The organism is Pseudonocardia xinjiangensis, assembly GCF_050948425.1.
Taxonomy (GTDB): domain Bacteria; phylum Actinomycetota; class Actinomycetes; order Mycobacteriales; family Pseudonocardiaceae; genus Pseudonocardia; species Pseudonocardia xinjiangensis.
Genome location: NZ_CP192009.1, coordinates 4,440,253 through 4,496,224 on the forward strand (window position 1 = coordinate 4,440,253; position 55,972 = coordinate 4,496,224).

General features: G+C 71.6%; 53 protein-coding genes and 1 pseudogene (2 of these 54 running past the window's edge). 36 read left to right on the forward strand and 18 right to left on the reverse strand.

Annotated features, from left to right (window positions below; genetic code table 11):
* Positions 1-729, reverse strand: partial view of a TIGR03560 family F420-dependent LLM class oxidoreductase gene (locus tag ACQPZA_RS20930; RefSeq protein ID WP_433272944.1) — the 5' portion only. It extends 273 nt beyond the left edge of the window; 729 of the gene's 1,002 nt are visible here — the first part of the coding sequence; it begins with the start codon at positions 727-729; the stop codon falls past the left edge of the window.
* Positions 730-839: 110 nt separating this feature from the next.
* Positions 840-2,498: an FAD-dependent oxidoreductase gene (locus tag ACQPZA_RS20935; protein ID WP_433272946.1), complete on the reverse strand. Its 1,659-nt coding sequence runs from the start codon at positions 2,496-2,498 to the stop codon at positions 840-842.
* A 77-nt stretch (positions 2,499-2,575) separates the two neighbouring features.
* On the opposite strand from ACQPZA_RS20935, the gene ACQPZA_RS20940 reads away from it, so the two are divergent.
* Positions 2,576-3,706: a DegT/DnrJ/EryC1/StrS family aminotransferase gene (locus ACQPZA_RS20940; protein ID WP_433272948.1), complete on the forward strand. Its 1,131-nt coding sequence runs from the start codon at positions 2,576-2,578 to the stop codon at positions 3,704-3,706.
* Between the two features lie 55 nt (positions 3,707-3,761).
* Here ACQPZA_RS20940 and ACQPZA_RS20945 read toward each other — a convergent pair whose 3' ends face one another.
* Positions 3,762-4,166 (reverse strand): MerR family transcriptional regulator, encoded by a 405-nt coding sequence (locus ACQPZA_RS20945; RefSeq protein WP_433282912.1) that lies wholly within the window; start codon positions 4,164-4,166, stop codon positions 3,762-3,764.
* Between the two features lie 137 nt (positions 4,167-4,303).
* Here ACQPZA_RS20945 and ACQPZA_RS20950 point away from each other — a divergent pair, with 137 nt between their 5' ends.
* Positions 4,304-4,828, forward strand: coding sequence for a carboxymuconolactone decarboxylase family protein (locus ACQPZA_RS20950; RefSeq protein ID WP_433272950.1), 525 nt, complete (start codon positions 4,304-4,306; stop codon positions 4,826-4,828).
* Here ACQPZA_RS20950 and mftD read toward each other — a convergent pair.
* Both mftD and ACQPZA_RS20960 read right to left on the reverse strand, forming a co-directional pair.
* The gene (gene mftD, locus ACQPZA_RS20955; RefSeq protein WP_433272952.1) at positions 4,806-5,984 is read right to left on the reverse strand and encodes a pre-mycofactocin synthase MftD; all 1,179 of its coding nucleotides are present in this window, start codon (positions 5,982-5,984) and stop codon (positions 4,806-4,808) included. The genes ACQPZA_RS20950 and mftD overlap by 23 nt on opposite strands.
* Positions 5,985-6,022: 38 nt before the next feature.
* The gene (locus ACQPZA_RS20960) at positions 6,023-6,484 is read right to left on the reverse strand and encodes a hypothetical protein (RefSeq protein WP_433272954.1); all 462 of its coding nucleotides are present in this window, start codon (positions 6,482-6,484) and stop codon (positions 6,023-6,025) included.
* 143 nt (positions 6,485-6,627) lie between these two features.
* Here ACQPZA_RS20960 and ACQPZA_RS20965 point away from each other — a divergent pair, with 143 nt between their 5' ends.
* The 8 genes from ACQPZA_RS20965 to ACQPZA_RS21000 all read left to right on the forward strand — a co-directional run bounded on the left by ACQPZA_RS20965 (position 6,628) and on the right by ACQPZA_RS21000 (position 14,971).
* Positions 6,628-6,930, forward strand: coding sequence for a putative quinol monooxygenase (locus ACQPZA_RS20965; protein WP_433272956.1), 303 nt, complete (start codon positions 6,628-6,630; stop codon positions 6,928-6,930).
* A gap of 157 nt (positions 6,931-7,087) precedes the next feature.
* Positions 7,088-8,425 (forward strand): L-fucose:H+ symporter permease, encoded by a 1,338-nt coding sequence (gene fucP, locus ACQPZA_RS20970; RefSeq protein ID WP_433272958.1) that lies wholly within the window; start codon positions 7,088-7,090, stop codon positions 8,423-8,425.
* Positions 8,426-8,493: 68 nt separating this feature from the next.
* Positions 8,494-9,510 (forward strand): carbohydrate kinase family protein, encoded by a 1,017-nt coding sequence (locus ACQPZA_RS20975; RefSeq protein WP_433272960.1) that lies wholly within the window; start codon positions 8,494-8,496, stop codon positions 9,508-9,510.
* Entirely contained in the window at positions 9,507-12,749 is a 3,243-nt protein-coding gene (locus tag ACQPZA_RS20980; protein WP_433272963.1) for an HAD-IA family hydrolase, read from the forward strand. Before ACQPZA_RS20975 ends, ACQPZA_RS20980 begins: the two co-directional genes overlap by 4 nt.
* Positions 12,750-12,838: 89 nt before the next feature.
* Entirely contained in the window at positions 12,839-13,213 is a 375-nt protein-coding gene (locus ACQPZA_RS20985) for a helix-turn-helix domain-containing protein (protein WP_433282914.1), read from the forward strand.
* Positions 13,214-13,270: 57 nt separating this feature from the next.
* Entirely contained in the window at positions 13,271-13,693 is a 423-nt protein-coding gene (locus tag ACQPZA_RS20990) for a VOC family protein (RefSeq protein WP_433272965.1), read from the forward strand.
* A 169-nt stretch (positions 13,694-13,862) separates the two neighbouring features.
* Positions 13,863-14,081, forward strand: coding sequence for a hypothetical protein (locus ACQPZA_RS20995; RefSeq protein WP_433272967.1), 219 nt, complete (start codon positions 13,863-13,865; stop codon positions 14,079-14,081).
* Positions 14,078-14,971, forward strand: coding sequence for a diacylglycerol/lipid kinase family protein (locus ACQPZA_RS21000; protein ID WP_433272969.1), 894 nt, complete (start codon positions 14,078-14,080; stop codon positions 14,969-14,971). Before ACQPZA_RS20995 ends, ACQPZA_RS21000 begins: the two co-directional genes overlap by 4 nt.
* Here the strand turns inward: ACQPZA_RS21000 and ACQPZA_RS21005 are convergent.
* Positions 14,964-15,620: a TetR/AcrR family transcriptional regulator gene (locus ACQPZA_RS21005; RefSeq protein WP_433272971.1), complete on the reverse strand. Its 657-nt coding sequence runs from the start codon at positions 15,618-15,620 to the stop codon at positions 14,964-14,966. The genes ACQPZA_RS21000 and ACQPZA_RS21005 overlap by 8 nt on opposite strands.
* A gap of 43 nt (positions 15,621-15,663) precedes the next feature.
* Positions 15,664-17,001: an MFS transporter gene (locus ACQPZA_RS21010; protein WP_433272973.1), complete on the reverse strand. Its 1,338-nt coding sequence runs from the start codon at positions 16,999-17,001 to the stop codon at positions 15,664-15,666.
* A gap of 265 nt (positions 17,002-17,266) precedes the next feature.
* On the opposite strand from ACQPZA_RS21010, the gene ACQPZA_RS21015 reads away from it, so the two are divergent.
* Together ACQPZA_RS21015 and ACQPZA_RS21020 are read left to right on the forward strand one after the other, a co-directional pair.
* The gene (locus tag ACQPZA_RS21015) at positions 17,267-18,319 is read left to right on the forward strand and encodes a Rieske 2Fe-2S domain-containing protein (RefSeq protein ID WP_433272975.1); all 1,053 of its coding nucleotides are present in this window, start codon (positions 17,267-17,269) and stop codon (positions 18,317-18,319) included.
* 8 nt (positions 18,320-18,327) lie between these two features.
* Complete coding sequence (locus tag ACQPZA_RS21020; RefSeq protein ID WP_433272977.1) at positions 18,328-18,573, forward strand: hypothetical protein; 246 nt, start codon at positions 18,328-18,330, stop codon at positions 18,571-18,573.
* 14 nt (positions 18,574-18,587) lie between these two features.
* Here ACQPZA_RS21020 and ACQPZA_RS21025 read toward each other — a convergent pair whose 3' ends face one another.
* Entirely contained in the window at positions 18,588-18,992 is a 405-nt protein-coding gene (locus ACQPZA_RS21025; protein ID WP_433272979.1) for a RidA family protein, read from the reverse strand.
* 189 nt (positions 18,993-19,181) lie between these two features.
* Between ACQPZA_RS21025 and ACQPZA_RS21030 the strand changes: the two genes are divergently transcribed.
* From ACQPZA_RS21030 to ACQPZA_RS21045, 4 genes are all read left to right on the forward strand, one after another.
* Complete coding sequence (locus tag ACQPZA_RS21030; RefSeq protein ID WP_433272981.1) at positions 19,182-20,471, forward strand: amino acid deaminase; 1,290 nt, start codon at positions 19,182-19,184, stop codon at positions 20,469-20,471.
* 14 nt (positions 20,472-20,485) lie between these two features.
* Positions 20,486-22,093, forward strand: a complete 1,608-nt coding sequence (locus tag ACQPZA_RS21035; protein ID WP_433272983.1) for an N-acyl-D-amino-acid deacylase family protein — start codon at positions 20,486-20,488, stop codon at positions 22,091-22,093.
* A gap of 48 nt (positions 22,094-22,141) precedes the next feature.
* Positions 22,142-23,635 carry a GntP family permease gene (locus tag ACQPZA_RS21040; protein ID WP_433272985.1) on the forward strand — a complete coding sequence of 498 codons (1,494 nt, stop codon included), beginning with the start codon at positions 22,142-22,144 and terminating at the stop codon, positions 23,633-23,635.
* Positions 23,636-23,729: 94 nt separating this feature from the next.
* Positions 23,730-24,194, forward strand: a complete 465-nt coding sequence (locus tag ACQPZA_RS21045) for a winged helix-turn-helix transcriptional regulator (protein WP_433272987.1) — start codon at positions 23,730-23,732, stop codon at positions 24,192-24,194.
* 157 nt (positions 24,195-24,351) lie between these two features.
* Here ACQPZA_RS21045 and ACQPZA_RS21050 read toward each other — a convergent pair whose 3' ends face one another.
* Positions 24,352-25,539 carry a nitroreductase family protein gene (locus ACQPZA_RS21050; protein WP_433272989.1) on the reverse strand — a complete coding sequence of 396 codons (1,188 nt, stop codon included), beginning with the start codon at positions 25,537-25,539 and terminating at the stop codon, positions 24,352-24,354.
* A 297-nt stretch (positions 25,540-25,836) separates the two neighbouring features.
* Between ACQPZA_RS21050 and ACQPZA_RS21055 the strand changes: the two genes are divergently transcribed.
* Both ACQPZA_RS21055 and ACQPZA_RS21060 read left to right on the forward strand, forming a co-directional pair.
* On the forward strand, positions 25,837-27,540 hold the full coding sequence (locus tag ACQPZA_RS21055) for an AMP-binding protein (RefSeq protein WP_433272991.1): 1,704 nt from the start codon (positions 25,837-25,839) through the stop codon (positions 27,538-27,540).
* Between the two features lie 54 nt (positions 27,541-27,594).
* Positions 27,595-28,428: an HD domain-containing protein gene (locus ACQPZA_RS21060; protein ID WP_211174228.1), complete on the forward strand. Its 834-nt coding sequence runs from the start codon at positions 27,595-27,597 to the stop codon at positions 28,426-28,428.
* A 34-nt stretch (positions 28,429-28,462) separates the two neighbouring features.
* Here the strand turns inward: ACQPZA_RS21060 and ACQPZA_RS21065 are convergent, their stop codons facing one another.
* Both ACQPZA_RS21065 and ACQPZA_RS21070 read right to left on the reverse strand, forming a co-directional pair.
* The gene (locus ACQPZA_RS21065; RefSeq protein ID WP_433272993.1) at positions 28,463-29,167 is read right to left on the reverse strand and encodes a Rid family hydrolase; all 705 of its coding nucleotides are present in this window, start codon (positions 29,165-29,167) and stop codon (positions 28,463-28,465) included.
* A 68-nt stretch (positions 29,168-29,235) separates the two neighbouring features.
* Positions 29,236-30,786 carry a flavin monoamine oxidase family protein gene (locus tag ACQPZA_RS21070; RefSeq protein ID WP_433272995.1) on the reverse strand — a complete coding sequence of 517 codons (1,551 nt, stop codon included), beginning with the start codon at positions 30,784-30,786 and terminating at the stop codon, positions 29,236-29,238.
* A 256-nt stretch (positions 30,787-31,042) separates the two neighbouring features.
* Here ACQPZA_RS21070 and ACQPZA_RS21075 point away from each other — a divergent pair, with 256 nt between their 5' ends.
* Positions 31,043-32,584 carry an APC family permease gene (locus ACQPZA_RS21075; RefSeq protein ID WP_433272997.1) on the forward strand — a complete coding sequence of 514 codons (1,542 nt, stop codon included), beginning with the start codon at positions 31,043-31,045 and terminating at the stop codon, positions 32,582-32,584.
* Positions 32,584-33,348: an IclR family transcriptional regulator gene (locus ACQPZA_RS21080; protein WP_433272999.1), complete on the forward strand. Its 765-nt coding sequence runs from the start codon at positions 32,584-32,586 to the stop codon at positions 33,346-33,348. Before ACQPZA_RS21075 ends, ACQPZA_RS21080 begins: the two co-directional genes overlap by 1 nt.
* Before the next feature lie 139 nt (positions 33,349-33,487).
* Here the strand turns inward: ACQPZA_RS21080 and ACQPZA_RS21085 are convergent.
* A pseudogene (locus ACQPZA_RS21085) lies at positions 33,488-33,595 on the reverse strand (IS481 family transposase); the annotation flags it as partial.
* Positions 33,596-33,747: 152 nt separating this feature from the next.
* On the opposite strand from ACQPZA_RS21085, the gene ACQPZA_RS21090 reads away from it, so the two are divergent.
* Positions 33,748-35,025 (forward strand): DUF222 domain-containing protein, encoded by a 1,278-nt coding sequence (locus ACQPZA_RS21090; protein ID WP_433273001.1) that lies wholly within the window; start codon positions 33,748-33,750, stop codon positions 35,023-35,025.
* A 119-nt stretch (positions 35,026-35,144) separates the two neighbouring features.
* On the opposite strand, the gene ACQPZA_RS21095 is transcribed toward ACQPZA_RS21090, so the two are convergent.
* A complete protein-coding gene (locus ACQPZA_RS21095) occupies positions 35,145-36,695 on the reverse strand; it encodes a flavin monoamine oxidase family protein (RefSeq protein WP_433273003.1) in 1,551 nt (516 codons plus the stop codon).
* A 325-nt stretch (positions 36,696-37,020) separates the two neighbouring features.
* On the opposite strand from ACQPZA_RS21095, the gene ACQPZA_RS21100 reads away from it, so the two are divergent.
* The 12 genes from ACQPZA_RS21100 (at position 37,021) to hypB (ending at position 47,571) form a co-directional block, all read left to right on the forward strand.
* Complete coding sequence (locus ACQPZA_RS21100) at positions 37,021-38,091, forward strand: hydrogenase expression protein HypE (RefSeq protein ID WP_169396380.1); 1,071 nt, start codon at positions 37,021-37,023, stop codon at positions 38,089-38,091.
* A 13-nt stretch (positions 38,092-38,104) separates the two neighbouring features.
* Complete coding sequence (locus tag ACQPZA_RS21105) at positions 38,105-39,913, forward strand: nickel-dependent hydrogenase large subunit (protein WP_433273005.1); 1,809 nt, start codon at positions 38,105-38,107, stop codon at positions 39,911-39,913.
* Between the two features lie 9 nt (positions 39,914-39,922).
* Positions 39,923-40,459, forward strand: coding sequence for a NifU family protein (locus ACQPZA_RS21110; RefSeq protein WP_433273007.1), 537 nt, complete (start codon positions 39,923-39,925; stop codon positions 40,457-40,459).
* Positions 40,460-41,131: a DUF5947 family protein gene (locus ACQPZA_RS21115; RefSeq protein ID WP_433273009.1), complete on the forward strand. Its 672-nt coding sequence runs from the start codon at positions 40,460-40,462 to the stop codon at positions 41,129-41,131.
* Position 41,132: 1 nt separating this feature from the next.
* On the forward strand, positions 41,133-41,759 hold the full coding sequence (locus tag ACQPZA_RS21120) for a DUF6084 family protein (protein ID WP_169396384.1): 627 nt from the start codon (positions 41,133-41,135) through the stop codon (positions 41,757-41,759).
* A complete protein-coding gene (locus ACQPZA_RS21125; protein WP_433273011.1) occupies positions 41,756-43,159 on the forward strand; it encodes a hypothetical protein in 1,404 nt (467 codons plus the stop codon). The genes ACQPZA_RS21120 and ACQPZA_RS21125 overlap by 4 nt, the downstream gene beginning before the upstream one ends.
* The gene (locus tag ACQPZA_RS21130) at positions 43,156-43,686 is read left to right on the forward strand and encodes a hydrogenase maturation protease (protein WP_433273013.1); all 531 of its coding nucleotides are present in this window, start codon (positions 43,156-43,158) and stop codon (positions 43,684-43,686) included. Before ACQPZA_RS21125 ends, ACQPZA_RS21130 begins: the two co-directional genes overlap by 4 nt.
* 122 nt (positions 43,687-43,808) lie before the next feature.
* The gene (locus ACQPZA_RS21135) at positions 43,809-44,081 is read left to right on the forward strand and encodes a HypC/HybG/HupF family hydrogenase formation chaperone (protein ID WP_169396387.1); all 273 of its coding nucleotides are present in this window, start codon (positions 43,809-43,811) and stop codon (positions 44,079-44,081) included.
* A gap of 37 nt (positions 44,082-44,118) precedes the next feature.
* On the forward strand, positions 44,119-45,246 hold the full coding sequence (gene hypD / locus ACQPZA_RS21140) for a hydrogenase formation protein HypD (protein ID WP_433273015.1): 1,128 nt from the start codon (positions 44,119-44,121) through the stop codon (positions 45,244-45,246).
* On the forward strand, positions 45,243-46,442 hold the full coding sequence (hypE, locus tag ACQPZA_RS21145; protein ID WP_433273017.1) for a hydrogenase expression/formation protein HypE: 1,200 nt from the start codon (positions 45,243-45,245) through the stop codon (positions 46,440-46,442). The genes hypD and hypE overlap by 4 nt, the downstream gene beginning before the upstream one ends.
* 9 nt (positions 46,443-46,451) lie before the next feature.
* A complete protein-coding gene (locus ACQPZA_RS21150) occupies positions 46,452-46,781 on the forward strand; it encodes a hydrogenase maturation nickel metallochaperone HypA (RefSeq protein ID WP_169396390.1) in 330 nt (109 codons plus the stop codon).
* 1 nt (position 46,782) lies between these two features.
* Positions 46,783-47,571: a hydrogenase nickel incorporation protein HypB gene (hypB, locus tag ACQPZA_RS21155; RefSeq protein ID WP_433273019.1), complete on the forward strand. Its 789-nt coding sequence runs from the start codon at positions 46,783-46,785 to the stop codon at positions 47,569-47,571.
* A gap of 63 nt (positions 47,572-47,634) precedes the next feature.
* Here hypB and ACQPZA_RS21160 read toward each other — a convergent pair whose 3' ends face one another.
* Both ACQPZA_RS21160 and ACQPZA_RS21165 read right to left on the reverse strand, forming a co-directional pair.
* Complete coding sequence (locus ACQPZA_RS21160; RefSeq protein WP_433273021.1) at positions 47,635-48,492, reverse strand: NAD-dependent epimerase/dehydratase family protein; 858 nt, start codon at positions 48,490-48,492, stop codon at positions 47,635-47,637.
* A gap of 119 nt (positions 48,493-48,611) precedes the next feature.
* The gene (locus ACQPZA_RS21165; protein ID WP_433273023.1) at positions 48,612-49,685 is read right to left on the reverse strand and encodes an aldo/keto reductase; all 1,074 of its coding nucleotides are present in this window, start codon (positions 49,683-49,685) and stop codon (positions 48,612-48,614) included.
* 178 nt (positions 49,686-49,863) lie between these two features.
* Here ACQPZA_RS21165 and ACQPZA_RS21170 point away from each other — a divergent pair, with 178 nt between their 5' ends.
* The 3 genes from ACQPZA_RS21170 to ACQPZA_RS21180 all read left to right on the forward strand — a co-directional run bounded on the left by ACQPZA_RS21170 (position 49,864) and on the right by ACQPZA_RS21180 (position 52,418).
* The gene (locus tag ACQPZA_RS21170; RefSeq protein WP_433273025.1) at positions 49,864-50,754 is read left to right on the forward strand and encodes an AraC family transcriptional regulator; all 891 of its coding nucleotides are present in this window, start codon (positions 49,864-49,866) and stop codon (positions 50,752-50,754) included.
* Between the two features lie 97 nt (positions 50,755-50,851).
* On the forward strand, positions 50,852-51,520 hold the full coding sequence (locus ACQPZA_RS21175; protein WP_433273027.1) for an alpha/beta hydrolase: 669 nt from the start codon (positions 50,852-50,854) through the stop codon (positions 51,518-51,520).
* The gene (locus ACQPZA_RS21180; protein WP_433273029.1) at positions 51,510-52,418 is read left to right on the forward strand and encodes an alpha/beta hydrolase; all 909 of its coding nucleotides are present in this window, start codon (positions 51,510-51,512) and stop codon (positions 52,416-52,418) included. The genes ACQPZA_RS21175 and ACQPZA_RS21180 overlap by 11 nt, the downstream gene beginning before the upstream one ends.
* 28 nt (positions 52,419-52,446) lie before the next feature.
* Here the strand turns inward: ACQPZA_RS21180 and ACQPZA_RS21185 are convergent, their stop codons facing one another.
* The 3 genes from ACQPZA_RS21185 to ACQPZA_RS21195 form a co-directional block, all read right to left on the reverse strand.
* On the reverse strand, positions 52,447-52,878 hold the full coding sequence (locus ACQPZA_RS21185) for a peptidase inhibitor family I36 protein (protein WP_433273031.1): 432 nt from the start codon (positions 52,876-52,878) through the stop codon (positions 52,447-52,449).
* Between the two features lie 211 nt (positions 52,879-53,089).
* Positions 53,090-55,390 carry a carbamoyltransferase HypF gene (gene hypF, locus ACQPZA_RS21190; protein ID WP_433273033.1) on the reverse strand — a complete coding sequence of 767 codons (2,301 nt, stop codon included), beginning with the start codon at positions 55,388-55,390 and terminating at the stop codon, positions 53,090-53,092.
* Positions 55,387-55,972, reverse strand: the 3' portion of a protein-coding gene (locus ACQPZA_RS21195) for a D-sedoheptulose-7-phosphate isomerase (RefSeq protein WP_433273035.1). The gene runs 74 nt beyond the window's last position; the window shows 586 of its 660 coding nt (coding positions 75-660); its start codon lies beyond the right edge, outside the window; the stop codon is at positions 55,387-55,389. The genes hypF and ACQPZA_RS21195 overlap by 4 nt, the downstream gene beginning before the upstream one ends.

Sequence of the window (55,972 nt, forward strand, 5' to 3'; positions counted from 1 at the left end):
GGCCATCACGTAGTACACGCTGGAGCGCACGATCGCGTCGAAGTCGGTGCCGACGTCGCGGCAGTGCCGGGCCAGCACCGCCGACTTGCGCGCGAAGCCCTCGGGCGAGCCGTCGAAGTTCGTGTACCGCGCGTACCGGGCGGCGATCCTGAGGGTGACCTTCTCGCCCTGGCCCGCGATCCACAGCGGGATGCCGCCGTCCTGCAGGGGCAGCGGACGCACGATCGCGTCCTCGACCTGGTAATGCTTGCCGCGGAGCGTCGCCCGGCCCGTGGTCCAGGCCTGCCGCATGATCGCGACGCCCTCCTCGAGCATCCCGAGCCGGTCCCGGGCGGGCGGGAAGCCGTAGCCGTACGCGGTCCACTCGGCCTCGTCCCACCCGGCGCCCACACACATCTCGACGCGCCCACCGGAGATGATGTCGCAGGTGGCCGCCACCTTCGCCAGGTAGGCCGGGTTACGGAAGCCGATGCACGTGCAGACCTGGCCCAGCCGCACCCGTCCGGTCACGGCGCCGAAGGCCGCCATGAGGCTCCACGCCTCGTGCGTCCCCGTCTCGTCGGGAGGGGGCGTGGGGAGGGCGTGGAAGTGGTCGTTGACCCAGATCGACTCCCAGGGACCGGCGTCGGCGTGCTGCGCCAGGCCCTTCATCACGTCCCAGTGCGCTGCCGGGTGGATGCCCACCAGGTCGTGGCTCCACCCCTGTGGCACGAACATCCCGAACCGCATACCAACGCTCCCCGAGGACGACCGATCACGACGGTACGTCGCGGGGAGGGCGGGAGACGGGCCGGCGACGTGCTGTCGATCACGGCGGACCGTCGCCCGCCCCCATCCGGTCAGCTCGCCGCGAGCGGCTCCCGCACCGAACGCTCGGCGGCGATGTGGTCGGCGACCCGGCAGGCCAGCGCGGCGATGGTGAGCGTCGGCCCGACGGCGCCCGCGGTCGGGAAGACGGCGCTGCCCGCGACGTAGAGGTTGGCGCTGCCGTGCACACGGCAGTCGGCGTCGACCACGCCCTGGCGCGGGGAGGTTGCCATCCGCAGCAGACCCATCTGGTGAGTGCCGTCGGTGAAGGGCATGTCGTCGATGCGCGCCGCGTCGGCCATGTCGACCGTGCCGTAGCCGAGGCGGGCGAACTCCTCACCGATCAGCTCCATGCTGCGGCGGATCCGGGCCCGGTCGTCGGTGGACACGCCGTAGTGCACCTGCAGGCGCCGCTGGCCGAGCTGGTCGCGATCACGCGAGAGCGTGACGCGGTTGGCCGGGTCGGACGACTGCTCGGCGTCGAACCGCAGGCGGCAGGTGGCGCCGTCCAGCGGCATGAACGAGGGCAGGATGCGACCGCCCGTGATCCGGGGAGCGGCCCAGGACACGGCGAACCTGCCCACCCGCCGCCAGTCGTGCGCGACGTTGCCGATGTGCTGCCCCAGGCCGGACGTGCTCGCGTAGCGCGCGTGGGTGCCGGCGGACTTGAAGCCGAGCCGGGCCCGGTTCAGCGCGTAGTAGGTGAGGGAGAACGTGGACAGCAGCCCGTCCCCGTGGCTGGGGTCCATCGGGTCGGGGAACCACAGCGCCGCCTTGAGGTTGCCCAGCTCGTGGCGGGCCTGCGCCGCGGCGGTGAGCGCGAGCTTGCGCCGGGCGTACACACCGTCGCGGGTGGGCACGTAGCCGAGCGCGAGGTTGCGCCCCAGCTCGCTCAGCACGACCGTGCCGACCTCGCCGACCGGATGGGTCATGTAGTGCCGTCCGACCTGGTCGTACTCGTTGCCGATGCCCGCGGGCGACTGCCGGTCGGACGCCAGCAGGATCCGGGCCGACTCCAGGCCACCCGCGGCGAGGACGTAGGTGCGCGCCACCACCGTGATTTCGACGCCGGGGCGCGGCGCGACGACCGCCTCGGTGATCGCCCCGCTCACCGGGTCGCGCTCCAGGCGCACGACGGTGGCCTCCACCAGCAGCCGGACGTTGGCGGCCCCGGCCAGCGCCCGCATCCGGCCGGCGAAGCTGGTGGGCGGGCTCCACCGCCAGGTCGAGTCGACGTCCAGTGTCTCGGACGGCAGGGGGGCGAAGAGCGGGAAGCCCGAGCGGGCCGCGGAGTACTCGTACTCCCCCGCCTGCAGATGGCGCTGCGCGCGCCGGTAGAACGGTTCCAGCTCCGGTCCGGAGACCGGCCATCCCGCGCTGTCCAGCCACTCGCGCGGCCCGAGGTCGAGGTCGTCCAGGGGGGAGCAACGCCCGCCCCATACGACGCTCGTGCCGCCGAGGCGCTTCTGCCGGACGGCCTCGAGGGGATCGTGCGGGTCGACCGTCTCGCCCCGGTAGGTGTCGGCCTGCCGCGGACCGAACCGCTGGCTGCCACCCTCGACGACCACCACGTCGACGCCACGGTGGGCGAGCTCTGCGGCCACCACCGCCCCGGCCGGCCCGGTGCCGATGACACAGACATCGGCCGACACGCGGCCTCCGGGCGTGATCCCGCGAGCATCGGTCAACACGTGCACCGAGGGTAGAGCAAGGCCGGTTTCGTCCCCCCTTCCGGTTCCGTGGAGACTCGGGCCCCGGAGGTACGTAGATGCGATTTCGGGAGATGGGTGCGGCCGTGCGGGTGCTGGCCCGCAACGACCTGGCCCGCTACAGCGGCGGCGGCACGTCCGAGACGTCCCGCTTCGAGGCCGAGCTGGGCCGGATGCTCGGGGTCGAGCACGCGCTGGCGGTGAACAGCGGCACGAGCGCGCTCATCGGTGCGCTGGTCGGCGCCGGGGTCGGGCCGGGCGACGAGGTGCTCGTGCCGGCTTTCACGTGGGTCGCCACAGCCGCGGCACCGCTGGCGGTCGGCGCCGTGCCGGTGCTGGTCGAGATCGACGCGAGCCTGACCATGGATCCGGCCGACCTCGCCCGCAAGATCACGCCGAACACCCGCGCGGTGATCCCGGTGCACATGCTCAACCTCGTGTGCGACATGGACGCGATCATGAAGGTCGCCGCGGAGCACGACATCGTGGTGATCGAGGACACGTGCCAGGCGATCGGCGTGCGCCACCACGGCCGCCGGGTCGGGTCGATCGGGCACGTCGCGGCGTTCAGCTTCAACCAGCACAAGAACATCACCTGCGGTGAGGGTGGCGCGGTCGTCACCAACGACCGGCGCATCCACGCGCGGGCCGCGATGCACCACGACGTCGGCAGCTACGAGCGGCCCGGCTGGATCGAGACCGAGGCCTTGTTCCCCGGCGTCAACCACCGCATGCCGGAGCTCTCGGCCGCCGTCCTGCGCCCCCAGCTCGCCGCGCTCGACGCCCAGCTGGACCGCAGGCGACGGCGCCGGCAGATGGTGCTCGACCGGATCGCGTCCGGCCCCTGGCGGGGGGTGGCCACGGCACCGCACCACGACGAGCCGGACGCCGTCGGGCTCGCCCTGACCTTCGACGACCCGGAACGGGCCCGCACGTTCGGCGCGCTGCGGGGAGCTCGCCGGCTGATCGACAGCGGCCGACACGTCTACACCAACTGGCAGTCGGTCCAGGCCAAGCGCTCCTACCACCCGCTGTTCGACCCGCACGGCTGGGCGGGCCGCGAGGTGGACTACGGCCCGGACGCCTGCCCGGCCACGCTGGAGATCCTCTCCCGCACCTGCTCCGTGGAGCTCGCCCCGGAGGTGCCGACACCCGCGTTCCGGTTCCTGACCAGGGCGATGGGCCGCTGACCCCCGCCACGACGACGGGCTCCGGCACGGACCGACCTCGTCCCCGAGGGGTGGGTCAGCCCGTGTCGGAGATCTGGCGCCTGCTCTCCCCCGCCAGCCTGCGGAGCTCCCGTGACAGCATCTCCAGGCCCTGCACCTGGGCGCGCAGTGCCTCCACCCGGCTGTCGACCGCGGCGCGGAACACGCCGAGCCGTCCGGCCAGCTCGGCGGTGACCCGGGCGTCGTCGCCGAGGTCGTCCTCCAGCGCGTCCATGGTGGCGAGCAGCTCACGCAGTTGCTCCAGGCTGAAGTCGAGCGGCCGGAGCGTCTTGACCAGCACCAGCCGATCGATGTCGGCCTCCGTGTAGAGGCGGAAGCCGCCTGCCGAACGCTTCGATGGCACGACGAGCCCGACCTCGTCCCAGTGCCGGATCGTCCGCAGCGACAAGCCCACTCGCGTGGCGACCTCGCCGATCTGCATCACTCTCGTCGTTCCTTCCCAGCGAGTTGACCGAGCTTAGCCGCCGACCCCGGCCCGGCAGCGGCACGACGCTCGGCAGATCCACACGGATCCCGGCGGCCGTCTGTCACATCCGCGGCCGCCCCACCGTCCTGGTGGTGGATCCGGTGCGAGGACAACCGGACGAGGACGAGGAGAGCACGACGATGCACCCGCGCATGGACATCAGCGAGATCCAGCCCGAGGCCTACCAGGCGATGTTCGGGCTCGAGAAGTTCCTGGCGGCGAGCCCCCTGCCGCCGACGACGCTGCACCTGGTGAAGCTGCGCGCCAGCCAGATGAACGGCTGCGCCTTCTGCGTCGACATGCACAGCCACGACCTGAAGGCGGACGGCGAGCCGGACGAGCGCCTCTTCTCGGTGGTCACCTGGCGCGAGGCGCCGTTCTTCACCCCCGCCGAGCGCGCCGCCCTCGCCCTCACCGAGGAGGCCACCCGGCTCGACGCGCACGGGGTGAGCGAGGAGGTCTGGAACGAGGCGGCCGCACACTACGACCCGCCCACCCTCGCCGCGCTCGTCACGGCGATCGCCACGATCAACGCCTGGAACCGCATCGGCGTGACCCTGCGCCTCGTGCCCGGCTCCCACCGGGGCGCCGCTGCTACTTCTGGGGCGACCGCGTGAAGTCCGGCGGCACGATGAGGTCCTCGGGCCGCAGGTCGTGCACCGACGCCCGGCCGAGCCCGAGCAGCGTCTCGTCGATCCCGCTGCGCAGGATCTGCAGGACGTTGGCCACCCCCGCCTCGCCGTTAGCCGCCATCCCCCACAGGTAGGCGCGCCCGATCAGCACGGCGCGGGCCCCGAGGGCGAGGGCCTTCACCACGTCGCTTCCCCGCCGGACGCCGCCGTCGAGCAGGACCTCCACCTGCTCGCCGACGGCGTCGACCACAGCGGGGAGGGCACGGATCGACGCCGGGGTGCCGTCGAGGTTGTTGCCACCGTGGTTGGACACACTGACCGCGGTGGCACCGGCGTCGACGGCGCGCCGGGCGTCGTCGGGGTGCATGATCCCCTTCACCGCGAACGGGCCGCCCCACTGCTCGCGCAGCCACGCGATGTCGTCCCAGGTCGGCAGCGGGGTCTGCATCCACTCTCCGTAGGCACCGAAGAACGTGGGCGCGTCCTCGCCCGGCGCCGCCATGTTGGGCGTGGTGAGGTCGGGCAGGGCGCGGTGGCGCGCCCATTCGAGCAGGTACCGGGGCCGCACGAGGCCCTCCGGGGCGAACCGGAGCAACGCACGGACGTCGAGCCGCTCGGGGATGGGCGGGCTGCCCCAGTCCCGGCGCGTGGCGAACGTCCAGTCCAGGGTGACGATCAGCGCCTTCGCGCCGGCCGCCCGCGCGCGTTCCGCGCGCTGCAGGATGCGGTCGCGCCCGCCCACCCAGTAGGTCTGGAAGAACGTCACCGGGTTGGCGGCCACCACGTCCTCGACGGACCGGCTCGCGAACGAGCTCAGGCACATGGCCGTGCCCGCCGCGGCGGCGGCGCGGGCCACGGCCACCTCGCCCTCCGGGCTCACCGCCTGCACGCCGGTCGGGGAGATGACGACCGGGAACGCGATCTCCTGGCCGAGCACGGAGGTGGCCTGTTCGCGATGCCGGGGCAGGTCGGCGATGTGCGGCCGGAAGCCGATCTCGCGGAACGCCTGCACGTTGTCCTCGAGCGTGACGCCCTGCTCCGACCCCGCCACGAGTGCCAGGTAGACCGACTTCGGGAGCCGCTTCCTCGCCCGGCGCTGCGCCTCGGCGACCGACTCGAACCACTCCCTGGTGCTGGCCATGGGAAGACACTATCCAGGGCGGAGTCGACCTCGATCTTTCAGACGTCCCGGGTGGCGACGTGCGTGACCGGCAGGCCGAACTTGCGGGCCAGGCGCCCGGGCAGGTCCTGGTGCAGCCAGCGCGACATCCGCGCCGGGAGCGTCGAGACGATGATCTCGTCGAACTCCCGGCCGGACACGGCCGCCTCGACCGCGCGCACGGGGTCGGGGTCGCACACCTCACCTCCCGCGGTGGCACCGGCGGCGGCCAGTTCCTTCAGCGCCGCGTCGAGCTTCACCTGCGCCAGCCGACGGGCCTCCTCGGGCGGCGCCGGGATCGCGGGGACCCCACCCATGACCGGCATCGGGACGGCCATCGCGCTCGCCGAGAGGTCCTTCACGCGGGTCGCCGGCACGACGAGCCAGAACTCGGCGGGGCCTGCGGCCACCCGCTCCCGGACGAGGTCCGCGAGCTCGGGACTGCCCAGCGTCTGGTTCGCGACGACGAGATAACGGTGCATGACGCCTCCCGAAGGTGTCGGGCCTGTGCCGCCGGCGCCGACGACATCGTGGAACGGCGCCACATTCGGCGCGCGAACAGTACCGCTGCGCGCCCGGCGGGAGAATGGTTCGGGTGGGGCCGAACGGGTGTAGGAATGCACGCATGAACGCATCGGACCGGCCGCTGTTCCTGGTGGTGACGATCAAGCCGCGGCTGGATCGGATGGCGGAAGCGGAAGCCCAGCTGCAGTCCATGCGACGGAACACGCTCACCGAGCCCGGGTGTGTCTTCATGCATCTGGTGCAGCCCCAGGACGATCCGGAAACCTGGGTGATGCTGGAGATGTTCCGCTCCCGCGCGGCCTGGGACGAACACATGCGGCAGCCCTACAACACCGAGGGCAACATCATTCTGCAGGATCTGCTCCGCGCACCCTCGGACCTCCGGCTGTTCGACGAGAAGTAGCCGCCGGAACTGCTACCCGATTCGTGAGTGCGAACACGGAACGTAGTTTGTGGTGCTTCCGGTGGAATCCCGCACAGGTGCGGACTAGGGTTCGCTCAGCTGTGTCCCACATCACACCGAGGTGGGTACCGGTCCAGCGCCTGCGAGGGGTGATCTCATGTCCCGTGATTCGGTCACCCGGGTACAGCCGCAGGAGGAGGCACGGAAGCCTAGGCTCGTCTATCCGGGCCTCACCGTTCCGTTCGTCCTGGTCATCCTCTGCTTCGCGGCGTGGGGGTCGGCGGCCAACCTCACCGATGTCCTCGTCGGCGTGTTCCGCCACATCTTCGCGATGTCGAACTTCGAGTCGGCGCTCGTGCAGTTCGCGTACTACGGCGCCTACTTCTCACTCGCCATCCCGGCCGCATTGATCAACAGGCGCTACGGATACAAGGCAGGCGTGCTCACCGGTCTGGCCTGCGCGACGCTCGGCGGCCTGATGTTCATCCCGGCGAGCATTCTGCTCACGTACGGGTTCTTCCTGGTCGCCCTGTTCGTGCTGGCCGCCGGACTGTCGATCCTGGAGACCTCGGCCAACCCGTTCGTGATCGCGATGGGCCCGGAACAGAGTGCGACCCAGCGGCTGAACCTCGCCCAGTCGTTCAACCCGGTCGGCGCGAACATCGGGGTGCTCCTCGGCGCGGTACTGATCCTCCCGCAGATCACGCCGGAATCGGCGAAGACGTCGATGACGCCCGAGCAGCTGCGCCAGACCCAGGAACAGGACCTGTCGCTGGTGCTGGGCCCCTACACCGGAATCGCCTGCGTACTGCTGTTGATCTGGATTCTCATCGCCTTCCGCAAGATCTCCGTTCCCGAGGAACACGCCGAGTTCGGGCTGGACACGGAACGGACCGGAGTGCTCGGCCGGCTCTGGCACAACCGGCACTACCGCTACGGCGTGGCCGCCCAGTTCCTCAACGTCGGAGCCCAGGTCTGCACCTGGACGTTCACGATCCAGTACGCACAGGACGTCGTGGGCGTCAGCACCGCGAACTCGGGCTGGTACCTGCAGGCCAGCCTCATCCTGTTCCTCATCTCGCGATTCGTGATGACCTATCTGCTCGGCATCTTCCGGCCCACCAAGCTGCTCTTCGCCATGGGCGCGCTCGGGGTGGTCTTCGCCCTGGTCGCCGTGTTCTCGCCCAACATCGTGGGCCTGCTCGCCGTGGTCGGGATCTCGCTCTCGCTGTCCCTGATGTTCCCGACGATCTACGGCGTGGCCCTGCGCGGCCTGGGCCCGGACACCAAGTTCGGCGCGGCGGGCCTCGTGATGGCCATCCTCGGCGGCGCGCTCCTCCCGCTGGTCCAGGGCTGGATCATGGACGCGTCCGGTACCGCGCAGGCCTTCATCGTCCCGGCGATCTGCCTGGCCCTGGTGGCGTGCTACGCGCTGTTCGACCTCCGCAGCAGCCGGCATCCGGACCTGGCCGTGGACGAGGGCGTCGCGCAGTGAGCAGGTGACGCGTCCCCGGCACCCGGACACCGCTTGTCATCGAGTTGTCGTCGAGAGGAGTGGAACGGATGTTCGTCGTCGTCGGGGAAGCGCTCGTGGACCTGGTCGGGCAGCGTGGCAGCCGCACCCTCGTCGCACATCCCGGCGGGAGCCCGGCCAACGTGGCACTCGGGCTGGCCCGCCTGGGTGATGAGGTGACGCTCATGACGCGGCTGGGCCGCGACGCGCTGGGCGAGATGGTCGCCGCGCATCTGCGGGCCGGCGGTGTCCATGTCGAGAGCGGCACCGACCGGTCCACCTCCACCAGCCTCGCGATCGCCACTCTCGCCGCGGGGATCGCGACCTACGACTTCCGCATCGAGTGGGACATCGACGCGCTCGAGCCCCTCCCGATCGAGACGCGCTGCCTGCACACCGGCTCGCTGGCGACCGCGCTGACACCGGGCAGCAGGAACGTCGAGGACCTCATGGAGCGGGAGCAGCGGCGGGGCCGGGTGACGATCTCCTACGACCCCAACGTGCGGCCCGCCCTGCTCGGCTCACCCCACCACGCGCGCCCCGGCATCGAGCGTCTGGTCGGCCTGTCCGACGTGGTGAAGGTCAGCGACGAGGACCTGCTGTGGCTCTACCCCGACCGCCGGGACGAGGACGTGGCCAGGGAGTGGCTGGGACGGGGGCCCGCGCTCGTCGTCGTGACCCGTGGCGGCCGGGGCGTCCACGCCGTCACGGCGAACGTGGAGCTGCGGCGACCGGCCCAGCCGATCGACCTGGTGGACACGGTCGGGGCGGGTGACTCCTTCACCTCCGGCCTGCTCGACGGCCTTCGCCGAGCCGATCTGATCGGCGGCTCGCGGCGCGCTGCCCTCGCGGCGGTCGACGAGTCCACGCTCGCCAGCGTGGTGGATGCGGCGGCCCTCGTCGCGGCGATCACCTGCTCCCGGCCGGGTGCCGATCCGCCGACGCGCACCGAGGTCGATGCCGCCGCCGACACCGCGCGATCGTCCACGACCGCCACGGCGCCGCTCGGCGGCTCACGAGGGATCGCCCCACCCGGTCCCGAGCTCGAGCAAGGGAGACAGCGATGAACCGGATGAACGGGGCCGGGGGCTTCCGCGGCGCGATCTTCGACGTCGACGGCGTGCTCGTCGACTCCCCGCACGAGCTGGCCTGGCGGGAAGCCTTCGCGGCACTGATGGAGGGCGCGTGGAGCGACATCCGGGACCGGACGAGCTGGACCCCGGAACGCTTCACCCCCGCGGTCTACCAGCAGGTGATGGCCGGGATGCCGCGGATGGCGGGCGCCCGGGCGGCGATGGAGCACTTCGGGGTGCCCGACATCGACGCGCGGATCCAGCAGTACGCGGATGCGAAGCAGGAGCACGTGCTCATCCTGATCGACCAGGGCCGTTTCATGGCGTTCCCGGACGCGCTGCGGTTCATCCTCGACGTGAAGGCCATGGGCGTCCCGGTGGCGGCCGCGTCGTCGTCGAAGAACGCCAAGCTGTTCCTCGACCGGATCCGCCTCGACCTGTTCGCTGCCGAGCAGCGGATCGACCACGACTTCATCCACCCGGGCATGACACTGTCCCAGCTCTTCGACGCCGACATCTCCGGGCGGGACTTCGCGAAGGGGAAACCGGACCCGACGATCTTCCTCACCGCCGCGGAGGAGCTCGGTGTCCACCCGGCCGACTGCGTCGTCACCGAGGACGCGACCAGCGGCATCCAGGCCGCCAAGGCGGCGGGCATGGCCGCGCTCGGGGTGGCCCGGCTGGACGACCGCGACATGCTGCTGGAGGCCGGCGCCGACCTCGTCGTGACCACGCTGGACGACGTCTCGAGACGGGCCGTGCGCCACGGGTACCTCGAGGAGCGGCGCGCGGCCGCCGAGATCCGGCAGCGGCGCACGCAGCAGCCGTCGAGCGTGTGGTGCCTGCGGTACGACAGCTTCGACCCCGCCCGGCAGGGCTTGCGGGAGGCGCTGCTCGCGCTGGGCAACGGCTACCTGGTCACGCGAGGCGCCCTGCCCGAGTCGGTCGCCGACGACGTGCACTACCCCGGCACGTACGTCGCGGGCCTCTACGACCGGGCCGAGACCGAGGTCGCCGGGCGGATGGTCGAGAACGAGGACCTGGTCAACGTCCCGAACTGGCTGCCGCTGCGGTTCCGGATCGAGGGCGGGGAGTGGTTCGACGCCCGCCGCGCCGACGTCGCCGAGCACCGCTTCGAGCTCGACATCCACCGGGGCGTGCTGACACGGGACATGACCTGGCAGGACGCCGAGGGACGGCGGACCAGCATGACCCAGCGCCGGTTCGTGAGCATGAAGGACGAGCACTTCGCCGGGCTGGAGACCACGTTCACCGCGGAGAACTGGTCGGGCCGGCTCGAGGTGTCCTCCGGGCTGGACGGCCGGGTCGTGAACTCGGGCGTGAAGCGCTACCGCGACCTGAACGGGCGGCACCTGCAGGTGCTGGGACACGGTGAGGTCGACGGGGAGACCGTCGACCTGCAGGTCGAGACGCTGCAGTCGCACGTGCGCGTCGCGGTGGCCGCCCGGACGCGGGTGCTGCGCGACGGGGAGCGGCTCGACGTCGACCGGCGGCTGGTCGAGGAGCCCGGGTACGTCGCCCACGGACTGGGCATCGACCTCGAGGAGGGGCGCCCGGCGACCGTGGAGAAGATCGTCGCGCTGTACACCTCGCGGGACCGCGGGATCTCCGAGAGCCGCGACGACGCCCGCCTGGCCGCGGCGACGGCGGAGGACTTCGCCGGGCTGCTGGCACGGCACGAGGGCGCGTGGAACAGCCTCTGGAACCGCTTCGACATCCAGCTCGACAGCGCCAACGAGTGGACCGAGACGGTCCTGCACCTGCACATCTTCCATCTGCTGCAGACCATCTCGCCGCACACGCAGCACCTGGACGTCGGCGTACCGGCCCGCGGCTGGCACGGGGAGGCCTACCGGGGCCACGTCTTCTGGGACGAGATGTTCATCTTCCCGTTCTTCAACTTCGAACGCCCGAGCCTGGCCGCCGCGCTGCTGCAGTACCGCTACGAGCGGCTCGGCACGGCCCGGGCCGCGGCCCGCGCCGCGGGGTACGAGGGCGCCATGTTCCCGTGGCAGAGCGGGGCCACCGGTCGCGAGGAGACCCAGGAGGTCCACCTCAACCCGAAGTCGGGCCGCTGGCTGCCGGACCACTCGCACAACCAGCGCCACGTCAACATCGCCATCGCCTACAACGTCTGGCAGCACTACATGGTCACCGGGAGCATCGGGTTCCTGCGCTTCACCGGTGCCGAGCTGCTGATCGAGATCGCCCGGTTCTGGGCCAGCGCCACCACCTACGACGCCGGCGAGGACCGGTACGAGATCCACGGCGTGGTGGGGCCGGACGAGTACCACGAGGGCTACCCGGACTCCGACGAGCCGGGGCTGCGCAACAACACCTACACCAACGTCATGGCGGTGTGGGTGCTCCAGCGGGCTCTGGAGACGCTCGACGTCCTGCCGCCGCACTACCGCGAGGAGCTCGTCGCGGAGCTCGGCATCCGCGACGACGAGCCGGACCGGTGGCGGGACATCACCAGGAAGATGAAGGTCGTCTTCCACGCCGACGGGGTGCTCACCCAGTTCGAGGGCTACGAGGACCTGCCCGAGTTCGACTGGGTGGGCTACCGGGAGCGCTACGGCAACATCCAACGGCTGGACCGGCTGCTGGAGGCCGAGGGCGACAGCACCAACCGGTACAAGCTCGCCAAGCAGGCCGACGTCCTCATGCTGCTGTTCCTGCTCTCCCGCGACGAGCTGCGCGGGCTGCTGCACAACCTCGGCTACGAGGTGAGCGCGGAACAGCTGGCCCGGACCGTCGAGTACCACCTCGACCGGACCTCACACGGCTCCACGCTCAGTGGCGTGGTGAGCGCCTGGGTGATGGCCCGCTACCACCCCGAGGAGGCCTGGCGGTTCCTGCAGCAGGCGCTGGAGAGCGACGTCAGCGACGTCCAGGGCGGCACGACGGCCGAGGGCATCCACCTCGGGGCGATGGCAGGGACGGTGGACATCGTGCTGCGCTGCCTCACCGGCATGCGCGCACTCGGCTCGGTGCTCCGCTTCGAGCCCGCGCTGCCGCCGGAGGTGAAGGAGCTGCGGTTCAGCGTCCACTACCGCGGCCAGCGCGTGGAGGTCGACCTGGCCGAGGACCGCATCCGGCTCAGCGCCCGGCCGGGTGGCACCACCCCCGTCCACCTCCTCGTGCACGGTCAGGCCGTCGAGCTCGCACCCGGTCAGGAGCGTGAGCTCCCGCTGGAGCGCTTCTCGTGAGTGGCGGCGGCTAACCTGCCCCCGTGACGCGCTCCGACGGCGGGCCACGGCCCGGCGCCCGCAGCGCGGTCGAGGACAGCAACCGCCGCATGCTCCGCGCGCGGGACGCGATGGACCGCACCTACGCCGAGCCGCTCGACGTGCCGGCCCTCGCCCGGATCGCGTTCGTCTCCCCCGACCACTTCAGCCGGACGTTCCGGGCCACGTTCGGCGAGACGCCGCACCGCTACCTGCAGCGGCGCCGCGTGGAGCGGGCGATGTTCCTGCTGCGGACGTCCGCGCGCAGCGTCACCGAGATCTGTGTGGACGTCGGTTTCACGAGCCTGGGCACGTTCAGCCGGACGTTCCGCGACATCGTCGGCGAGTCGCCCTCGGCCTACCGCAAGCGCGGCGGCGACCACCCGGCCGACGCGGTGCCGACCTGCTTCGCGAGGGCGTGGCTGCGCCCCGCCGGCCCGCGCTGAGGACCGGAGCAGTTTCGGATAAGCAGCGCGCGCGGCCGGCCCCCTAGGTTTCTCCGCATGCTGAAGAACATCACGCAGTCCTCGATCGTCGTGCTCGACCAGGACGAGGCGCTCGACTTCTACGTCAACAAGCTCGGGCTCGAGCTCCACGCCGACCAGGACCTGGGCTTCATGCGCTGGCTGACCGTCCACGTCCCCGGCGACCCCGAGCGGCAGATCCTGCTGGAGAAGCCCGGTCCGCCCGCGATGGACGAGGCCACCGCGGCACAGGTGCGCGAGCTGGTCACGAAGGGCGCGATGGGCGGCTGGCTGTGCATCAGCACCGACGACCCGCAGAAGTCCTTCGAGACGCTCAAGGCCCGCGGCGTCGAGATCACCGACGAGCCCTCCGAGAAGCCCTACGGCACGGACTTCGGGATCCGCGACCCGTTCGGCAACGCCATCCGGATCGGCAGGCTCAACCCGCCGGCGGACGCCTGACACCGGCTCCCCGGCGGTCCCGGCACCCCTCGGGACCCACCTGCGGAGGCCTGATACCGGGACACGCCCTGCCCGGATGGATTGGCCCACCTGCGGGTACAACGCCCGTGTGAATCGATTCGGTCCTTTCGCCCGGCGCTCCTCCCGCGACCGGGCGCCCGATGGCCGCGTGGTGCCCCGGCCGTACGTCCAGGGGGACCCCGCGGTGCCCGGCAGGCGCAGGCGCGGCCGGTTCGGCTTCTGGGGCCCCGTTCCCTACTACTCGACCCGGACCCGGCAGGGGTCGGAGGTCTCGGTCGGGGGCTGCGGCTGCTGCCTGCCCATCCCGCTCCTGGTCGCGGCCGGTGCGTTCGGACTGCTGCGCACGGTCTGGCGGCGGCTGCGATGACCGGCACCGAGGCGTTCGACCGGGTGGTCGTGATCTTCAACCCGAACAGCACGGGACGGGCACCCGAGCTCGCGGAGGAGCTGCGCGCCGAGCTGGCGGACCGGTTGCCGGACCTGCCGGTGACGATGAGCCCCACCCAGCACGCCGGGCACGGCCGCGACCTGGCCCGCGAGGCGGCAGCGGCGGGTGGCCGCCCGCTGATCGTCTCCGTCAGCGGGGACGGCGGGTACAACGAGGTCGTCGACGGCGCCATGTTGGCCGGCAACCCCGACGTCGTCTGCGCGGTGATGGCGGCGGGCAACGCCAACGACCATCGGCGCACCATCCGGGAGCGGCCGCTGGCCGACGCCGTGGTCGCCGGCGAGGTGTACCGCATCGACCTGCTCCGCATGACCATCGGCACCGGCCCCGATGCGCGCACGCACTACGCCCACTCCTACATCGGGCTCGGGCTGACGCCGGTCGTCGCGGTCGACCTGGAGAAGGGCGGCAAGGGTTCCTTCCGGGAGATCGTGTCGGTGGTGCGGACCTTCGCCCGCTTCCGTCCCTTCACGATCGAGCTGGAGGACGGGAGCCGCCGCAGCGTCGACAGCCTGCTCTTCGCCAACATCTCCGAGATGGCCAAGTTCGCCACCCTCAGCGACGGGGGACGGCCCGACGACGGCCGGTTCGAGGTGATCACGGTGCCGCACACGGCGAAGTGGCGGATCCTCGGTGTCGCCATCAGGGCGGCGACGCGTGGCCTGGGGCCGCAGCCCACCGCCACGCGCTACGGCTTCACCACGCTCAAGCCCACCCCGATGCAGCTCGACGGCGAGGTCATCGCACTCGACCCCGGCACTCCCGTCTGCGTCGAGGTGGCCCCCCGGGCGCTCGCGACGATCAGCTGACGGGCCCGGTGGGCGGCGGCGCGGAGCAGGTGGCGTGGCGGAGCATCACCAGGGCGGATGCGTGCAGGTCGGTCAGGGCGTCCGGCCGGCCCGACAGATGCCGCAGCAGCGCCATCTGGAAGGCGCCGTCGAACATCGTGTAGACCGACGACGACGTGAGCCCCGGCCGCACGCCCAGCAGCTCGGCATGACGGCTGACGACCCGCCAGATCATCCGCTCGATGCTGGCGTCGATCTCGAGGACGTCGGCGCGGAAGGACTCCTCGAACAGTGCCTGCGCCCGCAGGTCGTACCAGAGGCGGTGCAGCTTGCTCTCCTCGCGCACCGACTCGACGAGGCCGTCGGCGAACCGGACGGCGAGCCCCTCGGGTGAGTCGGCCTCCACCACGAGCCGGTCGTAGCGGAGCACGCACTGCGCCTTGTACTCCCGGACGCAGCACGTGATCAGGTCGACCTTGTCGGTGAAGTAGTAGTGCAGGACACCGTGGGAGAACGCGGAGTTCTGCGCGATCTCACGCAGGCTCGTGCGGGCGTAGCCGAGCTCGGACAGCGTCTGGATCGCCGCCTGGGCCAGTTCCTTGCGACGCTCCGCGAACTTGCCCGCAGCCGGCCGCGAGGGCCGGGGGCGCTTCGCCGCGGCTTCGGTCACCGGTGCGCCTGCGGGGGTGCGACGCGCATTCCGTCCCCGGCTCTCACGCCGCCGGCACGGCTGCCGTCCTCGCCTGCAGCCGGCCGGCCACGACCGTGCCGATCCCGGCGAGGACCACCATGAACGTGAGGTAGACCGACACGCCCCAGACACCGGCGGACGAGGCCAGCAGCAGGGTGGCGATGATCGGCGCCAGTGCGCCGCCGAGCACCGAGCCGAGCTGGTAGCCGATCGAGGCGCCGCTGTAGCGGACCTCCACCGGGAACGCCTCGGCGGCCACCGCGGCCGACGGCCCGTACATCGGCGCGGCGCCCGTGCGCCCGAGCACCACGGCGATGAAGACGACCACCGGGACCGCGGTGGCGAGCAGCGGGAGGAAGACGATCGCGACGAGCCCGGTGGAGACGGCACCGAACAGGATCATCCGGTGCCGGCCGATGCGGTCCGACAGCGAGGAGAAGTACAGCGACAGCGGGATCTCCAGCAGCGCGGCCACGAGCACGGCGGAGATCATGAAGGTATTGGGGAGCCCCAGGGTGGCGGTGCCGTACTGGATGGCGAACGTCGCCGCCATGTAGCCCATCGTGGTGATGCCGGCGAAGATCCCGATGCCGCAGAGCACCTGCGGCCAGTGGTCGCGCGCGACCGTGATGATCGGCAGCCGCATCGACGGGGCGGCCTTCGCGGCGGCGGCAGCGGCCACGAACTCGGGGCTCTCGGTGACCTTGAGCCGGACGTAGAGCCCCACGGCCACCAGCGCGGCGCTGACGAGGAACGGGATGCGCCAGCCCCACGACGTGAACTGCTCGTCGCTCAACGTGGCGGCCAGCACCAGGAACACGAGGTTCGAGGTGATGAGCCCGATCGGCACGCCGAGCTGGGGGAAGCTGCCGTAGAGGCCGCGCCGGTTCTCCGGGGCGTGCTCCACCGAGATCAGCACGGCCCCACCCCACTCACCGCCGACGGCGAGGCCCTGCACCACCCGCAGCAGCACGAGCAGGATCGGGGCGGCCACCCCGATCTGGGCGAAGTTGGGCAGCACCCCGATGAGCGCGGTCGCGACGCCCATCGACACGAGCGTGGTAACGAGGGTCCGCTTCCGCCCGATCCGGTCGCCGAGGTGACCGAAGACCACCCCGCCGATGGGCCGTGCCAGGAACCCGACGGCGAACGTGCCGAGAGCAGCCAGGGTGCCGGCCAGCGGGGAGGCGCCGGGGAAGAACTGGCCGCGGAACACGATCACGGCGGCGAGGCCGTAGATGAAGAAGTCGTACCACTCGATGGACGTGCCGACGAGGCTGGCCACCGCCACCCTGCGCACCTCGGCCGGCGTCGCCGCCGGGGCCGGTGCATCCGGCGGGTACTCGGTGGACGAAGACATCTGCACTCCTCTGTGGAACGCCGGGGGCCCACGTCGCCCGGCCGCGGCGACGGTTGGCAGCACCCTGCACCGGGGACGATCAGTGCGCTATCACACTTCCGCATGCTGAAAAGGCATTTCCGCCGATCGTCACGAACGTCTACACCACGCCTCCGCCGGGGCGGACTGCACCAACCGGTTGATCCGCTCGGTAACCCCGGATTACCTTTCCGCCATGTGGCAAGGGGGTTCGGTCGCCCGCCTCCCCGCCGGAGCATGCATAGGTATGACAACGATCCCGCGCGACCAGTGGTACGTCGCGGCCTACGGCCGCGAGATCGGGCACGACCTGTTCTCCCGCACCGTCTGCGGGGAGTCCATCCTGTTCTGGCGCACGGAGGCCGGCGAGGTCACGGCGATGTCGGACCGGTGCGTGCACCGCCGCTTCCCCCTGTCCCAGGCGCCGAGCCGGCTCGTCGGCGACGCGGTGGTCTGCGGCTACCACGGCTTCACCTACGGGGCCGACGGCGCGTGCGTCGCGGTGCCCGGCCAGACCCGGGTGCCCCGCACCGCCCGGCTGCGCAGCTACCCCGTCGTCGAGCAGGACTCGTTCGTCTGGGTGTGGATCGGTGACGCGGCGCGGGCCGACGCCACACGCATCCCGCGCGCGCCGTGGCTCGACTCCCCCGACTACGCGACGGTGTCGGGCATGGAGCCGCTCGCGGCCCGCTTCGGCCTGCTGGTGGACAACCTCATGGACCTCTCGCACGAGACCTACCTGCACGGCGGCTACATCGGCACGCCCGAGGTGGCCGGCACGCCGATCACCACCGAGGTCGACGACGCCGCCGGCATCGTCTACGTCAGCCGCCACATGGACGACGCCGAGTGCCCGCCCTTCTACGCGAACTCGACCGGCCTCACCGGGCGGATCGCACGCTGGCAGGACATCGAGTACGCACCGCCGTGCCTGTACAAGCTGCACAGCCGGATCGCGCCGGTGGGCTCCCTGCCGAACCCGGACGGCAGCGACCCCGACGCGTTCCACGTCGAGGTCGTCTACGCGATCACCCCGGAGACCGAGAACCGCACCCACGACTTCTGGGCGGTCGCCCGTGACTTCGCGCTCGACGACACCTCGGTCTCGGACTTCATCGCCGAGCAGAACCGCACCGTCGTGCTGCAGGACGTCGCGGCGCTCGACGTGCTGGAGCGTGTGATCGCCACCGAACCGGCGGGCTACCAGGAGCTGTCCATCAACATCGACACCGGCGGCCTCGCCGCCCGGCGGATGCTCACGGCGATGCTGCAGGAGCCGGCCACGGCGGCGGCGAGGTGAGCCCGGGCATGGACATCGAGCCCATCCGCATGCTCACCGGGCCGGGGGTGCTGCGGGTGGTGTGGCTGCCGGGGAGCGACCAGTTGCAGGGCACCTGCCACTGCGGCGCCGTGCACGTGGCCGACGGGCCGGTCGAGGTGTGGAACTGGCTGCTGGCCCACCCCGTGGGACACGGGCCCGGCCGCCGGCCCGACGAGGAGGACCCGCCCACCCCGGGGCGGAGCTCCCCGTCGCCGGTGCCCGCCTTCGCCTGATCAGCGCGGGCTGCTCAGCCCACCACGGCGAGCGCGTCGATCTCCACCAGCATGGCCTCGTGAGGCAGGCCGACGATCAGCGTGGTGCGGCCGGGCAGCTCGCCGCTCGGCACGTGCTCGGCCAGGAACTGCGCGTACACCTCGTTCATGGCGGCGAAGTCACCGCGGCTGGTGAGGTAGACCCGGAACATCACGACGTCCTCGACGCCCGCGCCGCCGGCCTCCAGGATCGCGCGGACGTTCTCGAGGGTGCGCCGGGTCTGCGCCCTGACGTCCCCCGCCCCGACGTACTCGCCGGTCCCGGGGTCCATCGGGGTCTGCCCGGAGACTTGGAGGATGCCGCCCTTGCGCACCCCCTGGCTGTAGGTGTGCGCCGGGGCGGGCGCGTCCGTCGTGCTCACGATGGTCTTGCCGGTCATGCGTGGCCTTCCGTCTCGGTCGGGGACCGGGTGTCGGTCGCCGGCCCAGCCCTGCTCACCGACCGTGGCCCCGGCTCCCCTTCACATGTGATCATTTGACGCATTCGGTTAGCAATGCTACAACCCGTGGATCACACCCTGCACCGGACGTTGCGTGTGACGCAACCACGCAGCGTGAAGGGACACACCGTGGCCACGATCGTCGACGCCCGCCGACCGGACGCGCTGGACAAGTCGCTGCCCGTTGCCGCGGACGGGGCGACGGTCGCCGAGTTCCTCGCCCGCCGCCCGCGGCTCTCGGCCTTCAGCACCCCGCTCCTGGTACTGACGTCGTCGGTGATCGACGCCAACGTGTCCCGGATGGCCCGGTGGTGCGCCGCGCGCGGGGTGGACCTGGCGCCGCACGGCAAGACGACGATGGCGCCCGCCATCTGGCAGCGCCAGCTCCGGGCCGGAGCCTGGGGCATCACGGTGGCGACGCCGAGCCAGCTGCGGGTGGCGGTGGCGTCGGGCGTGCGCCGCATCCAGCTCGCGAACGCGCTGGTCGACCCGGTCGGGCTGACCCGGGTCAGCGCCGCCCTGGACGCCGACGCGGGGCTGCAGGTGCTCAGCTGGGTCGACTCGGTCGACGCCGTCGAGGCGATGAGCACCGTGCTCGCCGGCGTCCGTCCACGCCGCCCGCTCACCGTGCTGGTCGAGTTGGGCGCGCCGAGTGGCCGGACAGGTGCCCGCGACCTGCCGACCGCGCAGGCGGTTGCCGCGGCCGTGGCCGCGAGCCCGGCCCTCGTCCTGGGCGGGGTGAGCGGCTACGAGGGCGCGCTCGCCCACGACGCCTCCCCCGGCGCGCTCGACGCCGTCCGCGGCTACCTGGGCGACCTCGCGGCGCTGCACCGGGCGCTGGTCGGCGCCGGCGCCTACGCCGGAACGTCCGAGGTGGTCGTCACCGCGGGTGGCAGCGCCTACTTCGACGACGTCGCCGACGTGCTCGGGCCGCTGGCCGATCCCGCGGGCGCGGCGGGCGTGCCCACCCGCGTGCTGCTGCGCCCGGGCGCCTACGTGATCCACGACGACGGCTTCTACCGGGGCATCTCCCCGTTCTCCCGGGACCACGGCGAGCCGCTGCGCTCGGCCATGCACGCCTGGGCGCGGGTCGTCTCCCGCCCCGAGCCGGCACTGGCCCTGCTCGACGCCGGGAAGCGTGACGTCCCGTTCGACGAGGGGCTGCCCGAGCCGCAGCTGGTGGCCGACCAGCTGGGCGGCCCGGTCACGCCGCTGTCCGGCGCGGAGATCACCGCCGTGAACGACCAGCACTGCTTCCTCCGCATCGACCCGGCCTCGACGCTGCGGGTGGGGCAGGTCGTGCGCCTGGGCCTCTCGCACCCGTGCACCGCGTTCGACAAGTGGCAGTGGATCCCCGTGATCGCCGACGACGCCGACACCGACCCGGTCGTGGTCGATCTCCTCCGGACCTACTTCTGAGCAGGGGGACCCGCGTGCGCACCCTCATCCGGTCCGCGACCGTCGTCGACGGGACCGAGCAGCCCCGCTACGGCGCGCACGTGCTCCTCGACGGCGCCCGGATCGCCGAGATCTCCCGCGACGGGGGCACGCCGCCCGGCGCCGACCGGGTCATCGATGCCGACGGGCTGGTGCTCGCGCCCGGCTTCATCGACATGCACGCCCACTCCGACCTGCAGATCCTGACGGCACCGGAGCACCTGCCCAAGATCACCCAGGGCGTCACCACCGAGCTGCTCGGCCAGGACGGGCTGTCCTACGCGCCGGTCGACGACGCCGCGCTGGCCATGCTCCGGAAGAAGATCGCCGGCTGGAACGGCGACCCCGCCGGCTTCGACTTCTCCTGGCGCAGCGTCGGGGAGTACCTCGACCGGCTCGACGAGGGCATCGCGGGCAACGCCGCGTACCTGGTGCCGCACGGGGTGGTCCGGGCCCTCGTCCTGGGCTGGGACGACGTCCCGGCCACCGCGGCCGACATCACGGCCATGCAGCGGATCGTCCGCAGCGGCATGACCGAGGGCGCCGTGGGGCTCTCCGCCGGGCTGACCTACACCCCCGGCATGTACGCCGACTCGGCCGAGCTGCTCGCCCTGTGCCGGACGGTCGCCGAGCTCGGTGGCTTCTTCGCCCCGCACCACCGCTCCTACGGCAAGGGAGCCCTCGAGGCCTACGCGGAGATGATCGACCTCAGCACGCGGTCGGGGTGTGCCCTGCACCTGTCGCACGCCACGATGAACTTCGGCCCGAACAAGGGCCGCGCGGGCGAGCTGCTCGCCCTGCTCGACCGGGCCGTCGATGCCGGCACCGACATCAGCCTGGACACCTACCCCTACCTGCCCGGGGCCACCACGCTGTCGGCGGTGCTGCCCAGCTGGTCGTCGGCCGGCGGCCAGGACGCCACGCTGGCCCGGCTGCGCAACCCTGACGACCTGGCCCGGATCCGCGAGGACCTGGAGGTGCACGGCTCCGACGGCTGCCACGGCGTGGTCGCCGAGTGGGACACCATCGAGATCAGCGGGGTGACCCGCCCCGAGCTCGACGACACCGTCGGCCGGACGATCGCGCAGCTCGCCCGTGCGCAGCGGCGTGCCCCGTTCGACGTGTTCGTCGACATCCTGCTCCGCGACGACCTGGGCACCGGGATCCTGCAGCACGTCGGCCACGAGGAGAACGTCCGGGCGATCATGCGCCACCCGCGCCACACCGCGGGGAGCGACGGCATCCTGGTGGGCGCGAAGCCGCATCCGCGGGCCTGGGGCACGTTCCCCCGCTACCTCGGCCACTACGCGCGCGACCTGGGCCTGCTCACGCTCGAGGAGTGCGTCGGGCACCTCACCGGCCGCGCGGCGGCCCGGCTGCGGCTGCGCGACCGGGGCCTGGTCCGCCCCGGGTACACCGCCGACCTCGTGCTGTTCGACCCCGCGACGGTCGCCGCCACCACCACCTTCGAACACCCCAAGCAGCAGGCAGCCGGCATCCCCTACGTCTTCGTCAACGGTGAGGCCGCCGTGGCCGATGGCGCACGCACCGACGCCATGGCGGGCCGGGCGCTGCGCCGCCGCCCCGGCGGCGACGTGACCTGACCGTCCGGACCCCCTCCCCTCCCCTCCCCCTCCCCCTCGGAGCCGCTGATGAATGCCTTCGTGCACTGGCTGCAGCACGACACGGCCGGTCTGCTCACGCTCGCCGTCCTGAGCGTCGCCGTCCTGCTGCTGCTGATCATCAAGGTCAAGCTCGAACCCTTCATCGCGCTGATCGTGGTGGGGGTGCTCGTCGCGCTGGCCGCGGGCGTGCCGATCGCCAAGCTGGTGGGCACCCCGATCAAGTCCTCCGACTCGCTGCTCGAGACGGGGTTCGGCTCGATCCTCGGCCACATCGCCCCGATCATCGGCCTGGGCACGGTGCTCGGCGCGATCATGGAGCGCTCGGGCGGGGCCGATGTGCTGACCACCCGGCTGCTGAAGCTGTTCGGCCCAAAGGGCGCTCCCCTGGCGATGGGCCTCACCGGCGTGATCCTGGGCATCCCGGTGTTCTTCGACATCGGCATCTTCGTGCTGGCGCCGCTGGTCTACGTGGCGGCCAAGCGCGGGGGCCGGTCGCTGGTGCTGTACGCGATGCCGATGCTGGCCGGCCTGTCGATGACGCACGCGTTCCTGCCGCCGCACCCGGGGCCCGTCGCCGCCGCCGGCCTGCTGGGCGTCGACCTGGGGTGGCTCATCATCATGGGTCTCGTCTGCGGCATCCCGGCCTGGCTGGTCAGCGGCGTGTGGTGGGGCTCCTACATCGGCAGGCGGGTGCTCGTGGACGTGCCCGACGAGTTCGTCCCCGCCGAGCCCGACAGCGTCGGGCCCGACAACCCCGAGAAGGACGGCCCCGACGACACTCCGGCGGGCGGCGTCGCGACGGCGGGCGGCGTCGCGACGGCGGGCGGCGTCGCCACCGCGGTGCGCACCCGGCCGCCGTCGGTCGCGCTGATCAGCTCGGTCATCCTGCTGCCGATGGTGCTGATCCTCGGGGCCACCGTGGGCACCGTCGCGCTCCCCGCGGGCCCCGCGCAGTCGGTGCTCGTCTTCCTCGGGACGCCGACGATCGCGCTGACCGTCGCGGTGCTCGTGGCCATGTACCTGCTCGGCGTGCGGCGCGGCATCGGGGTCACCGAGCTCGGCCGCCTCACCGGCGAGTCGCTCAAGCCGATCGGGATGATCCTGCTCGTCGTGGGCGCCGGATCGTTCTTCGGTGCGGTGCTGCGGGCCACCGGCGTCGGTGAGGCACTGGCCGGCTCGATGACGGCAGGCGGGCTCCCGGTGATCGTCTCGGCCTACCTGATCAGCTCGGCCCTGCGGCTGGCCCAGGGCTCGGCCACCGTCGCCATCGTCACCACCGCGGGCATCATCGAACCCATCGTGACGGCGGGCGGCTACTCGCACGCACAGATCGCGCTGATCGTCATCTCGGTGTCGGCCGGCTCGATCATCGCGAGCCACGTCAACGACGGTGGCTTCTGGATCGTCGCCAAGTACTTCAACATGTCGGTCAAGGACACCCTCAAGACCTGGACGGTCCTGGAGACGATCCTGTCCGTGGTCGGCTTCGCCATGGCCGTTCTCGTGTGGCAGGTGGTGTAGCGCCCGGGGTGAGGCGACCGGCCGGTGCGCCTCCTGCATTGCGGACCCAAAGCCAGCTGCCGCCGATCGGGCAGATCGTCCTAGTCTTGACGGCATGGACGTGGACGGGAACGAGCCGACGTGCTCGATCGAGCGGAGCCTGCAGATCCTCGGTGAGCGATGGACGCTGCTCATCCTGCGCGACGCGTTCCGCGGGCTGCACCGGTTCGCCGACTTCCGGCGCAGCCTCGGGATCGCCCCGAACCTCCTCAGCACCCGGCTGAGGACGCTCGTCGACGCCGGCCTCCTCGAGACACGCGGGTACCAGGAACCCGGCAGCCGCGCCCGCGTCGGCTATCACCCCACCCCGTCCGCCATGCGGCTGCGCCTCATCCTGGCGGCCCTGCAGCAGTGGGGGGACGAGGAGCGGCCCCGGCCCGCCGGACCGTCCTCCCTCCGGCGCTCCCGCACCACCGGCCGACCCCTGCGGGTCGCCCTCGTCGACGAGACCGGCACGGAGGTTCCCCTCGATGACCTGACGTTCCTGGCCGCCACTCCGGAGGTGTCCCGACCCGCCTGACGCGAAGCCGGGTGACGGCGGGAGATCCTCAGGCGGTAGCGGATGTGTCGGGCCGCCCGACCCGTACCGCTCGGCGAGCTGCCCGGGAAAGTCATCGGCTCCGAGCAGGATCTCCAGCGCGCGCCCACTTCCACTCAGCCGGCCTGGGCCCGCGCCCTCAGCTCTCGGCGAGCGCCTTGACGCCGGCGAGGGTGGCGGCGATGTTCGCCCGGATGACACGGAACCGTCCGGTCCAGATCGCCTCGGCCTGCTCGGGATTCTGCTGGGCGACGGCCGACGTGGCAGAGGTCCCGGGCCCGACCAGCATCGAGTGGGTGACCCGGGTGCCGCCGCCGAGCATCGGGTGCAGGCGGAACGCCCAGCGGGCCGACGGGCTGTCGCGGTCGCCGACGAGGTAGCCGAACTCGTGCGGCGGCTCGCACCGCTCGACCTGGCAGGACGTGGTCCAGGACAGCCCGTCCTCCGCCAGCCGGTCGATCGCCGGATGCCCGGCGTCCCTGGTGGCGTTCGAGCCGTGGAAGCGCGCACCCGGACCGAGCTGCTGGTCCTCGTCCCAGGTGGCGCCCGTGGCCTCGGAGGTGAACCGCGACGGCAGCGTGATGTCGGTGACCAGCTCCCACACCCGCTCGGCCGGAGCCTGCACGTCCAGATCGAGGCTCACCCCCCGCCCCTCGCCGGGATGAGCCCGCTGCTGCTCGGGCACCACGCTGGGGGTGAATCCCCACTGGTCGACGAAGGTGATCTCACCGGCCGGGCGCCGGGGAGCGGGCCGGAAGTCGCCGCCGGTCGTGTAGGCCACCGGGAACAACACGATCTGCGTGACGCCGTCCGGGATGCCCAGCAGCTCGGCCACCTCCTGCGCGCGGCGCAGGTGCAGCGTCGTCCACGCGGTCCCGATGCCACGAGCCCGGGCGGCGAGGCAGAAGCTCCATGCCGACTGGATGACCGAGTCGAACAGACCGGGCCTGCCGCTGCCGTCGTGCACGCCGTAGATCGTGACGATGACCAGGGCCGGCACCCGCTCCAGGTTCTCGGCGAGGTAGGCCCCCGAGTCGGCCACCCGCCGCCTGTTCCCGTCCACGTGGCCGGCCGCGGCCCTCAGCCCGTCGAACAGGTTCGCCCCGGCCTCCCGGTACAGCTCGGCGATGCGTCCCTTGGTGGCCGGATCGCGCACGACGACCCACCGCCGGCTGGCCTGGTCGGAGCCGGACGGCGCCTGCTCGGCCAGGTCGATCAACCGCAGCACCACCTCGTCGGGCACCGGCCGGTCGAGGTCCAGGCGCTTCCGCACCGCCCTCGTGGTGCTGAGCACGTGGTCGATCTGGTCGAGGTCGAAGGACGTCATCAGATCCCTCCCGATAGCTGGTCGATGCGGATCCCCTGACCCACCCCCGTCAATATAGCTTGATCATAATCTATCAACGCTTTTCTCAGCGTGCGACGCCTTGTCCGGTCCGACCGAATACCCATTCCGAACGGGACGAGAACGGCATTTCTCTTCCCCGCTGCTCATCGCAATGGGCAGGCCTGATCAGGTGGGATAAAGATCACAGTCCTCCGATGATCTGATCCATACCACCGGCCTTCACGTGTAATTCATAAGTGCCTCGAAAGGTGCGACTCCGTCCTGGGAGGAGATGCGATGGCCAACCTGACCGAAGAGGTCGTGCGGCGCGGGGTCACGGCGCCGCTGGGGTTGCGACCGACCCCGCGATGGGCCCGGATCTACCGCTCACGCGGAGTCTGGCGCGACCAGACACCCGTTTCCGACCTGCGGCGATGGCGCCGGAAGACCCCGGACGCCGTGGCGATCACCGCCCACCGCGCCGAGCACGGGGTCCGGCACCTCACCTACCGTGAGTACGCCGCCTACGTCGAACGGTTCGCCGGCGCGCTGCACGAGCTGGGCGTGCGCCGCGGGGACGTGGTCGCGATCCAGCTACCCAACTGGTGGCAGGTCAGTACGCTGGTTCTGGCGTGCGCCCGGATCGGTGCCGTGACGGTTCCGATCACCACCAGCATTCGTCCCCGCGAGCTGGAACGCATGCTCGCGATGCTCGGGGCGGCGGTCTGTGTGACCGTTGACCGCTGGCTCGGATTCGACCATTCCGCGGCATTGGCCGAGATCGCCCCGCGGCTGCCGCACCTGCGGCACCGGGTGGTGCTCGGTGATCACGTGCAGGACGGCGAGGTGGACTTCGTCCGGCACTTCGAGGACGTGCCGTGGGAACAGTGGCACGGCATCAGCCTCGACGACCCGGGCGAGGACCCGGACCAGGTCTCCCTGGTCACCTTCACCTCCGGCACCACCGGGTCACCGAAGGCCGTGCTCCACACGTTCAACACATTCCATGCCGGCTGTTCCCCCATCGCGATCGAGGACGAGCTCGGACCGGACGACCGGCTGTTCACCCCGCACCCCCTCACGCACGGGTGGGGGGTGAAGTTCGGGGTCCTCCTCCCCCTGCTGACGGGCGCCCGTTCCGTGGTCATGGACACCTGGGAGCCGGATACGGCGCTGCGCCTGCTCGTCAGCAGCGGCGCGACGGCCGTCATCGCCACCCCGGCGTTCCTGTCCGAACTGACGGCAGTGGCCCGGCAGCGGTGCGAGCGGCTGCCGACCGTGCGCCGGATCGTGACCGGCGCCGTCCCCGTCCCGCCCGAGGTGATCACCGAGGTCGGCGAGTGGTTCCGCGTGGTTCCGCAGACGGCGTGGGGGATGTCCGAGGTCATCGGCGGCACCCGGACCCGGATCACCGACCCGGTCGACTGGCCGACCCGCAGCGACGGCTGCCCGCGCGCCGACCTGGAGATCGACCTGCGCGGTGACGGGGAGATCACCCCGGAACGGCCGGCCCGGCTCTACGTGCGGGGCGCCAGCGTCTGCCTCGCCACCGTGAACCGCGACACGGGAGCGACCGTCGTGCTGGCCGAGCACGACCACGGGTGGTACGACACGGGGGACATCGTTGTCCCGGACGGCCGCGACGGCATCCGGCTGGTCGGCCGGACGGGCGACCGCATCGGCGGACTGGCCATGATTCCGGTGCTCGACGTGGAGCAGGCGCTGCGTCGTCATCCGGCAGTACGAGAGGTGGCCCTGGTGGGTTATCCCGATCCGCACGGCGGAGAGCTGGCATGCGCAGTGGTCGTGCCCGACGCGCCGGTCACCCTGGCCGACCTGCGCCACCATCTCGCGACCCTGCAGATGACCGAGTGGTACCGGCCCAGTCGCCTCGAGATCCTGCCTGCGCTGCCGCGCAACACCATGGGCAAGGTCGAGAAGGACCGGCTCCGGCGGTGGTTGCGGGACGGCACCGCGCTCGACCAGTGCCCTCCCGGATGACGGGCCGGTCACGTCGGGACACCACCGCACACCCCACCACCCCGAGGAGCCTGCATGTCCGTCGATGAAACGCTCGGCGAGCCCGTCCCCTCCACCGAGGTCCCGGCAGAGGAACTTCCGAGCACCGTGCGCTACATCGGCTCCATGGCCTGGGTGCGCGAGCCGCTGGACGACGCGGTGCGGGGCCGCAGGCGGGTGATCGCTCCCCCCTCGACCGCGACGATCGGCACCCCCGCGCACGGCGCCAAGGCGGCACTGAAGGCCGAGCTCGACCAGCCGAACACCGTCTTCATGATGGGGGACAACCCCGCGCTGCCGAAGATGCCCGAGCGCCCGACGCTCGGCGACTTCTTCCGCCTGCGGTTCGACGCCTTCTCCACCTCGCACATGCTGCAGAGCGCGAAGATCGCCAAGGATCGCGGCCTGGACGAGAACGTCGTCATGGCCTGCCTGCTCCACGACATCGCCGTGGCCGGACTGATCTCCAGCGACCACGGGTACTGGGGCGCCCAGCTGCTGGCGCCCTACGTCGACGAGGAGGTGGCCTGGGCCGTCGAGAAGCACGAGGCCCTGCGGTACTTCGCCGACGAGTCGGTCGGCTACTCCTACCCGGAGGCGTACATCAGGTACTTCGGCGAGGACTACGACCCGCCCGAGTACATCCACCGCGAGCACGAGGCAGCGCGCAAGCACCGCTGGTACATGACGTCCCGGCTGGTCACGATCAACGACGTCTACTCGTTCGACCCGGCCGCGGAGGTCCGGTTCGAGGAGTTCGAGGACATCGTCGGGCGCAACTTCCGCCAGCCCGCGGAAGGGCTCGGGTTCGACGGGTCGCCGGTGGCGCACATGTGGCGCACGATGATCTGGCCCAACAACTTCCTGTGAGCCACCTGCAGGGGCGCCCCGGCGGCCCCGGCCCTCAGCGGGGGCCGCTGCCGGCGGGGAACACGGCGTCCACCTCCACCTCCACCAGCCAGCCCGCCACGGGCAGGCTCTGCACCTCGAGCGCGAAGCGGCTCGGCCGGGCGGGGTTGCGCACGAGCGGCGCGGCGGGGGCCGCGGTGCCCAGCGGCACGAGCTCCGTGTCGCCGCTGGCGAGGTTGGTGTTGGCGAAGAACTGGCGGTAGGCGCGGTTCCAGCCGGCGTAGTCGGCGCGGTCGGAGCCGGGGGCGTTGTCGAGGAAGACGCGCATCGTCGTCACGTTCTCGAGCGTCAGCCCCTGCGCCTCCAGGTTCTCCCGGATGTTGCGCAGCACGTTCATGCCCTGCGCCTCGGTGATCGTGACCCCGGCGGGAAGCGTGCCGCCGGTGAACTGGTCGGTGTCGATGAACGACTCCGGGGTCCCGTCCGCGGCGGCGGCGTTGAGCTGCGTCGGCCCCAGCCCGCTGGTCTTGTAGAGGGCGGCACCCGCGCCGAGCGCCACACCCTGGGCGATCATGGGGTTGTCCTGCCCGGGCTCCAGCACCGCCTGCGACACGACCTCCGGCGGGGCCGGGGCGGCCGCGGCGGCACCGCCGGTCGAACATCCGGCGGCGAGCACGAGCACGGCCGCTCCCGCCGCGACCGCCCGCCTGCGGGCGAGCGGAGATGTCTTCTGGCGCGGCAGGGTCGGTCGGTGCGGCATCGGGTGCTCCTGTCGGGGCTGGGGGTGCTGGGGGTGCTGGGCGGGCCGGCTCGTCGGGGTCGGGCCCATCAGTTCGGGCCTCCGACCCGGCTGTGCAGGGCGGCGACGACGGCCCGGGCCGAGGTGAACGCGCCGTGCTGCCACGCGATCGCGTTCGAGAGGTGGTCGCCCGCGAAGTAGATCTTGTCGACGGGCTGGAGGAGCAGCTTGTACTCCGGGCTCGTGGAGTCCCACGACGCCCACGCCGACTCCGAGAACCGGGTGCGCCGCCAGCTTCCGGAGAACGACGAGGTGACGTCCTTCTTGTACTTGTCGCCGTGGATCTCGGCGCCTTCCGCCAGCGCCTTGGCCAGCCGCTGGCGGTGGGTGAGCGACTCGAAGGCCTGGTGGCGTTTGCCGGTGTTGTAGTAGCCGACGACCACGCCCCGGTCGGAGTGGAAGTGGTCGTAGGGGAACATGATCTGCGCGATGTCCTTGTCGGTGTTGCTCGCACCCCCGTAGATGCGCTCGTCGGTCTCCCACCAGCGCCTCGAGTACTCGATGCCGAGCTTTCCCGACGAGGTCACCCTGGCTGCCTTGAGCGCCGCCAGCACGTCCGCGGGGAGGTTGTTGCCCAGCCGGCCGATCAGGTGCGGCGGGATCGTGCAGACGACGTAGTCGCTGGTGACCGACTGCGCCCGCCCGCCCGCCGTGTACTCGACGGTGACGCCGTCGGGCACGTTGCGCATCGCCGTGACGACGGAGCCGAACTTGACACGGTCGCCGAGCCGGTCCTGGAACGCGTAGTAGATGCGGTCCATCCCGCCTACCGGGGTGAACATCATCGTGGCCTGGTCGTACTCGAAGTCGAACGCGAAGTTGCGCCCGATGCCGCTGCGGATGACGTCCGACATGCTGTGCGGAGGGGCCAGCCGGGTGCCGTAGTCGGTGCCGGCCCCCGGCTCGGACGTGTACCCGCGCCGGGTGGAGCCGACGTAGCGCCCGTCGCTGCCGAGGTCGCCGAAGTCGGTGAGGAACTCCGCGAGGGCGTGCTTGTCGTCGACGGACAGCACGTCGTCGAGCGCGCCCCGCGACGCGGCCTTCTGCAGCAGCTCCGCCACGTAGCCGTAGGTGTCGGCCTTCGCCGCCCGGTAGGTCATCGACGTCTTCGACAGGGGGGTGTCGCTGGCGTAGTTCACCAGCGTGTTCGCGTTCTGGTTGCCGAACGGCTGGATCTCGACGCCGAGCTCCCTGCAGTAGTCGAGCGTCACGTGGCTCTGCGGGATCCGCGTCGCGCCCATGTTGAAGAAGTGGCCGTCGGAGAACGTGGAGCGCTGCGTCTCCCCGTTCAGGTCGGTCTCCTCGGTGCCTGCCCGGATCGACCACACCCGCCCGCCCGGGCGGGTCCGGGCCTCCAGGACCGTGACGTCGTAGCCGGCCTTGCCGAGCTCGTAGGCCGTACACAGGCCGGCGGGCCCGGCACCGAGGACGGTGACCGAGTGGTGTCCCGGCGCCTGCCCGACGAGGTCACGGATCGTGGGCGACCGGAACGGCACCTCCGCGGCGGCCGGGGCCAGCCCGATCGCCGACATCGCGCCGTACATCACCCCCGCTCCCCCGGTGGCTCCCAGCCCCTTCATGAACGATCTCCGCGTTACCGGCAACTCGCGCTCCTGCTCCCCAGCCCGGACGACCAACGGACACCCATGCTCGAAGACCAAGAATTCGGGCAAAGGAAGCGCCGCGAACGATTCGGCGCTCACCGAGTGGGAGAGCGCGGCCCGGTTCCCACTCGCGGGACGGCGGTTCGACCCCGGCGGGCAACCTCACCGCAACATGGCGGTCCTAGCTTCCGGTTGATCAAGAGCCGTGACCCAGGCGACCCCGGAGGCAACGATGTCGGCGCTCTCGGACGCCATCAGCCGGTCGTTCTCCGCCGGAGAGCCCGAGCGTCCGGCGGTCTCGCCGTTGCGTGCACTCGGGCGCCGCAGGCTCTCCGGCATCGAGGTGCTCGCCCAGTCGGTGGCCACCACCGCGCCCGCGGCGTCCATGGTGGTGCTGCCGATGACCGTGCTGCGGTACGCGACGCCCCTGACCGGGGTACTGACGATCCTCGGCGCGACGATCCTGATCTTCCTGATCGCCCTGTGCGTCACCCGGTTCACCCGGCGGCAGGCCGCGGCCGGGGGGCTCTACAGCTTCGTGTTCCAGGGACTGGGCACGCGGGCCGCGCTCACCACCGGGGTCGCGATCCTCGCCAAGTACGTGGGAAGCGCGACGCTCACGCTCTACAGCGGCACCGCTGCGCTCTCCGCCGTGCTGGGCGAGCTCGGGGTCGACGTCACGGGGCACGCGGCCACGGTCGCGGTGCACGCCGCCGTCGCCGCCGTGGCGCTGGCCGTGCTGGTGCGCGGCGCCCGGTTCGCCGCGCTCGCGCTCCTCGCCGTCGAGGCGGGGTCCCTGCTCTTCATCGTCGCCCTGACCCTGCTGCCGCCCGCGGGGCCTGCGCCCCCGGCGCCCACCGGGGCTCCGCACGGGTTGCTGTACGTCGCACTCGCCGCCGTCTTCGCGCTGGCCGGGTTCGAGAGCGCCACGTTCTTCGGCCCCGAGGCCAAGCGCCCGCTGGTCACCATCACCCGGACGGTCCTGCTGACGCCGTTGATCTGCGGCGGCCTGTTCGTGTTCGCGGCGTGGGCCGCCTGGACCGGCCGCGCCACCACCCTCGTCGAGGCCTACCTGCACGGCACGGCCTCGGGCGCGTCCGCCCCGCTCGTGATCGCCCTCAACCTCGGGCTGACCTGCTCGTGGCTCGCGTCGGCCACGGCGTCGTCACACGCGGCGTCCCGGCTCGTGTACTCGATGGGGGTGGAGCGGCTGCTGCCGCCGTTCCTCACCGCGGTGCACCACCGGTTCCGCACCCCGTATGCGGCCCTGCTCTGCATCGTGCTGCTCGTCACCGTGGCGAGCGCACTCAGCACGGCCGTCCCCGTGGCCGACACGCTGCGCACCGTCGTCAGGGCGATGGTCGTGGCGGCCTACGTCCTCGTGGCGGTGGCGTCGATCCGGTTCCTGCGCCGGATCCGCGAGCAGACGCCCGGCGCCGTCGGCTGGGCGCTGGTGGCGAGCCTCGCCGGAACCGCACTGCTCGCCTACCTGCTGGTCGCGCGCGTCGTCGACGCCGACGTCGGGGCCCCGGCCGTGATCGTCGCGCTGCTGTCGGCGGGCGCTGTCTGGCACCGTCACCTGCGCCGACGCCGCCCCGGCGACCTCACCAGGGTGGGCGCGTTCGACTGCGCGGAGTCCGCCGACGTCCTGCCCGGCGCCGGCGTGTTCGCCCCCGACGCCCACGGCAACCCGGTCCTCGTCGCCGGCCGGGCCCCGCCCCGGCGCCGGCATCCACAGCGCGAGGCCCCACCTCCCGACCCCGACGCGGCCTGATGGGCGCGGTCACGTCGCGGCCACACGAGCCCGGCGGCCATGAGACGCGGGCGGCGCAGAAGGCGTTGATGCTCCTGGAGGCCGTCGCCCAGCTCGGGTCGGGCGCCACGGCGAGGGACATCTCGAGCCTCAGCGGGATCCCCCCGGCCACGGCGTACCGGCTGCTGAACCTCCTCGTCGCCGACGGGTTCCTCGTGCGGGTCTCCGACCTGTCGGGGTTCGCGCTCGGGCGCCGGACCCGCGAGCTGGCAGGTGAGGTGGGCGCCCCTGTCGCCGAGGACTTCTCGACCGCCCACGCCGTGGTGGAACAGCTGCGGGCGCGGGTGCGCTTCGGCATCTTCGTCGCGTCCTACGCGGACGACCGCGTCCGGCTGGTGGACCGGGACCCCGACCACGAACTGGCGGGCGAGAGCGTCATCCGCACGCATCTGCACGCCTCGGCGATCGGCAAGCTGCTGCTGTCGCACCGGCCCGGGCTGGAGCCCCGCGGACCGCTGCGCCCGCTGACCGGGCGCACCATCGTGGAGCCGGACGCCCTCGCCGTCGAGCTGAGCAGGATCCGGGAGTCCGGCATCGCCCACGAGGTGGACGAGATCCGGGTGGGCCGCTCGGCGCTGGCGGTGCCGCTGCGCGACAGCCGGATGACGGTGATCGGGTGCATCGCCGCGATCGGGCGGACCGGGCGCGTCAACAGCGACGACGAGGAGCTCGCCGGGCTCCTGCGCACCTACGCCGAGCGCATCGTCGCGGAGATCATGGCCTAGGCCGTGTTGAGAAAGCCCCTGATCGCGGTCTTCGCGCCCAGGTCACGAAGCCCATCGATCAGTGCTTCCTCAGCACGGCCCAGCTGTGATGCCCAGCCGGGTTGTCGACGCGGCTGATGGGTGGTTGGCCGTGGTGGGCTTTCTCGTCGGGGTGGATCTCGGCGTAGGCCGGGCGGGTGTGGTCGTCGATGGCGGCGTGGACGGAGTTGACCCGGCCCGCGGGCCGGGCGTGTTTGCGCTCCACTCGCACCGTCACGATCTGCCGCGCCGCCGCGGGCGGCGCACGGTAGGAGAGGTGGCGTGCACCGACCGGAGCGGTCGGTGAGTCCGAGCGGTGAACGGCCGTTGACCTGCGACGACGAACATCGAATCGAACATGTGTTCGAGTATGATGGAGGGGTGTCGGACAGCCCGCTCACCACCGCGCATCGCCTCCTGGTCGAGGCGATCGACGCCCTGTCCGCCGCCACCGACTCCGCCACCGACGACGACCTGCTCTCCGTGCTCACCCTGTGCGAAGGCACCAGCCGGCGGCTGGACCGGGTCGTCGTGGCCACCGTGTCGACTTTGGAGCGGCGGGGCACGTTCGCCGAGCGCGGCTACACGTCCACCCCGGCGGCGTTGGGGGATCTGCTCGGATGGGAACGGTTCGAGGCCCGCCAGCGGGTGGTCGCCGCCGAACAGGTCTGCCCGCGGGTGAGCCTCGACGGCACCGCGCTGCCCGCGCGGTTGGCGGCTACGGCCGCGGTGTTCGCCGCCGGGCAGACCGGGCTGCGGCACGTCGCGGTGATCGCCCGCGTGCTCGCGAGTCCAGCCGCGGAGCGACTCACGCCAGACGTGTGGGCCGGTGCCGAAGCCCAACTCGCCGAGAAAGCCGCGATCTATACGCCGTCGGAGCTGCAGACCTGGGGCACCGCGCTCGTGGAGGCCCTCGACGCCGACGGCGCGGAGCCTGATGACCGCCCACCCGCCCCCGTGAACGAGCTGCACCTGGTCCGGCATCGCGGCGGCAAGGCGGGCGGCACCGTGAAGGGCCGGTTCGATGACGCGGCCATGTTCGACGCCATCGCCACGGTGATCGACGCCCACGCCCGGCCCACCAGCGGCGATGAGCACCGCAGCACCGCGCAACGCCAGGCCGAGGCCCTGGCCGATGTGTGTGGGTATGTGCTCGACCACGGCGACGTCCCCGAGTGCGGCGGGCGCCGCGCGCACCTGAGCGTGCTGGTCCGGCTGGAGGACCTGGAGAACCGGGCCCGCGCCGCCTGCCTGGACTTCGGCGGCACCCTGAGCCCGGAGTCACTGCGGATGATGGCCTGTGACGCCGCGGTCGTCCCGGTCGTGTTGAACGGGAAAGGTCAGCCGCTCGACGTCGGGCGGGCCACCCGCACCATCCCCGACGGCCTGCGCCGCGCCATCGCCGCCCGCGACCGCGGGTGTGTCGGCTGTGGGCGGCCGCCGTCGTGGTGCGAGGTCCACCACATCACGGCCTGGCAGGACGGTGGTGACACGGCCCTGCACAACTGCGTGATGCTCTGCCGGGCGTGTCACCGGCTGCAGCACCACTCCGAATGGGAAGTCCGCATCCGCGACGGATTGCCCGAACTCATCCCACCCGCCTGGATCGACCCGCAGCGAAGACCACGCCGACAACCGCTGCTTCACGTCGCCGCATAAGAGGGGCGCACAGATGGGCGCAGTCGGCAGAGCCTGTGATCACTGGGGGACACATGTGCCCGCGCTGCGATCCTGGCCGGTGACAGGCACTTGTAGCCGGTGGGCTCGCTAGCAGCCCGTCAGTGCTGACCGGCGGCGCGGGCGTGCACGGCGGAGACGGCGGCGCGGGCCGAGGTCAACGCCCCGTGCTGCCAGGACATCGCGTTCGAGAGGTGGTCGCCCGCGAAGTAGATCCGGTCCACGGGCTGCAGGAGCAGCTTGTACTCCGGGCTCCTGGAGCTCCACGACGCCCACGCCGACTCGGAGTACTGGATGCGCCGCCAGCTGCCCGAGAACGACGAGGCGATGTTCTTCGTGTAGCTGTCCCCGTGGATCTCCGACCCCTCCGCCAGCGCCTTGGCCAGCCGTTCGCGGTGGCGCAGCGGCTCGAAGATCTCCTGGCGCCTCCCGGTGTTGTAGTAGCCGACCACGACGCCCCGTGCGCCGTGGAAGTTGTCGTAGGGAAACATGATCTCCCTGATGTCCTTGTCGGTGTTGCTGATGCCGCCGTAGATCCGCTGTTCGGCCTCCCACCAGCGTGTCGAGTACTCGATGCCGAGCTTGCCCGACGCGACCGGCCTGGGCGCCTTCAACGCGGCGAGCACCGCGGGGGGAAGGTTGGTGCGCAGCCGTTCGACCAGGTGCGGCGGCAGGGTGCACACCACGAAGTCGCTGGTGATCGACCGGGCGACGCCTCCGGAGGTGTAGTCGACGGTGACCCCGTCGGGGACGTTGCGCATCGCCGTCACGACCGTGCCGAAGTTGACGCGGCTACCGAGCGTGCGCCCGAACGCGTAGTAGATGCGGTCCATCCCGCCGACGGCCGTGTACATCATCATCGCCTGGTCGTTCTCGAGGTCGAACCCGAAGTTGCGCCCGATCCCGCTGCGCACCACGTCGGAGAGGCTCGGCGGCGGCGGAAGCCGGGTGCCGTAGTCGGTGCCAGCGCCCGGTTCGGAGAGGTAGCCGCGCCGGCTGGAGCCGACGTAGCGCCCGTCGCTACCGAGGTCGCCGAAGTCCTTGAGGAACTCGGCGAGCGCCAGCTTGTCGTCGGCACTCAGCACGTCGTCGAGCGAGCCGCTCGACGCCGCCTTCTGCAGCAGCTCCGCGACGTACCCGAAGGTGTCGGCCTTGGCCGCCCGCTGGGTGATCGAGGTCTTGGTCAACGGGGTGTCGCTCGTGTAGTTGACCAGCGCGTTCGCGTTGTGGTTGGGGAACGCCTGGATCTCGACGCCGAGCTCGCGGCAGTAGTCGAGCGTGACGTGGCCCTGCGGGATCCGGGTGGCACCCATGTTGAGGTGCTGGCCGCCGGCGAACGTGCAGCGCTGCGTCTCGCCGTCCAGGTCGGTCTCCCGCGTCCCGTCCCGGATCGACCACACCCGCCCGCCGGGTCGTAACCGTGCCTCCAGCACGGTCACGTCGTAACCCGCCTTGCGGAGCTCGTACGCCGTGCAGAGACCGGCGGGCCCGGCACCGAGCACGGTGACCGAGTGGTGCCCGGGGGCCCGCCCGACGAGGTCACCGAGCGACGGCGCCCGGAACGGCTCCGCCGTCGCGGCCGGGGCCAGCCCGACCGCGGACATCGCCCCGTACATCATCCCCGCTCCCCCGGTGACCCCGAGGCCCTTCATGAACGATCTCCGTGTCAGCGCCACCCCGTACTCCTGACCCCCCCGGGTCCCACGACCGAACTCGGCCGGCGAAAAGCCGGGCCGACCCTCGTGTTCGGACAATAAGCGGGGGGTTCCGTTTCCGCCGTCCGGACGTACTCCAACCGGGCCGTGGCCGATATCACGGGCGGCGTTCCGGCGATCAAGAACCACCCGATCCGGTCACTGCACACGACACCTAGTGACAGCGATCACTTACTGCGCTCGGCCGCGGCCGTTAGAACGGACACATCCACCACGTCGGACAGGCGCTTTCCTCCGGGGCGGCGCCATCGAGGGGACGGCTATGTCCACCACCGAAGCGTCCAGCACGGAAGCCACGGAGGCCGACGCGCCGACCGTCCATATCCTGTGGATCAACGCGGGACTGAGCTGCGACGGCGACTCCGTCGCCCTCACCGCGGCCACCCAGCCCAGCATCGAGGAGATCGCCCTCGGCGCCCTTCCGGGCCTGCCGAAGATCGCGGTGCACTGGCCGTTGATCGACTTCGACAACGGGCCCGTCGGTGGCAACAACGACTTCATCGAGTGGTTCTTCAAGGCCGAACGCGGCGAGCTCGACCCGTTCGTCCTGGTGGTCGAGGGCTCGATCCCCAACGAGAAGATCAAGCCCGAGGGTTACTGGTGCGGGTTCGGCAACAACCCGGAGACGGGCCAGCCGATGACCACCAGTGAATGGCTCGACCGGCTGGCACCCAAGGCCCTCGTCGTGCTCGCCGTGGGCACCTGCGCCACGTACGGCGGCATCCACGCGATGGCCGGGAACCCCACCGGCGCGATGGGCGTGCGCGACTACCTCGGCTGGAACTTCACCACCCCCGCCGGCATCCCGATCGTCAACGTGCCCGGCTGCCCGGTGCACCCGGACAACCTCTCCGAGACGATCCTGTACCTGCTCTACCAGGCCACCGGCGCGGCACCGATGATCCCGCTGGACGACGCGGGCCGTCCGACCTGGCTGTTCGGCCAGACGGTGCACGAGGGCTGCGACCGGGGCGGCTACTACGAGCAGGGCCAGTTCGCCACCGAGTACGGGTCGCCGAAGTGCCTGGTGAAGCTCGGCTGCTGGGGCCCCGTCGTCAAGTGCAACGTCCCCAAGCGGGGCTGGATCAACGGCGTGGGCGGCTGCCCGAACGTGGGCGGGATCTGCATCGGCTGCACGATGCCCGGCTTCCCGGACAAGTTCATGCCCTTCATGGACGCCCCTCCGGGCAGCCGGATCTCCGGCGCCGCAAGCGGCATGTACGGGGGAATCATCCGCCGGCTGCGCGGTATCACCGAGCGGAAGCTCGACAAGGAACCGAGCTGGCGCAAGAACGGGCGCGAGCTGACCACCGGCTTCACGAAGTCCTGGTAAGGGGAACGCGTCGATGACCACCACACAGGCAAAGCCGAGCAGCACGGGCACCGACAAGACCGGCCTCACCGAGATGGCCTGGGACCCGATCACCCGGATCGTCGGCAGCCTCGGGATCTACACCAAGATCGATTTCTCGCAGAAGCGCGTCGCGGAGTGCCACTCCACGTCGTCGGTGTTCCGCGGTTACTCGATCTTCATGAAGGGCAAGGACCCGCGCGACGCCCATTTCATCACCAGCCGTATCTGCGGCATCTGCGGCGACAACCACGCGACCTGCTCGGTCTACAACCAGAACATGGCCTACGGTGTCCGCCCGCCGCATCTCGGCGAATGGATCATCAACCTCGGCGAGGCCGCCGAGTACATGTTCGACCACAACATCTTCCAGGAGAACCTGGTCGGGGTGGACTACTGCGAGCGGATGATCGCGGAGACCAATCCCGGCGTGCTCGAGCTCGCCAACCGCACCGAGTCGCCGCACGGCGGCGACCACGGCTACAAGACCATCGGCGACATCATGCGGGCGCTCAACCCGTTCACCGGTGACTTCTACCGCGAGGCGCTGCAGGTCAGCCGGTACACCCGCGAGATGTTCTGCCTGATGGAGGGGCGCCACGTGCACCCCTCCACGCTGTACCCGGGCGGCGTCGGCACGGTGGCCACGATCCAGCTGTTCACCGACTACTACACCCGGCTCATGCGCTACGTGGAGTTCATGAAGCGCGTCGTGCCGATGCACGACGACCTGTTCGACTTCATGTACGAGGCGCTGCCCGGCTACGAGGAGGTCGGTCGCAGGCGGGTGCTGCTCGGCTGCTGGGGCGCGTTCAACGACCCCGACCACTGCGACTTCCAGTACCGGACGATGACCGGCTGGGGCCGGAAGATGTTCGTCACCCCCGGCATCGTGGTGGACGGCGAGCTGGTCACCAACGACCTCGTGGACATCAACCTCGGCATCCGGATCCTGCTGGGCAGCTCCTTCTACCGGGACTGGGAGGACCAGGAGACCTTCGCGACGCACGACCCGCTCGGCAACCCGGTCGACCGCAGGCACCCGTGGAACCAGCACACGATCCCGGCGCCGCAGAAGCGCGACTTCGACGACAAGTACAGCTGGACGATGTCGCCGCGCTGGTACGACGGCACGGACCACCTCGCGCTCGACACCGGCGGTGGCCCGCTGGCCCGGCTGTGGGCCACGGCGCTCGGCGGGCTGGTGAACATCGACGAGATCAAGGCCACCGGGCACAGCGTGCAGATCAACCTGCCGCGCACCGTGCTCAAGCCCGAGGTCAGCTTCGAGTGGAAGATCCCCCACGACAAGCAGGGTCGGCCGCTGTCCAACGCCATCGAGCGCAACCGGGCCCGCACCTACTTCCAGGCCTACGCGGCCGGGTGCGCGCTGCACTTCATCGAGAAGGCGCTCGCCGAGGTCCGCGGCGGCAACACGAAGACCTGGCAGAAGTTCGTGGTCCCGGACGAGGCCATCAGCGTCGGTTTCACCGAGGCGGTCCGCGGGGTGCTGTCGCACCACATGGTGATCCGGGGCGGCAAGATCGCGAACTACCACCCGTACCCGCCGACACCGTGGAACGGCAGCGTGCGCGACTCGTTCGGCACGCCGGGCCCGTACGAGGACGCGGTGCAGAACACCCCGATCTTCGAGGAGAGCCGCAACGAGGACTTCAAGGGCATCGACATCATGCGCGCGGTCCGCAGCTTCGACCCGTGCCTGCCGTGCGGCGTGCACATGTACAAGGGCGACGGGAAACCGCTGCACCGCATGACGTCGCCGTCGATGCTCAACACGATCTGAGCGGCAGCGGTGGCATCGACCGACCTCGACCCGCAAGGACTCGCCGGACGCATCGAGGAGCTCCTGGAGGGCATCACGACCGACGGCGGTCCCGCGGTGGGGCATGCCGCGGAAGAGCTGGTGCGGGTGCTGATGAAGTTCTACGGCGCCGGTCTGGAGCAGATGGTCTCCATCGCCGCGGCCGGTGCCGGGGACACCATCGTGCACCGCATGGCGGCGGATCCGCTGGTCGCCGGCCTGCTCGCCCTGCACGACCTGCATCCCGTGCCGGTCGAGCAGCGGCTGGGGCACGCCCTGGACACGTCCCGGCGCAAGCTCGGTTCGCACGGCACGGGCCTGAGCCTCGCCGGCATCGACGACGAGGGCCGGGTGCACGTCCAGATCGCGGGTGGCGGCTGCGGGACGGACACCATCAAGGACGTGGTGGCCGCGTCGATCAGCGAGCTGGCCCCGGAGGTGGCGGGCGTGGTGTTCGACGCCGCACCCGCGGGCCCGGCGCTGCTGCAGATCGGCGTACGCCCCCCGTCGCAGGAGAAGGTGGGCTGAGTGGCGTCACTGTCCTCCCTGCGCCGGTTCCTGGCCGATCCTCCTGACCAGGCACCGGCGCAGGAGGTCTGCGAGCTGTGCGCGACGCCGGTACCCGCCCGGCACCCGCACCTGGTGCAGGTCGCCGAGCGCCGGATGATCTGCGCGTGCGGCCCGTGCGGCTTCCTGTTCGACAACCCCGGCGCGGGGGGTGGCGGCTACCGCCGCGTCCCTGACCGGTACCTGTCCGACCCGGACTTCCGGCTCTCCGACGCGCAGTGGGACGCGCTGCAGATCCCCGTCGGCATGGCCTTCTTCCTGCGCAACTCCGCCCAGCAGAAGCTGATCGCCTGCTACCCGAGCCCGGCCGGGGCCACGGAGAGCGAGCTGGGTCTCGAGGCGTGGACGGCCGGGGTCGGCGGCGGGCGGCTGGCCGCCGAGCTGGAGCCCGACGTCGAGGCCCTGCTGGTCCGCCGGGACAAGGCGGGGTCCGGCGGGGCCCAGGGCCGGGCGGCCGAGTGCCTGCTCGTCCCCATCGACGCCTGCTACCGGCTCGTCGGGCTGGTGCGCCTGCACTGGCGCGGTTTCGACGGCGGCGCCGAGGCGTGGCGGGAGATCGACGGGTTCTTCGAGGCCCTGCGCGCCGAGGCCCGGCCGCTCCCACCCGCGGCCCCGCCCGAACCGGAGGCCTGACGTGCTGCAGTTCGCCTGTACCGGAGCCCGGCCCGAGCCCTACGCGGCCGGCCCGTCGCTCCTGTTCGACCTGCGCATCAGCGAGGACAGCGGCAGGCGCGTGCACTCGGTGGCGCTCAAGACCCAGATCCGGATCGAGCCACGCGGGCGGACCTACACCGCCGAGGAGTCCGCGAAGCTCGTCGACCTGTTCGGTGAGCCGTCGCGGTGGGGGGAGACGCTCAACGCCCTGCAGTTCGCCCAGATCGGCTCCACCGTCACGGGCTTCACGGGCGAGACCACGGTGCCGATCGCGGTGCCGCTGACCTACGACCTCGACATCGCCGCCACGAAGTACTTCCACGGTCTCACCCAGGGCGAGATCCCCCTGCTGATGCTCTTCTCCGGCACCGTGTACTACGCGACGCCCGCCGGCGTCCAGATCGGGCTCGTGTCCTGGCACGAGGAGGCGGCGTTCCGGCTCCCGGTGGCCACCTGGCGCGCCGCGATGGACGAGCACTACCCGGGAGCGGCGTGGGTGCGGGTCAGCACGAGGACCCTCGACGCCCTCTCGGCCTACCGCTCGGAGCGGGTGATCCCGAACTGGGACGACACCTTCGAGCGGCTGCTGAAGGAGGCCGGGCCGTGAGCACGCGTGACTCCGCCGACCCCGTGCTCGACCAGGTGGCCGCCGTCGCCGACGCGGTGCTGTTCGAGGGCTACCTGCTCTACCCCTACCGGGCCTCGGCGCAGAAGAACCGGCTGCGCTGGCAGTTCGGCGTGCTCACCCCGGCGAGCGACGACACCGAGCCCACCCGCAACCGCATGGAGTGCCTGCTCGAACCGGTTCCCGGCGGCGGGGGCGAGCTGCACATCCGGCTGCGCTGCCTGCAGCTGCAGGCCCGGTCCCCGCGCACCCCGGACGGCACGCCCGTCGAGGAGCTGGTGGTCGACGGGCAGCGCCACCTGCGGTTCGAGGAGGGCGTGCCCCGCTACGTCGACGCCGAGCTGAGCCTCGACCGCCTCCTGCGCGACGAGGTGACCGTGTGGGTCCTGCTGCCGGGGTCGCGAGACGTCGAGGAGCTCCGCGACGCGAGTGGCGCCGTGGCCGGCCGGCTCGTGCGCGAGTGCTGGCCGGTGGCCGCGCGGCTCGTGGTCTCGGCCACCGACCTGCCGGGGCCCTACCTGGTGCACCGGCTGCGGCTCGACATCGTCAACGACAGCTCGTGCGCGCCCGGCGCTCCGCGCGAGGAGGTGCTGCGCACGTCGCTCATCGCGGCGCACACGCTGATCGCGGCCCGTCCCGGCACGTTCCTCTCGCTCACCGACCCGCCGCGGTGGGCCGAGCCCGCGACGAAGGAGTGCGTCAACGAGCACACCTGGCCGGTGCTCGCCGGCCCGGAGGACCGCACCGACCTCCTGCTGTCCTCGCCGATCATCCTCGCCGACCACCCCCAGCTCGCCCCGGAGAGCACGATCAACCTCTTCGACGGGCTGGAGAACGACGAGATCCTCACCCTGCGGACCCTCGTGCTCACCGACGAGGAGAAGGCCGAGGCCCGCGCCACCGACCCGCGCGCCGCGGGGATCATCGACGCGGTCGACGCCATGCCGCCGGAGATCCTCGAACGGCTGCACGGGGCGATCCGCTCGATGCGGCCGGCGGGAGCGACGTCGGTCGACATCCCGGTCTTCGACACGAGCAGCGCGGCCTTCGGCGCCGACAGCCCCGCGGCCCAGCCGCCGGAGCAGCTGCCCTGGTGGGACCCGGGGCAGGACGCGGCCGTCGACCCCGACACCGACGCGGTGATGGTGGGCGACATCCCGGTGGCCAAGGGCAGCCAGGTCGTGCTGCGCCCCGGCCGCAGGGGTGACATCCAGGACCGTTTCCTCGAGGGGATGCGCGCCACCGTGCACGCCGTCGTCCACGACGTCGACGGCGGGGTGCACGTCGCGGTGTCGGTGGACGGCGACCCGGCCGCGGAGATGCAGCTCGCCCACGGCCGTTTCCGCTACTTCCATCCCGACGAGCTCGAGGCGCTGTCGTGACCGGCCCGGGGTCGGCCGGTCGGGTGCTCGTCGCCGGGGTGGGCAACGTCTTCCTCTCCGACGACGGCTTCGGCGTGGCGGTGATCGACCACCTGCAACGGGAGGGCACGCTGCCGGCGGGCGTCGAGCTCGTCGACACCGGCATCCGGGGTATGCATCTGGCCTACCAGCTCCTCGACGGCTACCGCGCGCTGGTGATCGTCGACGCGATCCAGCGCGGCAGCGCGCCCGGCACCCTCCACACGCTGGAACACGACCTCGACGCCCCCCGCTCCCGCACGACCGATGCCGCACTCGACGGCCACGGCATGGACCCCGACGCCGTGCTCGCGCTGCTCGACGGGCTGGCCGGGTCGCTGGGCCTCGCGCGGCCGGTCGAGCGCGTGTTCGTGGTCGGCTGCGAGCCCGCCGTGCTCGCCGAAGGCATCGGCCTCAGCCCGCCGGTGGCCGCCGCGGTGGAACCCGCCGCGCTGGCCGTCACGGCGCTGGTCACCGTTCTCATGATCGACGAAGGAGCTCCGAGATGATCCGCAAGATGCTGCTGTTCGTGCTGGTGGCCGGGATGGCCACGGCCACGGTCCTGACCCTGCAGTCCCGCGCCGAGATCGCCCGGTACCGCGACCTGCGCCGGATGTAGGAGGAGATCCCCATGTGCCTGGGCATTCCCGGCGAAGTGATCGAGCTGATGACCGAGCACGAGGACCTGGCGATGGTCAGCGTCGAGGGCGTCAAGCGCGCGGTGAACATCGGGCTGCTGCACGACGAGGACCTGAAACCGGGCGACTGGATCCTCATCCACGTCGGCTTCGCACTGTCGAAGATCGACGAGGCCGAGGCGAAGGCGTCACTGGACTTCCTCACCGGGCTCGGCGACGCCTACACCGACGAGCTCGAAGCGCTCGCCGCCAGCGACATCACCTAGCGAGTACCGACTCTCGGCCAGAGGTAAGGGGACGGCGATGAAGTTCGTCGACGAGTTCCGCGATGCGGGCATGGCCCGCACGCTGGCGACGCAGATCGCCGCGCTGTGCGAGCCCGGCAGGCACTACAAGTTCATGGAGGTCTGCGGCGGCCACACCCACACCATCTACAAACACGGCCTCGAGGACTACCTGCCGGAGACCGTCTCGCTGGTGCACGGCCCCGGCTGCCCGGTCTGCGTGATCCCGATGGGCCGCGTCGACGACGCCATCGCCATCGCCGAGCACGACGACGTCATCCTCACGACGTTCGGCGACATGCTGCGGGTGCCCGGCGGCCGCGGCTCGTTCTTCGACTCGAAGGCGGCGGGCGCCGACATCCGGATGGTCTACTCGCCGCTCGACGCGTTGAAGATCGCGCGGAAGAACCCGGACAAGCGCGTGGTCTTCATGGCCATCGGGTTCGAGACCACGGCGCCGTCCACGGCCATGACCGTGCTGCGCGCGGCCGCCGAGGGTCTCGACAACTTCTCGATCTTCTGCAACCACGTCACGATCATTCCGGCGATCAAGGCGATCCTCGACTCCCCCGACCTGCGCCTGGACGGCTTCCTCGGCCCGGGCCACGTCTCCACGGTGATCGGGTGCCGGCCCTACGAGTGGATCGCGCGCGACGCGCACAAGCCGCTGGTCTGCGCGGGCTTCGAACCGCTCGACATCCTGCAGTCGGTGTACCAGCTGCTGGTGCAGCTGAAGGAGGGCCGCTGCGAGATCGAGAACCAGTACGCGCGGGTAGTGCCGTGGGACGGCAACCCCAAGGCGTTGCAGGTGATCGGTGAGGTGATGGAGCTGCGGCCGCACTTCGAGTGGCGCGGGCTGGGCTTCATCTCCCACTCGGCGCTGCAGGTGCGGGAGCGCTACGCCCGGTTCGACGCCGAGCGCATCTTCTCCGTGCCCGGCGTCCGGGTCGCCGACCCGAAGGCCTGCCAGTGCGGCGAGGTGCTCAAGGGCGTGCTCAAGCCGTGGGAGTGCAAGGTCTTCGGCACCGCGTGCACGCCGGAGACCCCGATCGGCACGTGCATGGTGTCGTCGGAGGGCGCGTGCGCCGCGTACTACAACTTCGGCCGCTTCAGCCGGGACCGCGTGAAGGAGGCGACCCGGACATGACCCAGGATCTCGGCTCGACCATCCCGACGCGGGCGAACTGGGCGGAGGAGGCGGTCACCACGGCCGCCGCCGAAGAGGCACAGAACCCCCATGCCGGCGCCGAGCACCTCACCCGCGAGGAGCAGGTGCTGGCCCGGATCGCGAAGGCCCGCTCCCGCAAGGCGAAGATCAAGGAGGAGCGGGTCACGCTCTCCCACGGGGCGGGCGGGAAGGCCACGCAGACGCTCATCGAGGCGGTGTTCCTCGACGCCTTCCGCAACCCGGTGCTGGAGCAGTTGGAGGACGGCGCCCAGCTCGCCATGGCCTGGGCGGACGGCGGGACCGGACGGCTCGCGTTCACCACCGACTCCTACGTGGTGTCCCCGCTGTTCTTCCCCGGTGGCGACATCGGTGACCTCGCGGTCAACGGCACCGTCAACGACCTGGCGATGTGCGGGGCGCGGCCGCTGTACCTGTCCTGCGGGTTCATTCTGGAGGAGGGCTTCCCGGTCGCCGACCTGCAGCGCATCGTGGCCTCCATGGCCGCCGCGGCCGCGGCGGCCGGGGTGCAGATCGTCACCGGCGACACGAAGGTGGTCGAGCGCGGCAAGGCCGACGGCTGCTACATCACCACCGCGGGCGTCGGCGTGCTGGAACGCCCGGTCGTGCTGTCGGCCGCGGCGGCGAAGCCCGGCGACGTCGTGCTCGTCTCGGGCCCGATCGGGGACCACGGCATCACCGTGATGCTGGCGCGCGGCGAGCTCGACATCTCCGCCGACATCGTCTCCGACACCGCCCCGCTGCACGAGATCACCGCGGGGCTGCTCGACGCCGCGGGCGAGGGCGTGCGGCTGCTCCGGGACGCGACCCGCGGTGGCGTCGCCACGATCTGCAACGAGGTGGCGGTGGCCGCGCAGGTGGCCGTCGTGCTCGACGAGGCTGCGCTGCCGGTGCGCCCGGTCGTCAACGGCGCGTCCGAGCTGCTCGGTATCGACCCGCTCTACGTCGCCTGCGAGGGCAGGCTCGTCGCCGTCGTCGCGCCGGAGCAGGCCGATGCGGCGCTCGCCGCGCTGCACGCGCACCCGCTCGGCGACGGCGCCGCCGCGATCGGGACGATCAAGGACGACCCGCCGGGGCTGGTGCTGCTGCGCACGGCGTTCGGCGGCACGCGGATCGTCGACCTCCTGGTGGGCGACCCCCTGCCCCGGATCTGTTAGCGCGCTGACGTGCACGAACTGTCGATCACCCAGACCGTCGTCAGCACCGTGACCCAGCGGATGCAGGACGCCCGCGTCTGCCGCATCCGGCTGGAGGTCGGCAGGCTGTCCGGTCTCGTGCCGGACGCCGTGCGGTTCTGCTTCGAGATGGTGGCGGCCGGCACCACGTGCGAGGGCGCCGTGCTGGAGATCGACGAGCCGCCGGGACGGGCGGTGTGCCGCACCTGCGGCGCGGCGTTCGAGACCGGCGAGGTGCTGCCGCTGTGCGACTGCGGCAGCGCGGACATCGAGGTCCACGGGGGGCGCGAGCTGCGGATCCGAGAGGTGGAGGTGGTGTGAGGTGTGCGCGACATGCGGCTGCGCCGACGACGCCGGCGTGCGGGTGACGGACCCGGCGGCGGCCGGCCACGACCACCCGCACGACCACGGCGACGGCCACGGGCACGGCCACGGGCACCGCGAGCCGGACTCGCGGACCGTCGCCCTCGAGGTCGACCTGCTGGCCAAGAACGACGACCTGGCCGGGGACAACCGCCGGTGGCTCGCGGAGCGCGACGTCGTCGCCCTGAACCTCATGAGCTCACCGGGCTCGGGCAAGACCACGCTGTTGACCCGCACGATCACCGACCTCGGTGACGAGCTGCCCTGTGCGGTCCTGGAGGGCGACCAGGAGACGCTGCTGGACGCCGAGCGCATCGGGGCGACGGGGGCGCGCGTCATCCAGATCAACACCGGTGCGGGCTGCCACCTCGACGCCGACATGGTCGCGGCGGGACTGCGTGCGCTGGCTCCCGCGCGGGGCTCCCTGCTGTTCGTCGAGAACGTCGGCAACCTGGTCTGCCCCGCGCTGTTCGACCTCGGCGAGGCGGGCCGGGTCGTGATCATGTCGGTGACCGAGGGAGCCGACAAGCCGCTCAAGTACCCCCACATGTTCCGCACGGCCGACCTGATGTTGGTGAACAAGGTCGACCTGCTCCCCTACGTCGACTTCGACGTGGAGTACTGCGTCGAGGCGGCCCGCCGGGCCAACCCCGCGGTGGAGGTGCTGGAGATCTCCGCCACCAGAGGGGACGGCCTGGAGCCCTGGTACGACTGGCTGCGCCGGCGTGCGGGGGCGCTCACGGCGTGAAATGTGCACCAGAGCTGCGGAACCCCGCAGCGGCAGCGCTGGTGGTCATCTCACGCCCGCCGCTCAACCCTGGGCGAACACGCTCAGGGGGTCGGTGTGCTTGGGCTCCCAGCCCAGCTCACGCTTCGCCTTGGCCGGGGTGAACTGCTGGTCGAGAGCGAACGCGTCCGCGATCGGCCCCATCTCGGCCCGAGCCTGCTCGAGCGTGATGGACGTGGTCTTCCCGTCCAGGCCCACGGCCTGCGCACACGCCTCGGCGACCTGCCTCGCGGTCGGGTTCACCCCGCCCACCCCCAGGTAGACCGAACCCGCCGGCGCCGACAGGGCGGCCACGTAGAGCGGGGCGAGGTCGTCGATGTGCACCAGTGCCCAGTGGTTGGCGCCGTCGCCGATGTAGGGGATGGCGCCGTTCTTCCTGCCGGGCTGGACGAAGAAGTCGTCGATCAGGCGGTTGTCGCCGCCGTAGAGCAGTCCGGGTTGCACGATGACGGGGCGCCCGCCACTGGCCGCCCGCGCCAGCACGGCGTCCTCCACGGGCTTGCGCCAGGCCACCGCGCCCGGCGGGTTCCACGGCGCGGTCTCGTCCTGGACCCCGTCGGTGTCGCCGTAGACCCAGCTCCCGCCGGTGTGCACGTAGGTGCCGCCGCCCACACCGTCCTGCATCGCGGTGGCCGCGTCGAGGTCCTCCTCCCCCGAGGTCGCCTGGGCGAGGTGGATCACCCCGTCGGAGCGGGCGGCGGCGTCCGCCAGGACGTCCAGGTCGGTCAGTGCGCCGCGGACCGCGGTCGCGCCGGCCGCCACGACGGCCTGTTCGGCGCGCTCGCTGCGGGCAAGTGCCTCCACCGTGTGGCCCTGGTTGATCAGTTCGGCGATCGTGGCCCGGCCGATGTAGCCGGAACCTCCGGTCAGAAAGACCCTCATGACAACTCCCTCTTCTCGCATCACGTGCACCCAACGTGCTCCGTGACCCCGGTCCCCGTCCAAGACCTGTTCCGCGGTCTGCGATGCCCGCTCGGCATCGCCGCCCGCCGACACGACGGTCAGTAGCGGGTGGCGGAGGCGCGCAGCAGCGGGGACACCGGCGAGGAATGACCGTCCACGGTGGCGCCGGCGTACTGCAGTGTCGGTGCCAGTTCCCTGTTGTTCCGGGCGGGGAAGTTCAGAGTGGGAGCCGACACGTCATCCAGCGCGGCGCGCTGGGCATCGCTGAGCGTCACGTCCGCGGCGCCGAGGTTGGTCTCGAACTGGTCCATCCGGCGGGCACCGATCACGATCGAGGTGACGCCGGGGCGCCCCTTCAGCCAGGCCAGGGCGACCTGGGCCGACGGCACGCCCATCTCGTGGGCGATGGCGTTGAGGGCGTCGATCACGACCAGGTCGGCCGCGCTCGGCATCCGCCCGCGGGCGGTGTCGACCGAGGTGGTGGTGGCGCTGGAGTACTTGCCCGACAGGAACCCGCCCTTCAGCGGCGACCACGGCATCACGCCCATGCCCATCGCCCGGGACATCGGGATCAGCTCCCCTTCCGAGGTCCGCTCGAGCAGGGAGTACTCCAGCTGCAGCGCGATGATCGGCGTCCATCCGCGAAACCGTGCGAGCGTGGCCGCCTCGGCGGTCGCCCACGCCGGCACGTCGGAGAAGCCGACGTAGCGGATCTTGCCCGCGCTGACCTGGTCGTCCAGCGCGCGCAGCGTCTCCTCGACCGGCGTGACCGGGTCGAAGTTGTGCAGCCAGTAGATGTCGACGTAGTCGGTCTGCAGGCGCCGCAGCGAGTTCTCCAGCTGTTGCACGATCGCCTTGCGGCTGGGTCCGCCGCCGTTCGGATCCTTTTCGTGCAGATTGCCGAAGAACTTCGTGCCGAGCACAACGCGCTCACGCAGCGACGGCCGGTCGGCGAAGTAGTCGCCGATGATCTTCTCGGAGTGGCCGTTGGTGTAGAGGTTGGCGGTGTCGATCGAGTTCCCGCCGCGGTCCAGATAGGCCGCGAGGATGTTCGTGGACTCCTCTGAGCTGCTACCCCAGCCCCAATCCTCACCGAAGGTCATGGTGCCCAGGGTGAACGGGCTGACCCGCAGGCCCGACCGGCCGAGGGTGACATAGGAATCGAGGGACATCGTGGACCTCCAGGCCGATATGACGACGAGACGCCGCTGAAGCGGTCTCCCGGTACGACTCCAGTGAAGTCGGCGGCGGCGTGATCACCTAGACCGATGCGGGCGATCCATTGCACGATCCGCTCAACTTTGCCCGGATCGTGGTGGCGGACCTGCGCCCGCGTGGTTCACTCGGACGATGAGCCCGCTCGACGAGCTCGGTCGCCGGATCACGCGGCTCGCCGGGCGCAACCCACGCCCGTCATGGATCGAGGGCGTGATGGTGTTCGCCGCCGAGCACGTGACCGAGCCGATGGGCTCGGTCACCGAACCGATGCTCGCCCTGGTCGTGCAGGGAGCGAAGCGCTCGATCCTCGGTGACCATGTCTTCGAGCACCACCCCGGCCAGGCCGGAGTGGTGACCGTTCACCTTCCGCTGATCTCGCAGATCATCCGGGCCAGCCCTGACGAGCCGTTCCTCGCGCTCGGGCTGCGGCTCGAACCCGCGACCATCGCGCAGCTGCTGGTCGACGCCGGTCCCACCACGACCCGCCCGCACGACGGCCCCGGCATGGCCGTCGACGACGCGGACGACAACCTGCTCGACGCCATCGTCCGGCTGATGCGGCTGCTGGACGAGCCACGCAACCTCCGGGTGCTGGCGGCCGGGGTGCGGCGCGAGATCCACTGGTGGCTGCTGAACGGCCCGCAAGCGGGCTTGATCAGACAGGCCGGGATGGCTGACAGCCGCCTGGCCCTCGTCGCCCGCGCGATCGGTTGGATCAGGTCCCGGTACGACCGCGTGATCCGCATCGACGACCTCGCCGCGGAGGTCGGCATCAGCGTCTCGTCCCTCAACCGCCATTTCCGCGCCGTGACCGCGATGAGCCCGCTGCAGTACCAGAAACAGATCCGGCTGCAGAAGGCCCGCATCCAGCTCATCGCGGCACCACACGACGTGGCCGCGATCGGGTACGCCGTCGGGTACGACAACCCCTCGCAGTTCAGCCGCGAGTACCGGCGGATGTTCGGGGCGCCCCCGGGCCAGGACGTGGCACGCCTGCAGAACATGGTCGTCGTCCAGGAGTAGCCGCTGCGCGGAGTCTCCGTGGTGGTGCATGCAGGGCATCACAGGAGCCCGATCAGGTCTTGGACGCGACGTGCAGGGCGCGGGCACAGTCGGAGCAATGAAACCCGGGATCAACCGCGACGCGGTGCTGTGGTCGGAGTCCGAGCACAGGCGCAGTGAGCGACCCGTGCTGGTGATGCTGCACGGCTGGAGCTACGACGAGACCCACCTGTACCGGCGGCTCGCGTCCCGGCTACCGGACGAGCTCGTGGTCGCCTCGGTCAGGGCGCGCATCCCGGAAGCGGGTGGGTACGCCTGGTTCCCCAGCGCAGGAAACCCGATCGGCGATCCTGCGCCCCCGGTGGCGAACGCCGCGACCGACGACGTTCTGGACTGGGTGCGCACTCTCGACGCGCCGTCGATCGGCCTGCTCGGGTTCTCCCAGGGTGGCGCCATGGTGCACCAGCTGATGCGGCACGCCCCGGAACGCTTCGCCTACGGCGTCAACCTCGCGGGGTTCGTCGTGCGCGATCACCAACCCGGCGACACGACCCTGGCCACCCTGCGCCCCCCTGTCTACTGGGGCCGCGGCGGGCACGACCGGGTCATCCCGGACGACGCCATCGAGCGCACCGAACGATGGCTCGAGGAGCACGCCACCGCCGACACCCACGTCTACCCCGGCTTGGGACACGACGTCGCCGGACGAGAGATCGACGACGTGGCGGCGTTCGTCGCCGACCAGATCTACTCCGCCTCCAGGTCAGGAGACCCCCATGCGTCATGACATCGAGTTCGACGCCGAAGGCGCTCTGCTGCGCGGATGGTTCTACGAGGCCGAGGGGGCGACCGGTCCCGCGCCCTGCGTGGTCATGGCCCATGGCTGGACGTCGACGAAGCGCATGTACCTCGACCGGTTCGCGGAGGTGTTCGCTGCTTCCGGCCTGTCCGTGCTGGTTTTCGACAACCGCGGCTGGGGTGACTCCGATGCGGCACCGGGGAAGCCACGGCACGAGGTCGACCCGTGGGAACAGGTTCGGGACTACCAGCACGCCATCACCTGCGCACAGAACCGCTCCGAGGTCGATCCGGACCGGATCGGCGTGTGGGGCACGAGCTTCTCGGCCGCGCACGCCTTCGTGGTCGCCGCCGTGGACCGCCGGGTCAAGGCGGTGAGCGGGCAGGCACCGTTCATCAGCGGCCGGGCGACCTACGCGAACCTCGCCCGGGTCGACAACCACGTCGTCGGCCCGGAGGTGTTCACCGCCGACCGGCGGGCCCGCGCCATGGGCGAGCCGGCGGCCACCGTGCCGGTCATCGGCAACGATCCCGGCGAGCTGGTCGGGCTACCGACGCAGGACTCCTACGAGTGGTTCACCCACGCACGGGCGGAGCTCGACCCCAGCTGGCCGAACGAGGTGACGCTGCGCAGCCTGGACAACTTCTACGGCTACGAGCCGGCGCGGTACCTGCCGGACATCACCCCGACGCCGCTGCTGATGATCGTCGGCCGCGAGGACGGGCTGACCGGGGGGAACCTGGCCGCCTCGGCCTACCGGACGGCGGCCGAGCCGAAGAGGATCGTGTTCCTGCCCGGCGGACATTTCGCCGCATACACCGGTGCCGGTTTCCTCGTGGCGTCCCAGGCGGCCCGCGACTGGTTCCTGGAGCATCTCTCGCCGTGACCGGCGCGAGGTGACCCGCGCCACCCGGTCAGCAGGGCTTCACCGACGAGACCGCGTTGTCGAGGTTCACCGGGAACTGCTGGATCTGGGTGTGCGGGGGGAACTCGATCCGCTGCCCCTTGAAGTTCGCGTCGGTGAACAGGCACATCGTGGTGTTCGAGTTGTTCACGGCCGAGGAGATCTTGTCGTTGAGGTTCAGCGGGGTGAGATCGGGAATCGTCGAGTTGGACAGATCGGCGAACCCACCGTCGAATCCGGAGGCGTCGAAGACGTCGAACTCGCCGGGAACGCCCGACGCCACCACCGCAGCGGAGCCGGGCTGGGCGGCGGCGCTGGTGAACACGGCCGCCGTCGGCTCCGCGGCGGACGCCGTACCGGTACCGACGAGGGTCATCGCGGCGACCGCTGCGGCCCCGGCGATCGCGGCGACCAGGACCCGGCGAACCGAGTTTCGGGACATTACGGGCCTCCTGTCATGAGCCGCCGCATCCTGCACCGGCCGACATATCCAGACACGGCCGAACGCGGGCATCTGTTCACGCCGGCCGCATGGCATACCTCATAACCGGCGGCCTGAACCATCGGACGCCGCCGTGCGTTGTTTCTGCACGACATGGCCACATAACGCGATCAGAACCCGCCACCGAGCAGCGATATGTGTCCGTGTCGCGTCAGGAGATCGTCGCGGCGGCCACCGCCACCTGGCCGAGGCTGATCCCGCCGTCGTTGCACGGCACCCGGGAGTGCACGAGCACCCGCAGCCCGGCCTCGGTCAGCCGCCGGGACACCCCCTGCAGGAGCCGGATGTTCTGGAACACCCCGCCGGACAGGGCCACCACGTCGAGACCGGTGTCCGCGGCGGCCGACACGGCCGCGGCCGCGAGCGCGTCGTGCAGGCCGGCGTGGAAACGGGCGGCGATCACCGGCGCCGGGGTGTCTGCCCGGAGGTCGGCCACGACGGCGCGCACGAGGTCGCCCACACGGATCAGCTCTCCGTCGAGCCGCACGGCGTAACCGTCGCACTCCCCCACCGCCGACGCGGCCTGCTCCAGCTCGACGGCCGCCTGGCCCTCGTAGTTCACCCGGTCCCGGACCCCGACGAGAGCCGCGACGGCGTCGAACAGGCGACCGGCGCTCGTGGTGACCGGGACGTCCACACCGGATCCCAGGAGCCGCTCCACCTGTGTCCACAGCGGACCGTTGCGGGCCACGACGGCGAGGCCCGCCGGGTCGGTGCCGGTGGCGTGCAGCCAGGCCGCGGCCATCCGCCACGGCTGCCGGATCGCCGTGGCTCCGCCCGGCAGCGGCACCGGCTCCAGGTGCGCCAGCCGCCGGAACCCGGTGAGCGAGACCGCGAACACCTCCCCGCCCCACAGCACACCGTCCGGGCCGTAGCCGAGGCCGTCGCACGCGATGCCGATCGCCGGCCCCGCCTCGCCGTTCTCCGCCAGGCACGCGGCCAGGTGGGCGTGGTGGTGCTGCACCCCGACCAGCCGCAGGCCCGGCTCCGCCTCGGCCCTGGCGAGGGCGTACTTCGTGGACAGGTACTCCGGGTGCAGGTCGTGGGCGAGCACCGCGGGCGTGACGTCCAGCAGCCGTCCGAGGTGCTCGATGCCGTCGAGGTACGCCCGCAGCGTCTCGGCGTTCTCCAGGTCGCCGACGTGGTGCGACGGGAACGCCTCCGCGCCCCGCAGCACGCAGAACGTGTTCTTGAGCTCCGCGCCGCAGCCGAGCACCGGCTCCCCGGCGACGACGCCGATCCGCAGGGGCTCCGGGGTGTAGCCGCGCGAACGGCGGATCGGGTAGGCGCGCCCGGCCACCACCCGCAGCACCGAGTCGTCGGCCCGGGTGCGGATCGGCCGGTCGTGGGTGAGGAAGGCGTCGGCGATGCCGGCGAGCCGGGTGACCGCGTCGTCATCGAGGTGGGCGATCGGCTCGTCGGAGACGTTCCCGCTGGTCAGCACGATCGGGGCGGCGAGGTCGTCGAGCAGCAGATGGTGCACGGGCGTGTAGGGCAGCAGCACGCCGACGTGGTCGTTGCCGGGGGCGACGGCGGTGGCCAGCGGCGCGCCCGGGCGTCTGCGCAGCAGCACGATGGGCGCGCGCCGGGACGACAGCTGCGCCGCCTCGGCCGGCCCGACCTCGCCGAGCGTTCCGGCGGCGTCCAGGTCCGGGGCCAGCACCGCGAACGGCTTGTCCTCCCGGTGCTTGCGCGCCCGGAGCTCGGCGACGGCGCGCTCGTGCCCGGCCGCGGCCGCCAGGTGGTAGCCGCCGAGCCCTTTCACGGCCAGCACCCCGCCCTCGGCCAGCAGCCGCGCCGCGGCGGTGACCGGTTCACCGGAGAGCTCGCGACCGGTGGCGTCGACCAGCCGCAGGGTGGGCCCGCAGCCGGGGCAGCACACGGGCTGCGCGTGGAACCGCCGGTCGGCCGGGTCGTGGTACTCGGCGGCGCAGGCCGCGCACATCGGGAAGCCGGCCATCGTGGTGGCGGCCCGGTCGTAGGGCACCCCGGTGACGATCGTGAACCGGGGCCCGCAGTTCGTGCAGGTGATGAACGGGTGGCGGTAGCGCCGGTCGGCCGGGTCGCGCAGCTCGGCGACGCACTCGGCGCAGGTGGCGGTGTCGGCTGGGACGAGGGTGGCCCGGCGGCCGCGGGCGGAGCTGGCGGCGATGGCGAAGGCGGTGTCCCCGCGCACCGGCATGTCCGTGGCGGCGACGCCGGTGACCAGCGCCAGCGCGGGCGGCCGGTCCTGCAGGGCGGCGAGCAGCGCGTCCAGGGCAGGCGCGGCGCCCTCCGCCTCGATGACCACGCCGGACTCGTCGTTGCCCACGAACCCGGCCAGCCCCAGCTGCCCGGCGAGGCCGTGCACGAACGGACGGAACCCCACTCCCTGCACGATGCCGCTGACCCGGATCCGGGCCCGCACCCGCTCCCCGGCCCGCGGTTCGACCTGCGCGGGCGGTTCGGTCACGGGCGGCCCAGCGCGCGCTGCACCAGCTCCCACAGCACGTGGTAGGTGGTGGTCTGCGCCTCCTGGATGCGGTGCACCGACGCCGAGGGCATCACGAAGAGGTGGTCGATCTCCCCGCGCGCGGCCGCCTCGGCCATCGACCCACCCGAGTACCCGGCGAGCCCCACGGTGAGCAGGCCCCGCTCGTGCGCGACGGCCAGGCCGCGCAGCACGTTGGCCGAACCTCCGCTCGTGGACAGGGCCAGCGCGATGTCGTCCGGGCGGCCCGCCGCGGCCACCGGCCGGGCGAAGACGTTCTCGAAGCCGACGTCGTTGGCCAGCGCCGTGAGGGTCGCGACGTCGGCCGCGAGCGCGAGGGCGGGCAGTGGTCGCCATGCCGGCCCGGGGTCGACACAGAGCGCGGCCACGGCTGCCGCGTCCGTGCTCGACCCCCCGTTGCCGAAGGCCAGCAGCCTCCCGCCGCGCTCGAAGCGCTCCGCCATCGCGGTGGCGCAGGCCGCCATCCGGGCGTCGTCGGCGGCCACCACCTCCCGGCGCAGCCGTCCGATCTCGTCGACCTTCTCCGCCGTGGACCGCGCGACG

Coding starts and splice junctions, on each gene's coding strand:
- ACQPZA_RS20940 (WP_433272948.1), top strand. CDS start 2,576: ATGCGATTTCGGGAGATGGGTGCGGCCGTGCGGGTGCTGGCCCGCAAC.
- ACQPZA_RS20945 (WP_433282912.1), bottom strand. CDS start 4,166: ATGCAGATCGGCGAGGTCGCCACGCGAGTGGGCTTGTCGCTGCGGACG.
- mftD (WP_433272952.1), bottom strand. CDS start 5,984: ATGGCCAGCACCAGGGAGTGGTTCGAGTCGGTCGCCGAGGCGCAGCGC.
- ACQPZA_RS20960 (WP_433272954.1), bottom strand. CDS start 6,484: ATGCACCGTTATCTCGTCGTCGCGAACCAGACGCTGGGCAGTCCCGAG.
- ACQPZA_RS20965 (WP_433272956.1), top strand. CDS start 6,628: ATGAACGCATCGGACCGGCCGCTGTTCCTGGTGGTGACGATCAAGCCG.
- fucP (WP_433272958.1), top strand. CDS start 7,088: ATGTCCCGTGATTCGGTCACCCGGGTACAGCCGCAGGAGGAGGCACGG.
- ACQPZA_RS20975 (WP_433272960.1), top strand. CDS start 8,494: ATGTTCGTCGTCGTCGGGGAAGCGCTCGTGGACCTGGTCGGGCAGCGT.
- ACQPZA_RS20980 (WP_433272963.1), top strand. CDS start 9,507: ATGAACCGGATGAACGGGGCCGGGGGCTTCCGCGGCGCGATCTTCGAC.
- ACQPZA_RS20985 (WP_433282914.1), top strand. CDS start 12,839: ATGCTCCGCGCGCGGGACGCGATGGACCGCACCTACGCCGAGCCGCTC.
- ACQPZA_RS20990 (WP_433272965.1), top strand. CDS start 13,271: ATGCTGAAGAACATCACGCAGTCCTCGATCGTCGTGCTCGACCAGGAC.
- ACQPZA_RS21000 (WP_433272969.1), top strand. CDS start 14,078: ATGACCGGCACCGAGGCGTTCGACCGGGTGGTCGTGATCTTCAACCCG.
- ACQPZA_RS21010 (WP_433272973.1), bottom strand. CDS start 17,001: ATGTCTTCGTCCACCGAGTACCCGCCGGATGCACCGGCCCCGGCGGCG.
- ACQPZA_RS21015 (WP_433272975.1), top strand. CDS start 17,267: ATGACAACGATCCCGCGCGACCAGTGGTACGTCGCGGCCTACGGCCGC.
- ACQPZA_RS21020 (WP_433272977.1), top strand. CDS start 18,328: ATGGACATCGAGCCCATCCGCATGCTCACCGGGCCGGGGGTGCTGCGG.
- ACQPZA_RS21025 (WP_433272979.1), bottom strand. CDS start 18,992: ATGACCGGCAAGACCATCGTGAGCACGACGGACGCGCCCGCCCCGGCG.
- ACQPZA_RS21040 (WP_433272985.1), top strand. CDS start 22,142: ATGAATGCCTTCGTGCACTGGCTGCAGCACGACACGGCCGGTCTGCTC.
- ACQPZA_RS21045 (WP_433272987.1), top strand. CDS start 23,730: ATGGACGTGGACGGGAACGAGCCGACGTGCTCGATCGAGCGGAGCCTG.
- ACQPZA_RS21050 (WP_433272989.1), bottom strand. CDS start 25,539: ATGACGTCCTTCGACCTCGACCAGATCGACCACGTGCTCAGCACCACG.
- ACQPZA_RS21055 (WP_433272991.1), top strand. CDS start 25,837: ATGGCCAACCTGACCGAAGAGGTCGTGCGGCGCGGGGTCACGGCGCCG.
- ACQPZA_RS21060 (WP_211174228.1), top strand. CDS start 27,595: ATGTCCGTCGATGAAACGCTCGGCGAGCCCGTCCCCTCCACCGAGGTC.
- ACQPZA_RS21065 (WP_433272993.1), bottom strand. CDS start 29,167: ATGCCGCACCGACCGACCCTGCCGCGCCAGAAGACATCTCCGCTCGCC.
- ACQPZA_RS21070 (WP_433272995.1), bottom strand. CDS start 30,786: ATGAAGGGGCTGGGAGCCACCGGGGGAGCGGGGGTGATGTACGGCGCG.
- ACQPZA_RS21075 (WP_433272997.1), top strand. CDS start 31,043: ATGTCGGCGCTCTCGGACGCCATCAGCCGGTCGTTCTCCGCCGGAGAG.
- ACQPZA_RS21080 (WP_433272999.1), top strand. CDS start 32,584: ATGGGCGCGGTCACGTCGCGGCCACACGAGCCCGGCGGCCATGAGACG.
- ACQPZA_RS21095 (WP_433273003.1), bottom strand. CDS start 36,695: ATGAAGGGCCTCGGGGTCACCGGGGGAGCGGGGATGATGTACGGGGCG.
- ACQPZA_RS21100 (WP_169396380.1), top strand. CDS start 37,021: ATGTCCACCACCGAAGCGTCCAGCACGGAAGCCACGGAGGCCGACGCG.
- ACQPZA_RS21105 (WP_433273005.1), top strand. CDS start 38,105: ATGACCACCACACAGGCAAAGCCGAGCAGCACGGGCACCGACAAGACC.
- ACQPZA_RS21135 (WP_169396387.1), top strand. CDS start 43,809: ATGTGCCTGGGCATTCCCGGCGAAGTGATCGAGCTGATGACCGAGCAC.
- hypD (WP_433273015.1), top strand. CDS start 44,119: ATGAAGTTCGTCGACGAGTTCCGCGATGCGGGCATGGCCCGCACGCTG.
- hypE (WP_433273017.1), top strand. CDS start 45,243: ATGACCCAGGATCTCGGCTCGACCATCCCGACGCGGGCGAACTGGGCG.
- ACQPZA_RS21160 (WP_433273021.1), bottom strand. CDS start 48,492: ATGAGGGTCTTTCTGACCGGAGGTTCCGGCTACATCGGCCGGGCCACG.
- ACQPZA_RS21165 (WP_433273023.1), bottom strand. CDS start 49,685: ATGTCCCTCGATTCCTATGTCACCCTCGGCCGGTCGGGCCTGCGGGTC.
- ACQPZA_RS21170 (WP_433273025.1), top strand. CDS start 49,864: ATGAGCCCGCTCGACGAGCTCGGTCGCCGGATCACGCGGCTCGCCGGG.
- ACQPZA_RS21175 (WP_433273027.1), top strand. CDS start 50,852: ATGAAACCCGGGATCAACCGCGACGCGGTGCTGTGGTCGGAGTCCGAG.
- ACQPZA_RS21180 (WP_433273029.1), top strand. CDS start 51,510: ATGCGTCATGACATCGAGTTCGACGCCGAAGGCGCTCTGCTGCGCGGA.
- ACQPZA_RS21185 (WP_433273031.1), bottom strand. CDS start 52,878: ATGTCCCGAAACTCGGTTCGCCGGGTCCTGGTCGCCGCGATCGCCGGG.